This is a genomic window from Pseudomonas sp. 2848 (genome assembly GCF_003253945.1).
GTDB lineage: Bacteria > Pseudomonadota > Gammaproteobacteria > Pseudomonadales > Pseudomonadaceae > Aquipseudomonas.
The window spans coordinates 340,073-397,743 of record NZ_QKZD01000004.1; the positions used below are offsets into that span (position 1 = coordinate 340,073).

At 59.1% G+C, this 57,671-nt stretch carries 48 protein-coding genes and 3 pseudogenes (2 of these 51 running past the window's edge); 26 read left to right on the forward strand and 25 right to left on the reverse strand.

The features are described 5' to 3' along the window. Together DFS21_RS10690 and DFS21_RS10695 are read left to right on the forward strand one after the other, a co-directional pair. Positions 1–5,523 carry the 3' portion of a GH36-type glycosyl hydrolase domain-containing protein gene (locus tag DFS21_RS10690; RefSeq protein ID WP_111532281.1) on the forward strand. Its footprint begins 3,123 nt before the window's first position, so only the last 5,523 of its 8,646 coding nucleotides appear in the window; the start codon falls outside the window, past its left edge; its stop codon occupies positions 5,521–5,523. A 92-nt stretch (positions 5,524–5,615) separates the two neighbouring features. Further along, entirely contained in the window at positions 5,616–6,335 is a 720-nt protein-coding gene (locus DFS21_RS10695; protein WP_110702288.1) for a Crp/Fnr family transcriptional regulator, read from the forward strand. Between the two features lie 350 nt (positions 6,336–6,685). Here the strand turns inward: DFS21_RS10695 and DFS21_RS10700 are convergent, their stop codons facing one another. Beyond that, complete coding sequence (locus DFS21_RS10700; protein WP_111532282.1) at positions 6,686–7,849, reverse strand: sensor histidine kinase KdpD; 1,164 nt, start codon at positions 7,847–7,849, stop codon at positions 6,686–6,688. Between the two features lie 147 nt (positions 7,850–7,996). Here DFS21_RS10700 and DFS21_RS10705 point away from each other — a divergent pair, with 147 nt between their 5' ends. Further along, on the forward strand, positions 7,997–8,359 hold the full coding sequence (locus tag DFS21_RS10705) for a response regulator (RefSeq protein WP_111532283.1): 363 nt from the start codon (positions 7,997–7,999) through the stop codon (positions 8,357–8,359). On the opposite strand, the gene DFS21_RS10710 is transcribed toward DFS21_RS10705, so the two are convergent. The 5 genes and pseudogenes from DFS21_RS10710 to DFS21_RS10725 all read right to left on the reverse strand — a co-directional run. Beyond that, the gene (locus tag DFS21_RS10710) at positions 8,348–8,590 is read right to left on the reverse strand and encodes a hypothetical protein (protein WP_110702282.1); all 243 of its coding nucleotides are present in this window, start codon (positions 8,588–8,590) and stop codon (positions 8,348–8,350) included. The two genes, DFS21_RS10705 and DFS21_RS10710, sit on opposite strands and share 12 nt — an antisense overlap. A gap of 645 nt (positions 8,591–9,235) precedes the next feature. Next, positions 9,236–9,421 carry a hypothetical protein gene (locus tag DFS21_RS26445; RefSeq protein WP_146230437.1) on the reverse strand — a complete coding sequence of 62 codons (186 nt, stop codon included), beginning with the start codon at positions 9,419–9,421 and terminating at the stop codon, positions 9,236–9,238. Positions 9,422–9,651: 230 nt separating this feature from the next. Then, positions 9,652–9,870 carry a hypothetical protein gene (locus DFS21_RS26450; protein ID WP_146230436.1) on the reverse strand — a complete coding sequence of 73 codons (219 nt, stop codon included), beginning with the start codon at positions 9,868–9,870 and terminating at the stop codon, positions 9,652–9,654. 350 nt (positions 9,871–10,220) lie between these two features. After that, positions 10,221–10,565, reverse strand: coding sequence for a hypothetical protein (locus DFS21_RS10720; protein WP_371926812.1), 345 nt, complete (start codon positions 10,563–10,565; stop codon positions 10,221–10,223). Between the two features lie 204 nt (positions 10,566–10,769). Further along, positions 10,770–10,889, reverse strand: a pseudogene (locus DFS21_RS10725) (glycoside hydrolase family 19 protein); the annotation flags it as partial. 200 nt (positions 10,890–11,089) lie between these two features. Between DFS21_RS10725 and DFS21_RS10730 the strand changes: the two are divergent. Then, on the forward strand, positions 11,090–11,632 hold the full coding sequence (locus tag DFS21_RS10730; protein WP_111532284.1) for an AAA family ATPase: 543 nt from the start codon (positions 11,090–11,092) through the stop codon (positions 11,630–11,632). A gap of 189 nt (positions 11,633–11,821) precedes the next feature. On the opposite strand, the gene DFS21_RS10735 is transcribed toward DFS21_RS10730, so the two are convergent. After that, positions 11,822–12,739: a LysR family transcriptional regulator gene (locus tag DFS21_RS10735; protein WP_111532285.1), complete on the reverse strand. Its 918-nt coding sequence runs from the start codon at positions 12,737–12,739 to the stop codon at positions 11,822–11,824. A 125-nt stretch (positions 12,740–12,864) separates the two neighbouring features. On the opposite strand from DFS21_RS10735, the gene DFS21_RS10740 reads away from it, so the two are divergent. The 5 genes from DFS21_RS10740 (at position 12,865) to DFS21_RS10760 (ending at position 17,184) form a co-directional block, all read left to right on the forward strand. Beyond that, complete coding sequence (locus DFS21_RS10740; RefSeq protein ID WP_110702276.1) at positions 12,865–13,623, forward strand: 5-oxoprolinase subunit PxpA; 759 nt, start codon at positions 12,865–12,867, stop codon at positions 13,621–13,623. Positions 13,624–13,717: 94 nt separating this feature from the next. Further along, positions 13,718–13,963, forward strand: coding sequence for an acetyl-CoA carboxylase (locus tag DFS21_RS10745; protein WP_110702274.1), 246 nt, complete (start codon positions 13,718–13,720; stop codon positions 13,961–13,963). Between the two features lie 10 nt (positions 13,964–13,973). After that, positions 13,974–15,347: an acetyl-CoA carboxylase biotin carboxylase subunit gene (locus DFS21_RS10750; protein ID WP_110702272.1), complete on the forward strand. Its 1,374-nt coding sequence runs from the start codon at positions 13,974–13,976 to the stop codon at positions 15,345–15,347. Continuing rightward, on the forward strand, positions 15,344–16,216 hold the full coding sequence (locus DFS21_RS10755; RefSeq protein WP_111532286.1) for an allophanate hydrolase subunit 1: 873 nt from the start codon (positions 15,344–15,346) through the stop codon (positions 16,214–16,216). Before DFS21_RS10750 ends, DFS21_RS10755 begins: the two co-directional genes overlap by 4 nt. Next, positions 16,213–17,184 (forward strand): biotin-dependent carboxyltransferase family protein, encoded by a 972-nt coding sequence (locus DFS21_RS10760; RefSeq protein WP_111532287.1) that lies wholly within the window; start codon positions 16,213–16,215, stop codon positions 17,182–17,184. Before DFS21_RS10755 ends, DFS21_RS10760 begins: the two co-directional genes overlap by 4 nt. A 98-nt stretch (positions 17,185–17,282) precedes the next feature. Here DFS21_RS10760 and DFS21_RS10765 read toward each other — a convergent pair whose 3' ends face one another. Beyond that, complete coding sequence (locus tag DFS21_RS10765; protein WP_111532288.1) at positions 17,283–17,840, reverse strand: GNAT family N-acetyltransferase; 558 nt, start codon at positions 17,838–17,840, stop codon at positions 17,283–17,285. Positions 17,841–18,071: 231 nt separating this feature from the next. On the opposite strand from DFS21_RS10765, the gene DFS21_RS10770 reads away from it, so the two are divergent. After that, positions 18,072–18,290, forward strand: coding sequence for a hypothetical protein (locus DFS21_RS10770; RefSeq protein ID WP_110702264.1), 219 nt, complete (start codon positions 18,072–18,074; stop codon positions 18,288–18,290). Between the two features lie 131 nt (positions 18,291–18,421). Here the strand turns inward: DFS21_RS10770 and DFS21_RS26455 are convergent, their stop codons facing one another. The 4 genes from DFS21_RS26455 to DFS21_RS10785 all read right to left on the reverse strand — a co-directional run bounded on the left by DFS21_RS26455 (position 18,422) and on the right by DFS21_RS10785 (position 24,410). Continuing rightward, on the reverse strand, positions 18,422–20,488 hold the full coding sequence (locus DFS21_RS26455; RefSeq protein ID WP_146603138.1) for a hypothetical protein: 2,067 nt from the start codon (positions 20,486–20,488) through the stop codon (positions 18,422–18,424). Positions 20,489–21,002: 514 nt separating this feature from the next. Then, entirely contained in the window at positions 21,003–22,784 is a 1,782-nt protein-coding gene (locus DFS21_RS26885; protein ID WP_256591323.1) for an AAA family ATPase, read from the reverse strand. Continuing rightward, positions 22,774–23,076, reverse strand: coding sequence for a hypothetical protein (locus DFS21_RS26730; RefSeq protein ID WP_178082006.1), 303 nt, complete (start codon positions 23,074–23,076; stop codon positions 22,774–22,776). The genes DFS21_RS26885 and DFS21_RS26730 overlap by 11 nt, the downstream gene beginning before the upstream one ends. A 62-nt stretch (positions 23,077–23,138) precedes the next feature. Beyond that, a complete protein-coding gene (locus tag DFS21_RS10785; protein ID WP_146603139.1) occupies positions 23,139–24,410 on the reverse strand; it encodes a dsDNA nuclease domain-containing protein in 1,272 nt (423 codons plus the stop codon). 640 nt (positions 24,411–25,050) lie between these two features. Between DFS21_RS10785 and DFS21_RS10795 the strand changes: the two genes are divergently transcribed. The 4 genes and pseudogenes from DFS21_RS10795 to DFS21_RS10810 all read left to right on the forward strand — a co-directional run. Then, a complete protein-coding gene (locus DFS21_RS10795) occupies positions 25,051–25,569 on the forward strand; it encodes a sigma-70 family RNA polymerase sigma factor (RefSeq protein ID WP_110702258.1) in 519 nt (172 codons plus the stop codon). Then, a complete protein-coding gene (locus DFS21_RS10800; protein ID WP_111532291.1) occupies positions 25,569–26,528 on the forward strand; it encodes a FecR domain-containing protein in 960 nt (319 codons plus the stop codon). The genes DFS21_RS10795 and DFS21_RS10800 overlap by 1 nt, the downstream gene beginning before the upstream one ends. 73 nt (positions 26,529–26,601) lie before the next feature. Next, entirely contained in the window at positions 26,602–29,025 is a 2,424-nt protein-coding gene (locus DFS21_RS10805) for a TonB-dependent receptor (RefSeq protein WP_110702254.1), read from the forward strand. Between the two features lie 50 nt (positions 29,026–29,075). Beyond that, positions 29,076–29,375, forward strand: a pseudogene (locus DFS21_RS10810) (GrpB family protein); the annotation flags it as partial. A gap of 246 nt (positions 29,376–29,621) precedes the next feature. Here DFS21_RS10810 and DFS21_RS26460 read toward each other — a convergent pair. Both DFS21_RS26460 and DFS21_RS10820 read right to left on the reverse strand, forming a co-directional pair. Continuing rightward, the gene (locus tag DFS21_RS26460) at positions 29,622–31,748 is read right to left on the reverse strand and encodes a hypothetical protein (RefSeq protein ID WP_146603140.1); all 2,127 of its coding nucleotides are present in this window, start codon (positions 31,746–31,748) and stop codon (positions 29,622–29,624) included. Between the two features lie 512 nt (positions 31,749–32,260). Beyond that, entirely contained in the window at positions 32,261–33,175 is a 915-nt protein-coding gene (locus DFS21_RS10820; RefSeq protein ID WP_111532293.1) for a LysR family transcriptional regulator, read from the reverse strand. 140 nt (positions 33,176–33,315) lie between these two features. On the opposite strand from DFS21_RS10820, the gene DFS21_RS10825 reads away from it, so the two are divergent. The 3 genes from DFS21_RS10825 (at position 33,316) to DFS21_RS10835 (ending at position 34,913) form a co-directional block, all read left to right on the forward strand. Continuing rightward, positions 33,316–33,711 (forward strand): RidA family protein, encoded by a 396-nt coding sequence (locus DFS21_RS10825; RefSeq protein ID WP_104445248.1) that lies wholly within the window; start codon positions 33,316–33,318, stop codon positions 33,709–33,711. A 471-nt stretch (positions 33,712–34,182) separates the two neighbouring features. After that, positions 34,183–34,440 (forward strand): hypothetical protein, encoded by a 258-nt coding sequence (locus tag DFS21_RS10830; protein ID WP_110702331.1) that lies wholly within the window; start codon positions 34,183–34,185, stop codon positions 34,438–34,440. A 185-nt stretch (positions 34,441–34,625) separates the two neighbouring features. Continuing rightward, a complete protein-coding gene (locus DFS21_RS10835) occupies positions 34,626–34,913 on the forward strand; it encodes a DUF3077 domain-containing protein (protein ID WP_111532294.1) in 288 nt (95 codons plus the stop codon). 106 nt (positions 34,914–35,019) lie between these two features. Here DFS21_RS10835 and DFS21_RS10840 read toward each other — a convergent pair whose 3' ends face one another. From DFS21_RS10840 to DFS21_RS10885, 6 genes are all read right to left on the reverse strand, one after another. Further along, positions 35,020–35,262 (reverse strand): hypothetical protein, encoded by a 243-nt coding sequence (locus DFS21_RS10840; RefSeq protein ID WP_023630265.1) that lies wholly within the window; start codon positions 35,260–35,262, stop codon positions 35,020–35,022. A 10-nt stretch (positions 35,263–35,272) separates the two neighbouring features. Then, positions 35,273–35,773: a hypothetical protein gene (locus DFS21_RS10845; RefSeq protein WP_178082010.1), complete on the reverse strand. Its 501-nt coding sequence runs from the start codon at positions 35,771–35,773 to the stop codon at positions 35,273–35,275. 1,627 nt (positions 35,774–37,400) lie between these two features. Further along, complete coding sequence (locus DFS21_RS10870) at positions 37,401–39,884, reverse strand: TonB-dependent siderophore receptor (RefSeq protein WP_111532295.1); 2,484 nt, start codon at positions 39,882–39,884, stop codon at positions 37,401–37,403. Between the two features lie 110 nt (positions 39,885–39,994). Then, positions 39,995–40,930: a FecR domain-containing protein gene (locus DFS21_RS10875; protein WP_111532296.1), complete on the reverse strand. Its 936-nt coding sequence runs from the start codon at positions 40,928–40,930 to the stop codon at positions 39,995–39,997. A 10-nt stretch (positions 40,931–40,940) separates the two neighbouring features. Then, the gene (locus DFS21_RS10880) at positions 40,941–41,441 is read right to left on the reverse strand and encodes a sigma-70 family RNA polymerase sigma factor (protein WP_110702229.1); all 501 of its coding nucleotides are present in this window, start codon (positions 41,439–41,441) and stop codon (positions 40,941–40,943) included. 91 nt (positions 41,442–41,532) lie between these two features. Next, positions 41,533–42,105, reverse strand: a complete 573-nt coding sequence (locus DFS21_RS10885) for a LuxR C-terminal-related transcriptional regulator (protein WP_046855313.1) — start codon at positions 42,103–42,105, stop codon at positions 41,533–41,535. 140 nt (positions 42,106–42,245) lie between these two features. On the opposite strand from DFS21_RS10885, the gene DFS21_RS10890 reads away from it, so the two are divergent. Genes DFS21_RS10890 through DFS21_RS10900 form a run of 3 tightly spaced genes read left to right on the forward strand, consistent with a single transcriptional unit; the run spans position 42,246 to position 46,347 of the window. Further along, the gene (locus tag DFS21_RS10890) at positions 42,246–43,424 is read left to right on the forward strand and encodes an acetyl-CoA acetyltransferase (RefSeq protein ID WP_038706289.1); all 1,179 of its coding nucleotides are present in this window, start codon (positions 42,246–42,248) and stop codon (positions 43,422–43,424) included. A 3-nt stretch (positions 43,425–43,427) separates the two neighbouring features. Further along, positions 43,428–44,969, forward strand: a complete 1,542-nt coding sequence (locus tag DFS21_RS10895) for a class I adenylate-forming enzyme family protein (protein ID WP_111532297.1) — start codon at positions 43,428–43,430, stop codon at positions 44,967–44,969. Between the two features lie 43 nt (positions 44,970–45,012). Further along, entirely contained in the window at positions 45,013–46,347 is a 1,335-nt protein-coding gene (locus tag DFS21_RS10900; RefSeq protein ID WP_110702225.1) for an MFS transporter, read from the forward strand. An 84-nt stretch (positions 46,348–46,431) separates the two neighbouring features. Here the strand turns inward: DFS21_RS10900 and DFS21_RS10905 are convergent, their stop codons facing one another. The 3 genes from DFS21_RS10905 to DFS21_RS10915 form a co-directional block, all read right to left on the reverse strand. Next, on the reverse strand, positions 46,432–47,958 hold the full coding sequence (locus DFS21_RS10905) for a hypothetical protein (protein WP_110702223.1): 1,527 nt from the start codon (positions 47,956–47,958) through the stop codon (positions 46,432–46,434). 1 nt (position 47,959) lies between these two features. Beyond that, positions 47,960–48,673: a serine protease gene (locus tag DFS21_RS10910; protein ID WP_158539549.1), complete on the reverse strand. Its 714-nt coding sequence runs from the start codon at positions 48,671–48,673 to the stop codon at positions 47,960–47,962. 165 nt (positions 48,674–48,838) lie between these two features. Next, positions 48,839–50,170 carry a hypothetical protein gene (locus DFS21_RS10915; protein WP_110702219.1) on the reverse strand — a complete coding sequence of 444 codons (1,332 nt, stop codon included), beginning with the start codon at positions 50,168–50,170 and terminating at the stop codon, positions 48,839–48,841. 654 nt (positions 50,171–50,824) lie between these two features. On the opposite strand from DFS21_RS10915, the gene DFS21_RS10920 reads away from it, so the two are divergent. Next, entirely contained in the window at positions 50,825–51,460 is a 636-nt protein-coding gene (locus DFS21_RS10920; RefSeq protein WP_111532298.1) for a LysE family translocator, read from the forward strand. 29 nt (positions 51,461–51,489) lie between these two features. Beyond that, the gene (locus tag DFS21_RS10925) at positions 51,490–51,786 is read left to right on the forward strand and encodes a DUF3144 domain-containing protein (protein WP_110605272.1); all 297 of its coding nucleotides are present in this window, start codon (positions 51,490–51,492) and stop codon (positions 51,784–51,786) included. Between the two features lie 57 nt (positions 51,787–51,843). Here the strand turns inward: DFS21_RS10925 and DFS21_RS10930 are convergent, their stop codons facing one another. Further along, the gene (locus DFS21_RS10930) at positions 51,844–52,632 is read right to left on the reverse strand and encodes a formate/nitrite transporter family protein (RefSeq protein ID WP_111532299.1); all 789 of its coding nucleotides are present in this window, start codon (positions 52,630–52,632) and stop codon (positions 51,844–51,846) included. Between the two features lie 322 nt (positions 52,633–52,954). Here DFS21_RS10930 and DFS21_RS10935 point away from each other — a divergent pair. From DFS21_RS10935 to DFS21_RS10945, 3 genes and pseudogenes are all read left to right on the forward strand, one after another. After that, positions 52,955–53,257: pseudogene (locus tag DFS21_RS10935) on the forward strand (Dyp-type peroxidase); the annotation flags it as partial. Positions 53,258–53,352: 95 nt separating this feature from the next. Beyond that, entirely contained in the window at positions 53,353–54,174 is an 822-nt protein-coding gene (locus tag DFS21_RS10940) for a DNA-binding protein (RefSeq protein WP_111532300.1), read from the forward strand. A 90-nt stretch (positions 54,175–54,264) separates the two neighbouring features. Continuing rightward, positions 54,265–55,155, forward strand: a complete 891-nt coding sequence (locus DFS21_RS10945) for a sterol desaturase family protein (RefSeq protein WP_111532301.1) — start codon at positions 54,265–54,267, stop codon at positions 55,153–55,155. On the opposite strand, the gene DFS21_RS10950 is transcribed toward DFS21_RS10945, so the two are convergent. Next, positions 55,141–55,824, reverse strand: a complete 684-nt coding sequence (locus DFS21_RS10950) for an AraC family transcriptional regulator (protein WP_111532302.1) — start codon at positions 55,822–55,824, stop codon at positions 55,141–55,143. The two genes, DFS21_RS10945 and DFS21_RS10950, sit on opposite strands and share 15 nt — an antisense overlap. 206 nt (positions 55,825–56,030) lie before the next feature. Between DFS21_RS10950 and DFS21_RS10955 the strand changes: the two genes are divergently transcribed. Continuing rightward, a protein-coding gene (locus DFS21_RS10955) for an MFS transporter (RefSeq protein ID WP_110702207.1) crosses the window boundary here: on the forward strand, positions 56,031–57,671 show its 5' portion. Its footprint extends 39 nt past the window's final position; the window shows 1,641 of its 1,680 coding nt (coding positions 1–1,641); its start codon is at positions 56,031–56,033; its stop codon lies off the right edge, out of view.

Sequence of the window (57,671 nt, forward strand, 5' to 3'; positions counted from 1 at the left end):
GACAATGTTCAGCAACCTCCGTTCTCTAGTATCGCTCACCGCACCTCGCCGACCAACATGGGCATGGCCCTGCTCTCGCACCTGGCGGCGCATGACTTCGGCTACCTCAGTGCCGGACGTCTTTTCGAATGCCTGGAGCAGATGCTCGACAGCATGGGCCGCCTGGAGCGCTTCAGAGGGCACTTCTACAACTGGTACGATACCCAGACCCTCAAGCCGCTGTCGCCGCTCTATATCTCCAGCGTGGACAGCGGAAACCTGGCCGCCCTGTTGCTGACACTCAGGCCCGGGCTCCTGGAAATGGCCGAAATACCGCTGCTTGACCGGCGCCTGACCCAGGGGTTGCTCGACACCTTCGACACGCTGCTGGACGTCTGCCCCAGCACAAGCTGTTACGCCCCGCCGATCAAGGCCCTGCGCGAACAGGTGTGGCAGGCCCATGTGCAGGCTGGTAACGTGCCGGCCGCACTGTTACCGATGCTGGTCGAACAGCTGCAGGCGCTGATCACGCAACCGGCTGCCATTGCGCCAGGGGCGCAAGCGGCTGACGACTGTGCATTCTGGCTAAATGCCCTGTATCAGCAATGCCTGGACCTGAGCGGAGAATTGCAGCGACTGCAATTGCCGTCAGGCAACGATCAGCAGCCACCGGCCCCGCTGAGCTGGCGCCACCTGGCGCAGCTGGACGCAGAGCAGTGGCCGCAGCCCGAGCGACTTGCCGTGGCCAACGTCAGGGCGCTTGCCCGCCAGCGCATCGCCCAGGCGCACGCCCTGGCCAGCCGCATTGAAGCCTTGGCCGACATGGACTTCACCTTCCTCTATGACAGCCATCGCAACCTGTTCTCCATCGGCTACAACGCCGACGAACAGCGCCTGGATGACGCGTTCTACGACCTGCTGGCATCGGAGATGCGCCTGACCAACTTCGTGGTCATCGCACAGGCCCAGGTGCCCCAGGACAGCTGGTTCGCACTGGGCCGGCTACTCACCAGCAGTGCTGGCGTTCCTGTACTGCTGTCCTGGTCCGGCTCGATGTTCGAGTACCTAATGCCGCTGCTGGTGATGCCGAACTATGAGGGCACACTGCTCGACCAGACCTGCCAGGCCGCTGTCAATCGCCAGATCGAACATGGCAGGCAGTCTGGTCTGCCCTGGGGCGTCTCGGAGTCCGCCTACAATGCGCTGGACGCGCACTTCAACTACCAGTACCGGGCGTTCGGCGTTCCGGGACTCGGTCTCAAGCGCGGCCTGGGTGAAGACCGGGTGGTGGCCCCTTACGCCAGCGCGCTGGCCTTGATGGTGGCGCCCACTGCCGCCTGCCGTAACCTACAACTGCTGGCCGCGCTCGGGCTAGCTGGCCGCTTCGGGCTATACGAAGCCGTGGACTACAGCGAGGCACACCTGCCGCCCGGGCAGGACGCCGTGATAGTCCGCTCCTTCATGGCCCACCACCAGGGCATGAGTTTCCTGGCTCTGACCGCTGTGCTGCTGAACAAGCCCATGCAACGGCGCTTTGCATCCGACCCACAGTTCCAGGCCAGCATGCTGCTTTTGCAGGAGCGTGTACCGAAAACCGCTGCGCCGTACCTGCATACCCTCCAGGCCCCGCCCGTGGAGGTTGCCGAGTGCGCCTCCGAGATACGCCTCCGGGTGTTCCGCGAGCCAAACCGGCGCCACCCGGCCGTACAGCTGCTGTCCAACGGGCGCTATCACGTCATGGTCAATCACGTGGGCAGTGGCTATAGTCAGCACAATTCATTGGCGGTCACTCGCTGGCACGAAGACACCAGCTGCAACGACCTGGGCAGCTTCTGTTACCTGCGCGATGTTGCCAGTGGCGCTTACTGGTCCACCACCTACCAGCCGACGCAGCACCGCACGAAAGTCCAGGAGGCAATCTTCAGCGACGGCCGCGCGGAGTTTCGCGTGCGCGAGCGCGACTTCGACTGTCACACCGAAATTGCCGTGTCGCCCGAGGACGACATCGAACTGCGCCGCCTGCACCTGACCAACCATGGCGACCAGCCCCGCACCCTTGAGCTGACCAGCTACGCTGAAGTGGTGCTGGCACCGGCCTTGAGCGATGCCCTGCACCCGGCCTTCAGCAAGTTGTTCATCCAGACCGAACTGATCCGCCCGCTGCAAGCGATTCTCTGCACGCGGCGGCCGCGCTCGCAACAAGACCCAGTACCGTGGATGTGCCACGTGCTGGCAGTGCACGGCGCCGACATTGATGCGCTGTCCTACGAAACCGACCGGGCCCGCTTCATCGGCCGTGGGCGTACCCTGGCAAGGCCGGCAGCCCTGGACCGCAGCACCGAGGCATTATCCGGCAGCGCAGGGGCCGTGCTGGACCCGATCGTGGCCATCCGCTGCCGCATCACCTTGATGCCCGGCCATGCGATCACGCTTGATCTGGTCACCGGCGTGGCCGACAGCCGCGACGCCTGCCTGCAACAGGTCGCCAAGTACCGCGACCGACACTTGGCTGACCGGGTATTCGACCTCGCCTGGCCGCACAGCCAGGTGCTACTGCACCAGCTCAACGGCTCGCTGGCCGACGCCCGGCTGTTCGAGCAGATGGCCGCCTCGGTGCTCTATCCCAATGCCAGCCTGCGCGCCAGCGGAGCACTGCTGGCCAGCAACCGGCGAAGTCAGTCCGGCCTCTGGGGCCAGGGCTTGTCCGGTGACCTGCCGATCGTGCTGGTGCAGATCGGCGACCCGGCCAACATCCATCTGGTCAAGCAGATGGTGCTGGCCCATGCCTACTGGCGCCAGAAAGGGCTGGCACTCGACTTGGTGATCTGGAACGAGGACCAGGCGGGCTACCGCCAGCAACTGCAGGAACTGATCATGGGGATCGTTGCCTCCGGCAGCGAAGCGGCCCTGCTCGATCGCCCCGGCGGAATCTTCGTACGCCCTGCGCAGCAACTGTCCGCCGAGGACCGACTGCTGACCCTGTCGGTAGCGCGGCTGGTGCTCGACGACAGCCTCGGTACGCTGGCCGAGCAACTGCACCTGCGGCGCCAGCCACCGGTTCCCCCAGCCCTCCAGGCCAGCGCGCCCAACCCCAGGCCCTCAACCGCCAGCCATCTGCCACCGGAGCAGACGGAGCTGATGCTACGCAACCCTTATGGCGGGTTCAGCGCCGACGGCCGCGAATACGTCATCCCGTTGCTTCCCGGCACACCGCCGCCGGCGCCGTGGGTTAACATCTTGGCCAACACGCAGTTCGGCTGCGTGGTTTCCGAGGTTGGTAGCGCCTACACTTGGTACGAGAACGCTCACGAGTACCGTTTAACGCCCTGGCACAACGACCCGGTCTCCGATCCTAGTGGCGAGGCCTTCTACCTGCGCGACGAAGACAGCGGCGAGTACTGGTCGCCGACCCCGCAGCCCTGCCCAGGCCCTGGCCGTTACCGAACCCGCCATGGTTTTGGCTACAGCGTGTTCGAGTACGCCGAAGACGGCCTGTATACGGAGCTCTGGGTGCATGTTGCACTGGATGCCCCGGTCAAGTTCAGCCGGCTCAAGGTGCACAACACCTCAGCTCGGGTACGCCGGTTGTCAGTCACTTGCTTCGTTGAGTGGGTACTGGGCGACCTGCGCCGCAGAACCGCCATGCATGTGGTAAGTGAGACTGACCCGGTCAGCGGCGCAATGTTTGCCCGTAACAGCTTCGCAGTGGAGTTTTCCACCCAGGTGGCGTTTCTCGATTGCGACTTGCCCGTGCAGGGCCAGACCTGTGATCGCAGCGAGTTCCTGGGGCCCAACGGCGATTGTCATGCACCCTTGGGTATGCGCCAGACTCGGCTGTCGGGACGCACTGGCGGAGGCCTGGACCCGTGCGCGGCGCTGCAGGTGGCGCTGCAGCTGGAGCCTGGCGAAAGCCATGAGGTGGTGTTTCGCCTGGGCGCCGCCCAGGACGCCAGCGCCGCCACCCGCTGCGTCCAGCAATATCGTGGCCTGCAAACCGCCAAGGACACGCTCGACAAGGTCAGCGCCTACTGGCGACGGACACTGGAAACTGTGCAGATCGAGACGCCGGAACCCGAGCTCGATTTGCTGGCCAACGGCTGGTTGATGTACCAGGTGATCGCCTGCCGGTTCTGGGCACGCAGCGGCTACTACCAGTCCGGAGGCGCCATCGGTTTTCGTGACCAGTTGCAGGACAGCATGGCCATGGTCCACGCAGCCCCGATGGCGGCGCGCCAACACCTCCTGACCTGCGCCGCGCACCAGTATGTCGAGGGTGATGTACAGCACTGGTGGCACCCACCGCTGCAGCGAGGCGTGCGTACCCACTGCTCGGACGACCTGCTGTGGCTACCACTGGCAGCCAGCCGATACGTGGAAGTCACTGGGGACTACAGCGTGCTCGACGAACCGGTCGGCTATCTGCAGGGGCGTGCTCTCAATGCCGGTGAGGAGTCCTACTACGATCTGCCCGCGCACTCGGAGCTGGTCGAGAGCCTTTACCAGCATTGCCAGCGCGCCATCGCCCATGCCCTGCAGTGCGGGGCTCACGGCTTGCCGTTGATGGGCAGCGGCGACTGGAATGACGGCATGAACCGGGTCGGCGAACAAGGAAAAGGCGAAAGCGTATGGCTGGGCTTCTTTGGCCACGAGGTACTGCGGGCATTCGGCAGCGTCGCCCTGCGACACGGCGACAGTGGCTTTGCGCTGCAGTGCGCCAACCAGGCCGGCGTACTCGCGGAAGAACTGGAGGCGCATGCCTGGGATGGCGGCTGGTATCGCCGCGCTTGGTTCGACGATGGGCAGGTATTGGGCTCAGCGAGCAATCAGGAGTGCCGAATCGACTCGCTGGCGCAAAGCTGGGCCGTGCTGTCCGGGGTCGCCTCGCCCGAACGTGCCCGCCAGGCCATGGTCGCACTTGACAACCACCTGGTACGCCGCGACATCGGCATCGTCAAACTGCTCGACCCGCCCTTCGACCACGGTGACCTGGACCCTGGCTACATCAAAGGCTACCTACCAGGCGTGCGTGAAAACGGCGGGCAATATACGCATGCGGCCATCTGGGCGAGCATGGCCTATGCACGCCTGGGCGATTCCCATGAAGCCTGGGAACTGCTGCGCCTGATCAACCCGGTACGTCAGGGCTGCAGCGCGTTGATCGACACCTACAAGGTCGAACCCTATGTCATGGCCGCCGATGTCTACACCGTTGCGCCCCACGCCGGGCGGGGTGGTTGGAGCTGGTACACCGGATCTGCCGGCTGGATGTACCGGTTAATCATCGAAAGCCTGCTCGGCCTGAAACGCAATGGCGACAACCTGCGCCTGGAGCCTCTGTTGCCGGCAAGCTGGCCGGGGTATGTCCTGCATTACCGTTTTGGCAGCACTTGGTACCGCATCGAGGTGTGCAACGGCAACTGCGGCGAACTGGCCCTGAGCCTGGACGGCGAGGCGCTTGCCGAAACCTGGCTGCAACTGGAGGATGATGGGCGCCTGCACCACGTCATAGCCCAGTGCCAGAGCTGCTCATTGCCCATCAACTGAACCGTTGGGCGAGCAACGGCCTGACGGACACAAGCCTCAGCCTCACTAGGCTAATCTTGTTCCGACACCCGTTGCCGTCAATGGTCCCGCGTATGCATTCCGCCCCCCCACCCTTGCAGAACCACTTGCTGGCTGCACTTTCGGCAGAAACGTTCAGCCGGCTGGAGTCGGACCTGGAGCACGTGAACCTGCCTCTGGGCAAGGCTCTATACGAGTCTGGCGACACCCTGCGCTATGTCCACTTCCCGGCCGATGCGATCGTTTCATTGCTGTATGTTATGGAAAACGGCGCATCAGCCGAAATCTCGGTAGTGGGTAACGAGGGGCTAGTGGGCATCGCCGTGTTTATGGGTGGGGAAAGCACACCCAGCCGGGCCATCGTGCAAAGTGCAGGACATGCCTACCGCCTACCCGTGCAAAGGCTCAAGGACGAGTTCAACCGCCATGGCGAGATGATGATGCTGATGCTGCGCTACACCCAGGCACTGATCACGCAGATGGCACAAACGGCAGTGTGCAACCGCCATCACTCCATCGACCAGCAATTGTGCCGTTGGTTGCTGCTGTCGCTCGACCGCCTGCCAGGCAATCGCCTGTGCATGACACAGGAGCTGATCGCCAACATGCTGGGGGTGCGCCGCGAGGGCGTGACCGATGCTGCAGGCAAGCTGCAGCGTCTTGGGGTGATCGAGTATAACCGCGGGCAGATCAAAGTTCTCGACAGGGCACGCTTGGAACTGCTGAGCTGCGAATGTTACGCCGTTGTGAAGAAAGAGACCGAACGACTGCTGCCCTACTTGCCAGTCCCTTGAGTTGAAGCGAGCCTCTCTGTCCGAATATCTTTCCCTTGTTCCGCGGCTTATGGCTGTAGATCGCAATGGTGTTCATGGCTTCGCGAGCATGTCGACTTGAGTCACAGTTCGATCAGCATGCAGCCTGTGCATTGCGACCTATGGTTCGCTGTTTTCACGGCCCAAGGGGTTGCGTTAATGAGCGTTCTCGACACGGAACTTTGCCCATACTTGCCGGCGGCCACAGCTGGTAAATGGTCTAAATGTCAGCCCAGCTAGTCACCTATCGTAGGCTCAGTTGAGAGTCCGCTTTGGGTAGAAAGCTGGCGGTCGCGACTGACTGTTATCGACCCATTGCGGCAATTTGCCTCTCATCCTATGCGGTCACCGTCGGGAGCTGCAGCAACACGTGAGGAATTAACCATGATGACCTCGAAGGTCGTTCCCTCTTCCGCTGAAGACCTGACCTGTATCCTCCCTCCATGACTTGCAACAATCTCAGCTGCGATGAACAAACCAAGGCCGAGGCCAGAGGCCGCACCTCTATCTCCGGATGCATAGCTAGAATACCGCGCTTCCGGTTTAAAAATATGAGGCAGGGCCTCTGTGGGAATAACCTCACCCCAATTGTGGACGCTCACGCAAGCGCTGCCCTTTTGAATATATATTTTCAAATTAATCGGAAGGGTTGGATCGCCATGGCAGATGGCATTGCCGATCAAGTTCGAAAATACTTGGGCGATTCGAGCGGCATCATAAAGTCCCGTGATGCGCGCTTCTTCGCTCAAGATAATCTTGGATTGGGGGAAGGCGGTGCTTAGTTCCTCGACAACCAAGTTGCAGATCGCATTTAACTCAACTGGCTCCAACTGCACTGGAATGCCGGTTCCGAGGTTACAGCGGGCTAAATCAAGCAGATCATTCACCATGTTGTTGGCCCGCTGGGCACTCGTACAGACCTGAGCAGCCAGCACCCTCCCTTTCTCATCTAACCCTTCTTGTCGAAGAATCAAGCCGCCTGCCATCAGCACCGCCCCCAACGGGGAGCGCAGATCATGACTTAGCACAGCAAGCAGCATCTTACGTGTCGACTCGACTGCGAAGCCGTAGGCAGCGATTGACTCCACCAGAGCCTGATCTATCGCCTCATTAAAGCGGATCATGTCTCGTATATGGTGCTCCTCCTCGAATGCTTCCTGCGCAAGCCAGTATGACAACACACTGGAGCGCAACGCACGATACTCCGAAACCATCTGATCCATCGTGAAGCCGGAAATGAAGCGAGTGAGGGCATGAGTCTGTGCAGCCGTTTCACTGGTATTTTGATGTCCCCGACCTTGGGCCTTTTCGACTTCCTGCTTCGCTGTCTGCGCCATTCGCATATCGGCGGCAATCGTGCGCAGGATCCGCTCTGCATGGTCCCTCAGTTCACGTGCATCCAGATCTAGCCGCTTTGTCTCAACGGAGCGGGCAAAATCTTCCCACGCCTGGAGAATATGCTCCATGCTGTTTTCGATGAATTCGTGCAATCGCATAACGATTCTAGAGCTCGCTGCTTGACTACCCTCTCAGCGTAGACCATGGCAGTGGCTGGCATAGCAATAAGTATTTTACCTTCGGTCTACTTTTTGAAACGAGTCGCTATAAGCTAAGCCTAACGCAAAGAGACAGGAGCAATCGCTATGCCTATTCGCGTGCTAATCGTCGAGGATGACGACATTTTGAGGTGGCTGCTGAGGGAGGCCATGAAGCACCTTGGGCATGAGGCTACAGAGTGTGCCAATGCAGATGCAGCTTTATTGATATTGAATGATGGTCAGTCGTTCGATTTAGTCATCACGGATGTGGCTATGCCGGGCCATCATGACGGTATAGATTTAGCAAAAGTCATATGGTCAACCCGATCACACCTGCCGGTTGTGATTGTATCGGGCACCACTGTTTTTCCCTCCGGATTTTTGCCAGAAAACGCACGCCATATAGGAAAACCGTACACGCTGGACATACTCATTCGAACTATAGAAGAGCTGCTTTCAACTCAATGAGCTTTCACCATCACGGATAGTGACCCTCACACCCGTAGCCACAATCTCGTACTCAGTTTCGGAAATCCTCTTCACGGCGCCACCCATCTGCATTTCAAAATGCTTCAAGCCTTCATGTCGAACCATTCCGCCTGAGGAGCGCTCAACGGTCTCATCCTGGTAGATGCTGATGACGTACTCCACATTGTCCGTGCCTGTTCCGACTATTTTTCCAACATATTTATCTGCCATGTCCGAACCCCTTGCCTGATATGAAATAGCTGGGCCTGATTGCTCATACTACACCCTTAGGTCGGGGCATGGGCGTGATGTTGGTCATACTGACGCATCGCGCCATACAATCACGCACGCTGAGTGCTTGGCGGGAGCTCCTGTCCTTCGCTACGACTCGGCAATTTGAAGTCAGCGAAGCGATCGGCCAGTGCCGTTATATTCGTGACACCGATGGAACCGATCCCACCACCGAGTCCCGCAGCAAGGTTCTGCGGCAGATCGAAATGCTCCAACAGCGGGAAGGCACCGGCATTCAGAATGCGTGCAAAGGCACGCCTCCAAGATCATACCGCCTGGTGACGCTTCCATAGATGATCCTTAGGAGTGCCATCACGAATGACAGTGCACCGGCATACAGCAGAGGGCATGCTGGCTCAGCCACACGAGCAGGACGGCCCAAGCGTCTGGATTGTCTGGCAAGTTCGGCATCCCGACTCCTCACGCTGCGGGAGCGGAAATGAAAAAGCCCCGGCAGTTCCGGGGCTTTGAAATTGGGTTTACTCTGAGGTGCTTATCGCAATAAAAAACCGCCCTTAGGCGGCTAGCTGCTTAACTGTCTGCGAGGGGCATCCGTAGGGCGCGTCATCAGCTCAAATGTACCGATTACGACTTCGCAGGTTTCACGTTCGTGTCGACCCCATTACCTTTGTCGTGACGACTGTAAAGTTCAGCTTTCGTCGCGCGCTCAGTTTGAGTGCCTTTCCCTTCACCTTCGCTCGCGGCAGTAGTAGATTGCTCATGACGCTTACCAGTGGAAACTTCACCTTGATGCGCTTGTTTATCTTTCATAACAACCTCATATCAATTCAAGAATTCTGAATTATTGATTCTAAGAACGCCAACTTCGACCTTCTATATTTCCTGGCTTACCGTTGGGGTCGATGGTCCCCTATCTAAACCTGGCTCATCCTCGTCAGGGGTGTAGCCCAGGGGATCGTCGGCCTCAACACTGTCCTCGCGCGAGGATGCGGAGTGGCTTGACAGATAGCCATTGGGGGCGTCTGCATTCGTTGGAATGCCTAGGTGAGTTTTTGGCGGGTGTAATAAGGGGCATTGGACGCGCGGGGCTTTTCCGGCGGCACAGGTCCCTCATTAGATATTGTATCCAGATCGATATAATCATCCCGATCCTCTGGAGTCGCTTTTTTCAAGCGCTCTTTTTGCGTTACGTCTGGCTCTTCATCACTTGACTGAACGCCCGGAGGATTATTCTTCGGGATATATTTTTCAATCGACATAAGCACCTCTCAGGACTCAGAAGATCTGAGCTGACTTGAGTATGCGCCTTGTTTAATTTGAAAACGTTTATATCGGACCGCCGGGCATCAAATTAAAAATCCCGACTTAGGGGCGAATTCTTAAATTCAACGCCGATCATCCGGTAGCTGTGCCTGCTCGTCCGTTTCCGAGGTAGTCCTTTCCGCCGAATTGTTCCGACCCTGCGCGCGATCTGAATTCGGTTTTTTGAGCGGGTTGTATTTCCTGGGATCATCAGGACTTCGCATCGGCCATCCGCGCTTGGCATTGGTTTGGCCAGATCGGAACCTTGCGACCGCCCCTGAACATTGACGCATCCACTCGTGCCCATTTACTTGGTAGCTTCGAGCACGTAGGCCTGCCAGGTCTGCAGCGCTATCAGCCCGTCGTCAGCGTCGCCGGTGATGGCGATAATTCGTTGAGCATGCGCTGGGTCAAGTTGGGCTCGCGCGGCACCATGAACCAGGCCGCCAGTGCCGGCGGCTTCTCGCACCCCACCGTCACAACCCTGGGCGGCAAGGGCTCCGGCATCTAGAACGACCGACAGCCGCAGGTCAGCAGTAGCAAGCCTGTCACGCAGGCGATCACGGTCTTTCTGAGCATTGGTCAATTCCTTGTGGTGGGGCTCTTGCACCTGCAGGCTGTCTTCTAGGGCGCGCCGCGCGTCCTGCTGCACCTTGAGCTGAGCCAGGACGCCTCGTCGCGCTCGCGGGGTACTGCCGATCCTTGCTCGCCAGCTGCTTGCCGTAGCTGTTGGCCTGTCATAGCCAAGCGGCTTTGCCCCCGATGGCGCTACCCAGCAGGAGGGACAGCGCTGCCAGGCGCCAGTTCAGCGCCGTCACTGCAGCACCTCCAGCGCGCGCGTTTAGAGAGCTTGGAGATCGGCCAGGCTGTTGAGCCCCGCCCGCTGCCAGAACCAGGCCGCCGACAGGCTGGCGTAGATCGGATGCTCGAGCAGCTCCGGCGTGGCCAGCAGACGTTGGTCGCAGAACGGCGGTTCTCTTTCAGCCACCACAACCAATTTCTGGATCACGGATACCGCTTGCGAATGGCAGCTATGGGTCGATACCCGTCATCAACGACCAACAGTTATCGACCTACAGTGGCCGCTGAAAGCACGAGTGCGCTTGCAGTTGACCGAACCAGCCATTGCCGTACAATCGCGCCCCCAAAAATCAGGCATGGCGAGAGGGAGCTTCAATGCAACGGGTGATGATCGTTGGCCAGCCTGGGTCTGGGAAAAGTACCCTGGCGCGCAAGCTTGGCGAGCGCACGGGCTTGCCGGTCGTGCATATCGACACGATTCACTGGCAGCCAGGGTGGGTTGAGCGAAGCCCTGACGAGAAGACGCGTCTTTGCCGTGAGGTCGAGGCCCGTGAGCGCTGGATCTTCGAAGGCGGGCATTCGACCACGTGGAGCAACCGCCTGGCCCGCGCAGATATGTTGATATGGATCGATCGGTCGGCGGCGCTTCGCTTCTGGCGCGTGTTCTGCAGAACGACGCTCAACCGCGGTCGTTCACGGCCTGACTTGCCGGACGACTGCCCGGAACTGCTGGCCAACCTGCCGGAGTTCTTCAGGTTCATGTGGCGGACGAAAAACTCGGCCAGGGAAAAGATGAAGCAACTCGTGAAAAGGGCACCGTCGGGTTGTCGCGTGGTCTGCCTGCGGTCCAATCGAGATACCGAAGTTTTTCTCGCGAGCCTGGGAACATTGCCTGATCAGGTGGCGCGAGGTCATTAGAGGCCTGTTCTCGTTTGCTTGGCGGCAGATGCCTTTGAGGCGTATTACAACGTTTTAACCTGCCCAAGGATGGCCCATGCATGGCGCTGACCAGCAAAATCACGATCTACAACCCTGAATGGCCGCAGCGGTACGAGGTGGGCAAAGTGGTTTTGCGGCCGTTGATTCTGGATTGAAACCGATTTGCTTTCAGCGCCGTGCGGAAAGTTGTTGCGGCGCCAGGAATGCGTCGTGGAAGTAATTGTGGAACGCGTGCATCGCCGGGCTGAATTCCCGCTCGCGATGCCAGGCCAGGCCGACGCTCATGGGGGTGACCTTGTCGGTGATGGTAATGGTTTCGATGCGTTTACCCTCCAGCGACCACGGACGGTGTACCAGGTCGGAGAGGATCGCCACGCCGCTGCCGTTGGCCACCATGCTGCGCACCGCTTCCACGGAGCTGGTGCGGATTCGCACGTTGGGCTGCTGTCGGGCATGTTCCCAGTAGCGCATGGCGCTTTGTTCGGCTTCGTCGACGGTAAGCAGGATGAAGGGCTCCTGTGTGACGTCGGCAAGGCTCACGGCCGAGTGTTCGCACAGCGGGTGATGGCTGGGCAGCCACAGCCGGCGCTCGGAATTGAACAGGGTTTTCGAGACGATGTCCGGGTGGGTCAGGTTCGAGGTCAGCACCACCGCCATGTCGAATTCGCCTTCCAGCAGGCCTTGCTCGATGGCCTGGCGCTCCCGTTCGTGCACTTCGATGGCCACGTCCGGGTGCCAGTGTTCCAGGCGTTGCAGATGGTGCGGCAGGAAGTAGCCGATCACCGTGTAACTGGCCGCTACCCGCAACAGGCCGGTGGCGCGAACGTCCGGCAGTGGGCTGTTAAGGGCGTCGTCGACGCTGCGCAAGATCACGTAGGCCCGATTGAGAAAGTGCCGTCCGGCATCGGTCAGGCTCATGCCCTGGGCCGAGCGCTGGAACAGTAGCGCGCCGAGCATGCCCTCCAGCTCCTTGATCGCTGTGGTCACCGCCGACTGGGAAATATTCAAATGAATCGCAGCTTGGGAGATTTGCCCGATCTCGGCCGTGGCGACGAAATAGCGAACCTGGCGCAGGGTCAGTGACATGAACACTCCGCTTGATGAGGTATCTGATTTTCAGAAGATATCCCCTCTGATAATAGATCTTCCCAAGGGGGTGGCTGGAATTTAACGTGCTCTGCATGAAGTCACAAGCGTCAGGAGCGAGTGTCATGCAGGCAGTAGATTTCAATTCGGACATGGGCGAAGGCTTCGGTCCGTGGACTATCGGCGACGGAGTCGACAACGAACTGATGGGCTTCATCAGCTCGGCCAACATCGCCACCGGTTTCCATGCCGGCGACCCAGGCACCATGCGTCGCACTGTCGAGCAGGCCAAGCGCCTGGGCGTGGCCGTCGGTGCCCATCCGGGCTTTCGCGACCTGGTCGGGTTCGGCCGCCGCCACATCAATGCATCGGCCCAGGAGCTGGTGGACGACATGCTCTATCAGCTGGGCGCCCTGCGTGAGCTCGCCCGGGTTCAAGGCGTAGCCCTGCAACACATCAAACCCCACGGCGCGCTCTACATGCACCTGGCCCGGAACGAGGAAGCGGCGCGTTTGCTGGTGGAAAACCTGCAGCGCCTGGAGCCCGAGCTGCTGCTGTATTGCATGCCCGACTCGGCGATCTGGCGTATCGCCACGGAGCTGGGCCAACCGGTGATCCGCGAGTTCTACGCCGACCGCGAATACGACCTCAGCGGCTCCATCGTCTTCACCCGCAATGTGCGTGCCTACGACCCCGCGCAAGTAGCTGCGCGGGTACTGCGTGCCTGTCAGGAAGGCGTGGTGCGCACGGTGGAGGGTGAAGACCTGGCGATCGAATTCGACTCCATTTGCTTGCACAGCGATACACCCGGTGCCCTGGCACTGGTCGAGGCTACCCGTAATGCGCTCGATGGCGCGGGGGTCCAGGTGCGCGCACCGCGATAACGCAACCGAAGACACCTGGCACGCAGACGCCAGGGCTTACTCGACACACAGATTTTTTGCCTGCCTTTCTACAACTACTCCAAGAGGAACAGACATGGCGCAGCACACAGTCATCACCCCGTTGCCGGGGACTTTCTACCGCAAAGCTACCCCGGAATCGCCGAACTACGTCGAGGCCGGTGCCAACGTCAGCGCCGATACGGTGATTGGCCTGATCGAGGTCATGAAGCAGTTTTCCGAACTGACCGCGGGTACGGCAGGGCGTCTGGACGCGTTTCTGGTCGAAGACGGTGATCCGGTGGAGCCGGGTCAGATCATCGCCACACTCGAAGACGCGTGAGGGCACGACCATGACCCAAGGCATTGGTAAACTGCTGATCGCCAACCGCGGCGAGATTGCCGTGCGGATCATCCGCGCCGCGCAAGCGCTGGGGATTCCCACTGTGGCGGCGTGCAGCGAAGCAGACGTCGATTCCCAGGCCGCACGCATGGCCGACGAAGTGCACATCCTCGGCCCGGCCCGCGCCGACAAGAGCTACCTCAATGTCGAAGCGCTGCTCGGTGCCCTGAAGGCCACCGGCGCCAACGCGGTGCACCCAGGCTACGGCTTTCTCTCGGAGAACGCCGAATTTGCCGAAGCGGTGCAAGCCGCCGGGGCGATTTTCGTCGGCCCAAGCCCCGAGACCATCCGGCGCATGGGCGACAAGGCCGAAGCCCGGCGCACTGCGCAAGCCGCGGGTGTACCGGTGGTGCCCGGCTCCCCGGATGAACTGTTCGATGTGGAGTCGGCGCTCAAAGCCGCCGAATCCGTCGGCTTCCCGCTGCTGATCAAGGCCTCGGCCGGTGGCGGCGGGCGTGGGATTCGCCTGGCGGAAAACCCGCAGCAACTAAGCGAAGAGTTCCCCCGTTCCCAGCGCGAAGCCCAGGCCGCCTTTGGCAATGGCGCGGTGTATCTGGAGCGCTTCATCGGCAAGGCCCGGCATATCGAAGTGCAGGTGTTGGGCGATGGCAAGCATGCGGTGCACCTGTTCGAACGCGAGTGTTCGCTGCAACGCCGTCGCCAGAAGATCCTCGAAGAAGCGCCGTCGCCGGTCCTCGATGCGCAGCAGCGCGAGACCCTCTGCGCGAGTGCCGTGCGCCTGACCGAGGCCCTGGGCTATCAGGGCGCGGGCACCCTTGAGTATCTGTACGACGACGCCACCGGAGAGTTTTTCTTCATCGAGATGAACACGCGTATCCAGGTGGAACACCCGGTCAGCGAGCTGATCACCGGCATCGACCTGGTTCAGGCCATGTTGCGCATCGCCGGCGGCGAACCGCTGGGCCTCAAGCAAAGCGATATCCGGCTCAACGGCGCGGCCCTGCAAATGCGCCTGAACGCCGAAGATCCGGCGCGGGATTTCTTCCCAAGCCCGGGGCTTGTGCAAGCGCTGAACTGGCCGGAAGGCGAGGGCGTGCGCGTCGACAGCCATCTGTATGAAGGCTACCGGGTACCGCCATACTATGACTCGCTGCTGGCCAAGCTGATCGTTCATGGCAGCGATCGCGCCGAGGCCCTGGCCCGCGCGCGACTGGCCGTGGAGCAGACCACACTCACGGGCATGGCCAGCACCTTGTCTCTGCACGGCGAGTTGCTGGAGCAACCCTGGCTGCACGCTGCCGATTTCCACACCGGCACTTTGGAAACCTGGCTGGCCGAGCGCCGCAGCGGAGGTGCAGCATGAGCAGTCCGATTCGCTACAGCTTTGGCGCCGACGAACATCTGTTTGCCGAAGTCAGCGACAGCATGTCCCTTGAAGCCTTCTTCAAGGGAATGGCCGTCACCCGTGCGGTGGAGCGCTTGGCCCTCGATGGCGTGCTCGACGTGTGCCTGGCCAACGCCTCGTTCCAGATCCGTTTCGACCCGGACCGCATCGCCCCGGCCGATCTGCTCGAAGCGGTGAAGGGCGCCGAAGCCGAGGCCGTGGCCGAGCGCACCCTGCATACCCGGATCATCGAAATCCCGGTGCTCTACAACGATCCGTGGACCCACGAAACCCTGATGCGCTTTCGCGACCGCCACCAGGACCCGAACGCCACGGATCTGGAGTACGCCGCGCGCATCAACGGCTTGGCCGACGTCGAGTCGTTCATCGCCGCCCACAGTGGCGCGCCGTGGTTCGTTTCGATGGTGGGCTTCGTGGCGGGCCTGCCGTTCATGTTCCAGATGGTCGAGCGCGAACGCCAGTTGCAGGTGCCCAAGTACCTGCGACCCCGTACCGATACGCCGAAATTGACCCTGGGCCATGGCGGCTGCTTCGGTTGCATCTACTCGGTGCGTGGCGCCGGTGGCTACCAGATGTTTGGCGTCACTCCGGCACCGATCTATGACCCGCAGCAGAACCTGGGGTACCTGAAGGAACACATGGTGTTCTTCCGTCCCGGCGACATTGTGCAGTTCAAGTCGATGGACCGCGCTGCCTATGACCACGCCGTGGCCGAGGTCGAAGCCGGGCGCTTCGATCTGCGCATCCGTCCAGTTGCGTTCTCGCTTGATGCGTTCCTCGCCGACCCGATCGGCTATCCCAAGTCGCTGCAGGAGGTGCTGGCATGATCAAGGTACTCAAACCCGGTCTGGCCACCTCAGTGCAGGACCTCGGCCGCGAGGGCTACTACCATCTGGGTATCCCGCCTTCCGGGGCACTGGACCAGTACGCCCTGAGCGCGGCCAACCAGTTGGTGGGCAACCCGGCCAATTCGGCGGCGCTGGAGTGCACCTTGCTGGGGCCGGAGCTGGAGTTTCAGCATGACGCCCTGGTGGCGGTATGTGGTGCGCAGATGACGCCGAAAGTCGATGGCGTGGATATGCACTTGGACACCGCCTTCGAAGTGAAGGCCGGACAAGTGCTGCGTTTCGATTTTCCCAAGGCTGGCGCGCGGGCTTATCTGGCGGTGGCCGGCGGTATTGATGTACCGGTGGTGCTCGGCAGTCGTTCCACCTACGCGCTGGGGGCGCTGGGTGGTTTTCAGGGGCGCAGGCTGGTGATTGGCGATGAACTGCCGATAGGCGCCGCCAGCGGCAAGGGGCGTGTCGGGGCGAGTCTGCCCATGGCGTTGCGACAGTCGCTGGGAGGGGAGATCACCCTGCGGGTGGTGCCGGGGCTGTACTACGATCGCTTGACCCTGGCGGCGGACAGCTTTTTCGCCGAAGCCTGGACCGTCGGCTCGGAGGCAGATCGCATCGGCTATCGCTTCAAGGGTGGCAGCCCGCTGAGCTTCCAGCCTCGCGAGCAGCCGTTCGGCGCCGGCTCCGATCCTTCGAACATCGTCGACAGCTGCTACCCGATCGGCTCTATCCAGGTGCCGGCAGGGCTCGAGCCCATCATTCTGCACCGCGATGCAGTGTCCGGTGGCGGCTACGCGATGATCGGCACGGTGATCAGCGCCGACCTCGATCTGGTCGGCCAGATGCAACCCAACCAGAAGGCCCGCTTCGTCGCGGTGACGCTGGAAGAGGCGCTGCAAGCCCGACGTTCCTACAAGAAAAAACTCAGCTGTCTAAGCAAGCTGTTCCCTGGCTGATCTGCCCGCCGCACTGCGCGGGTAGAGCCAAAAAGGCAAGCCAACGCCGCCCCTCGGTACGGGGCGGCTGTCTGAGCTTGAGCCGCTGACGTAAAGAACTAGCGACTGGCAGTCGACCTTTCTAACCAGTCAGCACGAGTCATCTCCCATACTTCGACATCCATCCGTCCAGATACGAAATCTCCTGCCCGCACGTCTACCAAGCGCATACCCTCATGTTCCGAGACCCTGCGAGATGCGTCGTTGGCAACCGCTTTGGGGACCTGCATGACCGGACGCGACAGTGTCTCGAACCAATAGGCATTGATGATCCGGCATGCCTCGCGCATGTAGCCCTTTCCCCACCACTGTGGGGCGAGCCAAAAGCCTCTGTTGTTTCCAGGCTGATCATACAAACTGATGCTACCCAGGGTGCAGCTGGCATCGTCGCGCATGCGGATCATCCAGTGCCATTCCCGACCTGCTGCCATGGCAGGCAGGGCGATATCTCGGACATAGACCACCGCCCCGTCTTCTGGATACGGCCATGGGACACGACGATCCAGGTAGCGAACCACCTCCCAGCAAGGGAACAGCTCCTGGATGATGGGCGAGTCCTCTAACTGGAGGGGGGTGAGAACCAGCCGATCAGTGACAAGCGTCGGAAGACAGTCCATGACATTCGTTCCTGGGCATCCCTGTGAGACGTTGATTATCTGGACCGGGCTGGTTTGTGTCGACTGCTTCTGGCCGTGATCTGCCCTCCGCCAAGGGCAGCCATGGGGCGAGAGCAGTTATCCGCGTCTGGCTGTTTTCGACCCAGAACTGCCCGTCTCGTTGGTAAGACCGATCTTGCAGGGGCGACAGGCCATTGGTACGTTTGCGGCCTCTACTGATGGGAACCTGACATGGAAGCCGATTCCTCGTTGCAGATCGAACGTGCCGCTTATGAGGAGTTCGTCCGGCTTTGGAGGCTAGGGAACTTCGAGCATCAGCGACTAGGCCAAGCGTTCTACAACCACTTCAACCTGCACAAACTCGCCGATCAGGCTGCATTGTGTAACCTTTACGAAGCAGACGGTGAGAAAGCATCAGGCTTGATCTTGAGGCTTTTTCGTCTGCACTGAATGGCAGCTTTCGACCCAAAGCTGCCGTTCGCGACAAGCGGCTGATGGCCAAAAACGATCGCTCGATGTGTATAGGCGCACTTCAAATAAAAATTGCTCACCCCCTATTGGTAAATGAGCTGCAAATAGCTTTATTTTTTCATTAAAGTGTTTCTGAAGTTCTGAGCCTGGAAGAAGTCACAGCCTTGGACAGGAGTACGGGATGCTTGGTACAACATATTAATAAAATCATCGATGCCTGAGCAGGATTGTAGCATGTGAGAAATATGTGGAATACCTAAGAAAATAGAATTCATAAATACGTTTCGCAAATTTGGTTCATCGTTACGCAGCGCAGTATAGGTGCTCCGAAGCTCAGTCATCACCTTTATTACGCTGCCGTCCACACCCTGACCAGAACATATTGACTCTATATGATTGTGATTAAGAATAGCATCGGATACCAATCTATTTTGAAGATCACCCCAATCAAACATGGTCACGGCCACCCTCATGACTGTACGTTGCCCACGCTCTAGCGGCGCTTCATTATCTTCGAATACGATTTCGCCGTTTTCGTTCAGACAGAGATGTTGAATACCAAGTTGCAACTGAGACTTGAGTAACGTTTGTACGAGATCGCTCACGACCAATGTCGGATCCTTCGAAACAGCCGACCTAGTTAAAGCCTTCTTCTTTAGCTCAAAGATAACTATATATTCGTTATTTGATAGAATTAGATCACAATCATAGATCTTACCCTGATACTTATACTTTTGCGAAGTCGAATGTGGCTTTATACCAGCCTTAACAAACATCCCAGAGAGAAAATCCTCCAACTCAATTCCAATTTTAGAGTCTGCATAATTAGATTTCCCAGGGGGTGCCGGTGTTAGCTCCCTAATCATGCTGATAGCACATTCATAGGTCGCTAGAGAGCATAACAAAGGGGAGATCAAAACATAGCTATCTTGCGACAGTCTGATTAATGGCTTTTCTGAGAAGTTTATTCGCACTGCGCTTAGCGGATCATCGTACCCAACATTCAACTGACTTTTGTCGTGTGCGATTAAATCTAGAATATTGGCCGCATCCAAACGATCCATATCAAGTGCCTTTGATATGGATTTCGAGTTTAACTGCAAGCAACGACAGTCAAGTGGTTGAGATAGCAAATAATTGCTAACCAACAAAAGTTGATCCAGAGAAATTCCGTGAGCTTTTCTGAATTGACATCTATCAACCCACTTGAAGAGTTCGCATCCAAATTTTCTTGCCAGTTCCGGATCGGCTTGTTTTATAGTAAAGTTAAAATCAAAACAAACCTGATCCGTGATCAGTTTTAGTATTTTTTGCTTGTCGACCAGTGCCCTTTCTAGCTCCGTATATACCTCGACATTTAGGATGGCCAAGTAATCTCTGGCAAGATCCATAGCAAACTCAAAGTCTTTTGGGTTTCCGCCCCCACTGGTGCGCGACGAACTGATCTGACCAAGCGCCACATTGACAAGGTAGCTGTATGGGTATTTCGGGAGCGGCTCCCGGCAGTACATAGCTTCGAACGGCGGACGGACAGATTGGTAATAGCGCCCCTCAAACGGCTTATCGTTTTCAGCCATTGTGCAAAGTAAATGCTTGACGAACCTCAAGGCGCCATAACTATTAATTTTTTTTGCTATATCCGCCCTGATTTTAAACTCTTCACCATCCCCCAGTACAAAAGAGTCGCCATTCAAAAAAACTGCGTACTTCGATCTCAGGCGTCGTGCAGCTCCCAGAACTCCCGAGTTTCTCTCCTCCGAATATATTTGCCGATCTCGATCCTCATCATTCAGTGATACAGGAATACAACTAATATCGAATGCTTCGAGCCACTCGGACTTAAAGCTCAACGATTTAAAATAAGCCTCACCACCTATAAATGAATGAAGCAAACTAACAAACCTATGATAGATACTGTTCTCACCATTAAAAATATGATCCCAGTACAGCGCTGATCTATATTGGCGCAGCGGAGTAATATTGCTCTCCGAATCTTCACATCGCAACAGTTCATGTATCTTATCTTTTACAAAATCAGAGTGCCTATGATACGGATACTGTCCATTCACACCATATTTTTCTACAACCTCATGGTGATCGGTGTACTTTTTTCTAGATAGAGCCTGACCAATAAGAGCTTTTAGATCTGCTACATCTTTAGCGGTAAAGCACTTCACGATATAAATCCTTTTATAGAGAAATTCTATACATCAAATTGAGACCACATGTTCGCTTACCCCCATAGTCAAGCAATCAAATCTAGGTAAACTATCGCTAACCTTAATGAGAAGTTCAACTGAAATCACTGGGTGGTATGGAAAAAATCGAGCCCCGCTATTGATCGTTAGCTGACCGACATGAGCAATCGCGATGTTTCAAAGCCGGGGTTCATGAACATCTGCTGATGACCGTGAGTAGCCCCCACGAATGGCAGCTTTGGGTCGAAAGGGATCGTTCGTGACCGACTGCTTCCGATCCAAAGCTGCCCTTCGCGGAGGGCAGCTAACGGCCAAAAGCAGCCATTTAGCATCTACAAACTAACGTGCGATTCAAGGTCGCGCCTGAACTACTGTCTTCATCAAGAACAACCTAGCCGATAAAGCTGAGAAGCTGAACCAAAGCTGTCATGGAGCACCTTGTACAGTGAGGAAGAATAGGCCGAACTGCCGGGGCAGTTCGGAGAACTAAGGACTATGAGTCCAGAGTGTTATTTATATATCCGAGGTACATTGGCTGTTCAAAACCACCGAACTTTGGAAGCCATTCTTCATCCGTCGCCGGGTCGATCTCGAAGCGGTAGCTGGTAGTCGAGAAGATGATCTGAGCGTTATTTTTTAAAGCTACTACTTTGAGCTCTTTGATGTACGCATCCAGATCCTCTGAGTGAATTTCCTGCTGTCGAGGGGTATCGAATACCAACGTTCGGAAGGGCGAGATTGGATTGCCGGTGCAGATTTCAAATAGCGCAGCGTGGAATGCGAGCACCGTACGAGCCTTGGAGCTTCCTTTAATGATCCCAAGCTTCTCAGAGCCAAGAATTGGCTTCAGATCACTGTCGATCTGGATCTCTCTGGAGATGTTCTTGGAGTTTAGGATGTCGAGCCAACGGGCCATTTTTTCGGCTAACGCGAGCTTGAATCGCATTACATCCGGAGATTGCTCTCTGGTTTTCCCGAGAGACTCTAGCTCGTTTTGAACCGCCTCTCGCCGATTCAGCAATTCGAGGTGCTTACCTTCTTGGCTCTTGTATTTCTGTTGTTGACCTTTTTCGAGCTCTAACTCGAAGAGTTCGGAGGCAATTTTACTGATCGCCTCAATGAACATCTCAATCCCTGCTTCGCGCTCTGCAATCCCTCTCTTTGCGGAAAGATCAGCGATTTGTGCTTCTAGCCAAGTCATCTTGGTCTGCAGAGCTTCAGCCTGCTGTATGTTCGCGACGGTCACGGCTTCCAGGTCTTTCATTTGATCTTTGAGATAAAGCAGGCTTTTGCCATACGAGTCAGAGCTTACGAGAAACATCCCGCACGAGGGGGTTGTGCATATTTCGCTAAAAGAAATGAATGCACGGCGAGCTTCTTCATTCAAATCCAGGGTCTCGATTTCGCTTTCGATCTCATCTCGTATTTGAGAAGAACTGCGAATCCTTGACTCTAGGGTTATATGCTGTGAGGCTATCTCTCGGTGCTGGCGACGAAGATCGGTAATCAAGAAGTCGAAGCTGTTTAATGTCTCGCTTTTAATGTCCTTGGTCGTCTTCAACTCATCAAGACGAGCTTTGAGTGAGGTAATATCACGCTCAATATCCGCTTCAAGTCGTGGAGCGGCTGGGAGGTCTTGTCGTAGCCTCTCCATGAGCTTACGGCTATCTGTGATAGTTTTATCTAGGTAGTCTAGCTCTTTTTTCAGATTGATCGTCTTTTTGGCCGCGTCGAATGAGCTTCTGGCAGGGAGGCCCACGGCTAGGCGAATCATTTCGGAATACTGAGCTTTGATAAAGCTATGTCGCGGCGGAACGTAATAGTCCGAATAACCGGTGTCTTGGTCTAGATAAAATAGTGGCAGTATCGCCGAGAAATACGGAATTGTAGCGGTGTCACTATTGGTAGTCAGACGCTCAGATCTTAGATTCAAAATGCCTAGCATGAACCTGGAAAAATCTTCATCGTTATAGAAGCGATTGATAGTTTTTCCGTCGCTGATAACGGTGATGTCGTATTTCTCTCCTACCTTCCGCTCAAAGGAAAGTAAGTTAGTGTTTATATTTACTCTCAGGACGACCTTTCCAGTATTCCGAATGATATCTTCACGAAACTGGACGTCTAATCCGAGACAAAACATGATGGATTGGATTAGTGGTGTTTTCCCACTTCCATTAAGGGCAAATAGCTGAGTAACAGATTTACCAAACCTCAGCTCTTGAGAACCCCATCCACCAGCATGGCTTGCAAAGAACTGTAGGGATTCAAATTTCATCTAGTTTGGCCTCGATGTCTCGTTCTTTGCAGATGTTTCTATATGATCTTTTGATGGTTAAGAGCGCCACGCAAAGGTGGCTTTCTTCGCTCATAACTTTGTCTATGAATTTCTTGCCAGTCTCTGCGGCATCGATCCGTGAGTTGTGTTTGTTAACGACGACCATCCCAGCGTCTTCCAAGAATGTCAGCGCCTTAATTGTTCTTACTCTTAAGTTCGCAGACCAACCTAGCTCTTGCGTTGAACCCTTGAAACTGGCAATGCTCTGTTCAAAACACTGCCCAACCAACATGCCAATGTCGTTACGTTTAGGCTTTGCTTGGCTACGCGCGAGTAAAATTATGGTCAATGCAATTAACGGGATATGAAATAAAGTCTCATTACCCAAAACGTCAGACCTGTTTCTTGGCGAGTACGAGAAATCAAGACTTTGGGATTCAGTGCTTGCTGCAGCCACAGCTTCACGGAAATCCATGAAGACTCTCCTTTCACGATTTCGGACAGTACGGCTCCAAAAACTAATTCTTCAGTTAGGTCATTGCGGCCTAGTAGAGTGCGAAGATTAGTTGTTAGCTTGACGACCGCGCCTGTAATTGTCTTCATGTCTATTTTTCCGACAGCCAGGTTATCTGTCAGACTTGTTATTTCATCCATCAGCTCAAGTAGTTTTAGTTCTTGGATTGTGTGCCTGTTAACTCGATACCAAGTTTCCCATTGCGACTTGAAGTTTGCAAATGAGTTAAGCGTCTCTTCTTTATAGTTGTTTCGCTTTAATACGCGCTGAAGAATAGAAGCACTTTTAATAGCATTCGGGTCGCCGCCATTTCGGAGGAGGTAATAGGCCGGGCGAGAAATGGCAAGGATGTCGAGCATGTCATCGAGGCTCACACTCGCTTTATCATTAAGCATGTCTTCGGTCATGCTGTCCTTTATTTCTTCTGATGATTTGCTTTCTATCAGTGAAAGAAGCTGAATGATCAGAAGCCGAATCTCTTTCGGAGTTAAATTGATTTCACTGTATTTGTAAATTTGACTATGTGCGCTTGATACGAAGTTATCGTCGTCCTCGTTCAAGATTTGCTGGCGAGGCGCTAGCTTTAGGTGGGACAGAAAGTCGAGAACTTCTTTGTCGGTCTTTACTGCCAGACTTGGTACAAGCTTTTTAGTTTCAGCTATGAGCGTTGCCGTGTGTTTGGATACAACATTGCCGGATTGTGCATCGTTGACTAACCCTTCGACATCATCGTCGAAGTTGATGTTCGTTAAGATGACGAGAGAGTGGCAGGTGTCACCGAAGTTATCTACGTGCAACAACATTTTCCCGGCAAAGCTGTTGGGCAAATCGTGGCCGTTTTTTTTGGTTTTCTTGATACCAAATATCTCTAGTATATTGTAAAGATGGTTCTGCTTTGTCTTTGTTTTGACCTGTACGAAGCGGTAGTAAATATCCCCGTCATCCACAAACTTGACCACGTAATCTTCGTGGTAGTCACAAAAGACTCGCTCAATGGCGCAGTCTTCGAGGAGTGCTAAGCATTCTAGGCTTGCGGCTTTGAATTGGGCCTTAAATCGGTGAATGGTATCTCTACCGTTCAACTCGCGAGCCTTAATTTCGTGAAGTTTCATATATAGCGCTCAGCGTTCTTTGTCGGATTTGAGCCGGCTATTCTGAACGGTTGAGAAGCGCTGCAGTTGCGTGCCCCCCTAACGGTTCGGCGGCACACGTGGCATTTAGTGAGGTGCGGGGCGTGTACGGATGTGATCGCGATAGCAACGAGCTGCCGGGCTTGAGTAGCGCGATGTCGTGAGCGCAGATATTCACTATTAGCTTCCATTGCTAAGGCCCTTGGGGGGCTGATGTTCTTTCAGTTAGTGCATCATATGCGGCTGATTGCCATCAGTAAACGATCCTGGGCGATCCAGGTTGCCGCACACAATTTCCTCACTCTGTGTAATGGATGATTATGTTGGCACTGTCCGGTGCCTTGTACTTGGCAAGACACCGCAGCCCCCTGATCGTACCGATGTGCTGTTCGCCATTTAGGATCGTATTTAAGACGAATAGGTGTTTTGTCAGACGGCCGTTTCTGCCCCGCCCTGAGAGGCTGCTTCTGGCCGATAGCTGCCCTCCACCAACGTCCGCTATGGGTCGAGAGCAGCCGGTCACCAAGGGCCGTTATCGACCCACAACTGTGGCTGACAAGGCCATGGCGAGGGCGAAGCAAAAATGCTAATTTAGATTCATTCTCATTTATAGCCCGTTTTCATGGACAAACCTCGATCCACCTCATCCGACCCAATTGGCGAACTCTATGCAGGGCACCATCACTGGTTGGTGACGTGGCTGCGGCGTCGCCTGCAATGTCCGCATCAGGCTTCGGATTTTGCCCAGGACACCTTTTACCGTGTACTCACCGCCGGGCACTACGATCCGCCTCGTGAACCTCGAGCGTTCCTTGCCACCATCGCGCGTCGCATCCTGATCGACAATGGTCGCCGCTTGCGGCTGGAGCAGGCTTACAGAGAGGAGCTCGAGCGCAGTATCGAGCACATGGACCAAGCGTTTTCTCCTGAACAGATTCTGCAGGCCATCGAGCTGCTCGAACGTATCGACCGGGCTTTGTCACGCATGAAGGCGAGGGTTCGGGAGACCTTCATCCTGCGTCACCTTGAAGGCTGGTCCCAGGATGGCATTGCACGCCACCACGGCATCTCGGTGAGGACCGTGCAGAGCGACCTGGTCGACGCCATGCTGGCTTGCGATGCTGCCATGGGGATGAGCTGATGGCAGAGACCACGGCCGATCCCGTCCTGCGCGCAGCGGCGCAATGGCTGGTGCTGCTCGACAACCAGGCCGATGCGCCCTTGCAGGCAGCATTCCAGGCTTGGCTAGCCGAGTCGCCCGAGCATGTCGCGGCGGTTGCCCGCTTGCAGGGGCGTCTGGGTTCGCTGCAACAGCTTCCCCGCCACGCGACCGTCCAGGCCCTGCGCCACGCACCGCGAAAAGCCCTGACCCACAAGATGCAGGCACTGGCCTTGGCGATCACCCTGGTGCCAATGGCGTGGGCTGCCACGACCTATTGGCAACAAGGCTATCTGCTGGCGGACCTTAGCACCTCGGCAGGAGATTGGCTCGATCACCGACTCGACGATGACAGCCAGATCCACCTGGACGCGGGGTCGGCGGTGGATGTGCGCTTCGGCACTGGCGAACGGAGGATCGAACTGTTGCGCGGCGAAGTCCTGGTCGATGTCGCCAAGGATCCTCGCCCGTTCGTGGTGGTCACGGCGCATGGGCGTGTGCAGGCCCTTGGCACGCGTTTCACGGTGGAACGCCAAGACGACTCCACGCAAGTGGTCATGTTCGAGTCGACCACCGCCATCAGCAGTGCCGGGCAATCATTGCACCTGACCGCCAACCAGCGCGTGCGCCTGAGCGCCGAAGGTCCTGGCAAGGTAGAGCAGTTGCAGGCAGAACCCCTTGAGCAGGCGTGGCGCAAGCACCAGCTGTTGGCAGACGATAAGCCGCTGAGCGAGGTGCTCGCGCGGTTGTCGCGCCACTACCCCGGTGTGCTGTGGGCCGACCATGCAGCCCTTGCAGGCCTGCGGGTCACGGTCATGCTACCGCTGGACGATCCACGCCAGGCACTGCGGCTGCTGCAGCGCACCTTGCCGATCGAGGTTAGTCAGTACACCCCATGGATAACCCGGGTGACCCTGAAGCCCAATGCGGTGAGTAAATAATTTCAATAATCATTTCGTGTTTTCGATTTTCGCCCGTCCTCCCATGGCCAACACCATCAGGAGTATCGAAAACATGAACTCGCCGATTCGAGCGCTGCCGCGTTCTACCTCGCGCAGCCTCTGCCTGGCCGTGCGCCTGGCCCTTTGTGCGGCACCGCTGGTGCTGCCTGCCAGCGCCTTGGCCGAGCAGATCGTGCAGCGATATGACATCGCTGCCGGCCCATTGGGCGAAGTACTCAGTCGTTACGCCCAGGCCAGCGGCGCCCCCATCTCGTTCGAGTCCCGCCAGGTGGAGGGTTTGACCAGCCCGGGCGTTCGAGGCAGCTTCACCACCGAAGGCGGTTTTGCCCAGGCCTTGCTGGGCTCGGGGCTGATGGCGAGCCCAACCCAGGATGGTTACCAACTCCTGCAGGCCTCGCCGGCTACAGACGCGCTCGAGCTCGGGCCGACCACCATTTCCGGCAAGGTGCTCGGCTCGACTACCGAGGGCAGCGGATCCTACACCACGGGTTCAACCAATACGGCGACCAGGCTTGCCCTGAGCCTGCGCGAAACACCGCAGTCGGTGACGGTGATCACCCGCAAGAAGATGGACGACCAGAACATCCAGAACCTGGACGATGTCGCGCGCACGGCGACCGGTATCACCCTCACCAAGATTGGTACTGACCGCTCTACCTATTACTCGCGCGGCTTCGAGATCAGCGATCTGCAATACGACGGCATTCCGACCAATATCTCGGAAAACTACTCGATGGACGTCATGTCCACCTCGAACATGGCGATTTATGACCGCGTCGAAGTCGTGCGCGGGGCCAATGGCTTGCTGCAGGGGACGGGCAACCCGTCGGCGGCGATCAACCTGGTGCGCAAACGACCGACCCAGGACTTTCGCCTGGGCGCGGAGCTGGGGGCAGGATCGTGGGACAATTATCGTAGCCAGGTGGATGTGTCCGGGCCATTGACCCCAACGGGCAATGTTCGCGGCCGCGCAGTGGCCTATTACAACAACGCCAACAGCTACAAGGACGGCTCCGGACGGGACAACCAGTTGCTCTACCTGGTCGGGGAAGCGGATCTCGACGACGCCACCGTGCTGACGGTAGGCGCCACGATCCAGAAGGACAACCAGAACGGCTATGACTGGGGTGGCTTGAATACCCGCAGTAACGGCTCTTTCTATCCACTTTCGCGTTCCACCAACCTCAACGGCAAGTGGGCCCACCTGGATCGCAACAACTATACGCTGTTCAGCGATGTCACGCACAACTTCGACAACGAGTGGAAGTTGACCCTGGCCATGAACGCGATCTGGTCGGACGCCGACTTTCTCTCCGCGTATCCGAACCGGGTATCGGGTGACAACTATCGGATGACTGTCTCCCAGGCCGACTACGAAGACACCCAGTTCGCGCTGGATCTCTACGCGACCGGCCCCTTCGAGCTGTTCGGCCGCAAGCATCAGCTGATGCTTGGGGCCAACACGCGCCAGGACGAGTTCGACGCGGTGATCAAGAGTGCCACCAACAACCCGACGATCAACATCACCGACTTCGACTACAGCGCGCTGCCCAACCCCATCCTCAATGCCATCGGCGCGGACTACAACTACACGCGCAAGGAGCGTGGCCTGTACGGCGCCTCGCGCTTCAGCCTGACTGATGACCTGAGCCTGATCCTCGGCACGCGGGTGAGTTGGTCGGACTACAAGGTGGGCAGCCCCTATACCAATGATCAATACCGGGAGAATGGCCGGCTGGTGCCATACGCCGGGGTGGTACTGGACTTGGACAAGCACCACACCTGGTATGCCAGCTACACCGAGATCTACAAGACACAGAGTTACTATGGTGTCGGCAATACCCTGCTTGATCCGATCGAAGGCGATAACTACGAAACCGGTATCAAAGGTGAATACTTCGAAGGCCGCCTGAACACCTCCCTGGCGATTTTCCAGACCAACCTGGAAAACATGCCCGAAGCGCTGTCGGTGTCGCCCACCTGTGGCGTGACCGGTACGAGCAAGTGCTATGAAGCTGGCGCGAAAGTGCGTAACCGCGGTTTCGAGCTGGAGGTTTCAGGGGAGCCATTGGAGAACTGGAACGTCAGCGCGGGCTATACCTACAGTGACCCCGAGTATGTGGCCGGCAGCAGCAAGGGCTCGGACTACTATCGCAAGATCCCGCGTCGCCTGCTCAAGGTGTCGACGGATTACCGCTTGCCCGGTGTCCTCGACCAATGGCGTGTGGGCGGCGATGTGTATGCCCAGAGCCGCACCGCCGCCGATGTGACCGGGTACAGGATCGAACAGGGTGGCTACGCCTTGCTCAACCTGCATGCCCATTATCAGATCAACCAACAGTTCAGTGTGCAGTACAACCTCAACAACGTGCTGGACAAGACGTACTACCAGTCGTTGCCCACTTCGAACAATTTCGGTGGCCTGTACTACGGTGATCCTCGTAATTTTGCGGTTACCCTGCGCTACCAATATTGATCAAATGCCTGGGGTGACATTTCACCCCTCTTGTACCGATGCCCTTGCAAGTGCGCCTGCAGTTGGGGTATGTACGCGGCAGTGACTTGTCGGAAGGGCACCATTTCTACCGCCGCAATGTTGGCGAGGTGCGCACCCAAAAGGTCCACATTTGCAGACGTGGTCACCCTTCAGTCGTCCAGATGCTGACGTTCAGGGATCTGCTCAGGAACGACGCCTCTCTCCGGCAGCGGTATCAAGATCTCAAGATTGAGCTGGAGGCTACCAATACCGGGGGGATGGCTGAGTATCTGGAGAAGAAGGGGCCGTTTATCCTTGCGGCGCTGCTCGAGGGCGGTATCAGGCGGTAGTGATGGTTTCCCGTAGGGCTTTTCGATTTTTCGAGGCCCACTGCTTTCGACCCAAAGCTGCCTCTTAGTCCTACAAAGAGTAGGAAAACATTAATTGGCCATGGATCAATTGCGGCGATAACGTCTCCTTGTAAAAGAGTGACAGCTCTTGGCGGTTCCTGCCCTTGGTGAATGGCAGCTATGGGTCGAAAGCGGTCATTTGTATCCGACTGCTTCGACCCGTAGCTACGCATTGAGAATTAGCTTCTAGTTGGGTATCGGGTCGCGCACCAGTAGGCCGTAGATGAAAACGCAGTCCCAGACCATTCCAACTTTCCAGCGATCCTCTATGTCTGCACGCTGCCATGCCCAATCTACATAGGCATCTCGTGCAGCGTCCGGAGCAAGGCACTTATTATCGGCTAAACGCTCAACCCGCTTGTCAGGACCATGGAGTAAGTAAGCGAAAAACGGGTTTTCTGGCTGTCGGGCATTCAGAATTTTAATAGTCTTCTCAATTCGTGGATCCGTCTCGCCCAACGATCTCATGATCCAAGCGGTGTTGGCAATCAAGTGTAAGCGATAGCCGGCGTTGGTCATAAGCGACTGCCATAACATCTGTTCATAATTGAATCCGTAGGACAGTTCAAGCTCTGCAATCTCCGGAGGGAGTTCGCTCTCCAGTCCGTACATTTTTGCCAGCAACTTTAGCGCGTACCAGTCATCCCCGCCCAGAAGGCAGGTGAAATTCGGATACCGTGTAGGACAAGATGAATAGCCATTAATGAGCTGAACCTTAGCATCTGGCACCTGCGTAGTTTGACCTCTGAGATAATGGAGGAAGTCACGTAGGTGATCTTTTCCCTGATTCTTCGTCGTGGGGTCGTGACCAACCCTGGTGAAGTAGTGCAGCACACCGCGTAGTTGATCTCCTGAAAAGGAGGCATGATCCTTGCTGTCAACTTCATTCACCCTCCTTGGAGAGCGCCAGAAGCGACCGTCTGAAGTACGCGCATCCTTTAGCAGACGGCAACCATCCTCTGAGCCCGAGCGACATAGCAGACCACCGAAAATGGCCATGTCTCCGTCTTCTGGGGCCGCCTGCGTACCACCAGATGGAAATTTTATGCCATTGTATTCGAGACGGCGTGATTTCCGCGCCTCGATTTCATACTTATCAAGCTTGGCTTTTACTTTAAGACTATCGACCGCGCCTTCTGCTGAAGGAATCTTAGAAAGCATGGTTTGTTCGAATTCATTAAGTTCCGCACGGCGACGCCAACCAATTGAAATGCACAATCCCGGCTCTGCGCGCCAATTACAGTATGACCCTTGAACCAGTGACTTCATCACCATGGCCGCCCACTCGGGGTCCTGCTTTTTCCAGCCTTCAAAAGTTTCGTTGCTTTCGGAGATTTTCTTGCCCAAACCGTCTGTAATCGCCTTGCGAATGGCATTGCTTAGCTGTTGTGGGAGATTGGCCAATTGCCCAGCTAGGCTGCCTGTCTTGCAATCTGCTCGCGTCCCCACATCCTGCACAAACAGCACATCCGGCGCAGATGCAGGAATAGCAAATGGAACCCATACAGCGCAGCGTGCACCAACAGGGCCGGAAACATCTACGTCAACGAAGTACGTCATAGTTGTACTATCCATGATGTATTCGGTGAAGCCGCTGCTCATGATTTTGATCGAAAACCCCAGCGGTAGGCCACCATTGGTCTGGCGTATTGACTCGTCAATGCCGAATTGCAATGCTTTTAAAGGAACACTCACGCGCGCAAAGGAACGAGTATCACGCTCAAGACGAATGTCTGCTGGTAAACTTGGCACTGGGCTGATGATATCGTGACCACCCGGAATGGGCTGGCCGGGTGAAACACCCTCATCGGCGGGTCGAAGCCTGTAGTCCATCGCGCAGGTTACATGCCCACGCTTTCCGAAGCTTATGAGGCCGCCCTTACTTTTGACATAGGAAATCAAGCAAGCCTTTGATGGCTCCTTGATACCTGGCACGAAATCCTGAAAGTTTTCAAAGCGAGGGGTACAACTGTGATCATCTGCATCATGCACATGAACCACACGCATGACGAACGTCCCCTGCTCAAACAGTCGGTCTGTGGGTGCATTGATGCACTCTTCATTGGTCAGATCATGACGCGTACCGCTCTCATTTACTGCTGCGGTCCGAATTGGCGTGCCGTTGAAAGTTTGTAAAGGCTCGGCACTGAAGGTGTTACTACAAGTGACAATCGTCATAGCTCCCGCCAGGATATGCAATGGCGGAAAGTACTTGAAGAATAGCCAAAACAAGTTATAGGGGCGCAGAGGTAAACGCAGGAATAGCACTGTGCGCCCAACGCCGAACAGATGATTTAGACGGAATAATTCCATAGTGGCGCCCTCAACAGATAGGACCCTAATTGTCACGTACGCAACAAAGTTCTCACGCTATAGCCTTGGTATAGCATAGCGCCAGTAGATTTACTCATGGCAAACGTACAATGAGTACTCAGTTGCACTCCATGCCAGGGCAGCAGGTCTAGGCCGAGTGGAGCGCACCCCTCCTCGAACATGCGCAACGACCAAGCTTCGCGCGATTTGATCGGATCACTACAAGGCATTGCTAGCTTTCCCAGAAATCAGCTGTCTTGGGGCGGGGAAATTTCGTGGGTGTCATCCTTATCTTTGGTGGTGTTTTTCTCGTGCGAAACGGTGGCAGCTCAATTGCCGTTACTACCCCCCACCCAAGTTTCCCCTAGCCGTTAGCGGCCCATATTGAAGGGCCGTTATGGGTCGGAAACGGCCGGTCATGAAATGCCGCTAACGACCCATAGTTGGCCTCCGCCGCACTGTCAGAAAACGGGCAAAAGCGGAAAAATCGGAGTGCCTGGTCCTTGAGCGGCTCAGCCAATCACCGGCGCATGCTCGGCCATCAATTCGATTATCCAGTCGATAAACACCCGCACCTTGGCGCTGACATGGCGATTCGGCGGGAAGGCCAGGTACATCGGCATCGGCGACATGTGCCAGTCTTCGAACAGTGGCAGCAGTTCGCCGCTGATCAAGTGCGGTTTGGCCATGTACTGCGGAAGCCAGAGCATCCCGAGGCCAGCCAGGCCGGCGGCAAGGTACGCATTGCCGTCATCGACCGTCAGTTGCGGGCGCGCTTGGACTTCTATGCGTTCTTCACCTCGGTGCATTGCATAGGGCAAGGTTTTGCCTGTACGAAACCAGAGAAAGCCGACGGTTTTGTGCTGGCCTTCCTCCAACTCAAGGGGATGAACCGGCGTCCCGAAGCGCTGCAGATAACCGGGCGTGGCATAGATGCCGAGTTTCAGATCGCCCACATGCCTTGCCACCAAGGACTGGTCGGTGATCTCGCCGCCACGCACCACGCAGTCAATGTTTTCACCAATGATGTCGACGATGCGATCGCTCACGCCCACCGTCAGCTGGATTTCCGGATAACGTGCAAAGAACCCCGGCAAGGCGGGTATGAGCAGCATTCGCGCCAGCGGGCTGGGTACATCCACCCGCAGCCGGCCGCGCGGTGCCATCGACGCGCTGGACAAGCTGGTCTCGGCGTCGTCCATGTCTGCCAGCAGCCGGACGACGCGTTCGTAGTAGGCCGCGCCGTCGGCGGTGACATTGACCTTGCGTGTGGTGCGGTTGAGCAGGCGTACGCGCAGCCTTGCTTCCAGCTGCTGAATGAGCTGCGTCACGGTGGTCTTGCTCATGTGCAGGGTGGCGGCCGCCTTGGTGAAACTGCCGGTTTCCACCACCCGGGCAAACGCCTGCATTGCATCGAATCGGTCCATTCCACGCCTCGTTCGCACCTGGATTGTTTGGAGTATACAAACAGTCCTGGCCAGAGCTGCCCGTTTATCCAGGTAGGTGGCCTTTTTATAGTGGCCTCACCGTAAACACCGGGCCGCGATGGCCCAGAACGAGGTAGGCCATGTCCAGCAAACGTGATGTCGTTTTCCCGCCAGATCGCCATGCTTTGTACGAGTTGCACCGCTACTCGCCGGCGATTCGCTCCAATGGTTTTTTGTTCGTATCCGGTCAGGTCGGCAGCCGCAAGGATGGTTCGGCTGAGCCTGACCTCGCGGCACAGGTTCGTTTGGCCTTTGCCAACCTCAACGCGATCCTGGCCGAGGCGGGCGGTAGTTTCGAGGATGTAGTTGATACGACCATCTTCATGGTCGACCCCGACTCGACATTCGAAACCATCTGGGAGGTGGCAGCCGAGTATTGGGGCGAGGCGCCTTATCCCACGGTGACCGCTATCGGCGTGACCTGGCTGTCCGGCTTCGATTTCGAGATCAAGGTGATCGCGAAACTGCCGCAATAGAGACGGTGCAACTGCTGCTTCTGGATCATCTTGAAAAACTTCTGTACTGCGTGGGTCTCTTGAGTTGGGGTAGATGCAGGCTTTCTTCCGCAGAGCTGGCTAACGGGGTAGGGGAGCAAGTTCATAGCGCGTCCTACAGGCAAGAATAAGATTTTCCCTATTTCGAGTAGTCCGTTTCCGAAGCATGCTTTACCCGCTTTTACCCCATCCAACCGAGGTCTAGTCTCGCTGGGTCGCTACAAAAAAGTAGCGACCGGGTCTGCAAGCCCGAGCGGGACAACTAGATCAGCACCCCCCATTGCCATTGGTCTAAGCCATTGGCCGTGCGTCATGGTGGCTGCGTACGGGTGGCCTTCGGGTCAGCCGGGCTTACTCTAGTTGCCCCGGTCTTGCAGGCCCGTACGTAGCCGCCACCCCTTCGCCTGCAAGCGATGGGGTGCGGTCCGATCAGCGCAACTAGAGAGTTTCATCATGCTCAAGATCGTCCCGGATCCACCACCGTCCACCGAATCCCCCCATCTCCTTGAAGACACCCTGGTCCAGGCCACCGAGTACGTCATGTGCGCGCTGGCCGTCGCTCATCAATCGTTCAATCACCTGCCCAAATCACCAGCCACCCTGGTGATGCTGACGATGATGCACGAGCTTGACGCCACCCGCACATTGCTGGAGTCGGCACTTGCCCAGCTCCACATGAGTACGCGACCGCCGTCATACACTCTGCACTGACAGAGCCGCCACGGACGGGTGAGAGTGGGCGCCCGGATCGGTGAAACTGCTGATGCGATTCCCGTCATCACCTGGACTTGCCTCATCGCGGGGCAAGCCCGCTCCCACGCATTTGATGCATAACCGGTCGGCACGCGACCGGGTCTTCGAGCCCGCTACATCAAAGACACCCGAGGATTTCGCAAATGGACAACGAAACCCCTGCAGACCACGGCCAGCTCGGCTGGACCGTCGGCACCTGCACCTGCCTGGAAGGCGCCACCAAAGGTACGCGGCTGGTCCGCGTAGAGCCTGGCAACTGTGCGAACCACGCCATGGAGCAGGCCTCCGTGCTGCTCGACAGCTCCCGCCGCGCTTCCTTCATCGGTGTGATGGACAACGAACCGGTGCTGGTCTGGGCCTCGCACTACCTGAGCGATATGGCCAAGGCATTGATGGATGACGCCCATATGGGGATGGTGAAGAAGGTGTGACACAGACAGGGGCGGCGCGCGCAGGGCCGCCCCGTCTTGCGCCCTTCAGAAACGGCCCCAGAGTAAAAGGGTGCGGATTTTTACTCGCAAGAGTTTGGACTGGGCGTCAGTCCATATCCGAGAATCGCCGCCGCGTCAGGAACAGCACCACGCCTAGCGGCACAGCCAGTAGCGCCAGCAATTCCAGGTCAAAACCCAGCACCTGCTGCTGGTCGACTTTGAAGATGCCGACCAAGCCCGCGGCTAACAGCGCCACGCCCAGCCACTTGCGTAAAGGGGATGGTCTCAGAAACTGAATGAGGAGTGCGCCCAGTACTAGAAGAATGACAGCTTGCATGATGTAAGGCATGTGCAGCTCCTCAGACCTTGATGACCAACGTCACGCCAGAACGCTGCGGGCCAATCCCGCCATGAACCTCTCCCTCGATGCTGACGAGCACGTCGCCTGCATGCAGGTTAGGCAAGGCCCCTTTGAGGTACCAGTTCATTCCTGTCGTCACCACCGCACCGGAAGCCCAGCCAATGATTGGCCCACCCAAAGCGCCCACCTTCCCGGCAGCAGCGCCTGAGGCTGCAGCAATTCCTTTGGCGACGTTGCCGCGCAGGGTGTTGATGGTATCGGCTTGCTGCCGAGTCAGGGGGTTGGAGATGCGGACTGTCAGCAGGCAAGGCAGGTTTCGGGCCTGCATCCGGTCATACAGATCCACGACCATGTTGTTGACTTGGTAGTGGGCGCGTTTTGCTTCGCCAAAGTGCAACTCGCGCAGGCGGCCTCGGTCACTTTCCATAAGGGTAATTTGCGAGAGATTGAAGACGATCCCTTCATCGGTTCTGTACTGCGTGGTCCTCTCGAACTTCATGCGCGTGTCCATTCGTGCAAAAGAGAGGATGTTCTACTAGCGATGGCGTAGATGCAAACTGTCTCTCGGATAGCTGGGTAATGGTGTAGGGAGCAAGTTCGTATCGCATCCTACAGGCATGAATAAGATTTTCCCTATTTCAAGTAGGCCGTTTCCGAAGCATGCATTGGCCACTGTTGCGCCTTCGAAGTGGCGGCTAGTCTCGGTGGGTCGTTGCCATATCAACGACCGGGCCTGCAAGTCCGTCTGAACATCGAACTGTACTCACCTTCGAGTCGCTGGCGTTTTCCAGTGGTTGTGCTCAATGGTGGCTATGTGTAGTTGGCCCTCGGGCCGGCTGGGTTATCGCTCGATGTTCCCCGGACTTGCAGCCCGCACGTAGCCGCCACCCATGCTCCTGCAGGTTGTATTTCCAAACCGCTGACCCGTGATCAAGCACACACCCTCAATACCCAGCGCAGCAGCATTGCTAACCTGGCGCTCTCCGCCGTCGGTGGGGCTGCCCATGCTGTGGGCAATTTGGCCGGGCCAGTAGCTGGGCTGTCGTGAGCATTCAGGCTCAGGTAAGTGGTGGAATTGGCCCGCAGCGTACTGCCGAATCACTTATCATCAGGGCTTGAGAGGAGGTGCACATGTCCGAATTTACGCAGGCAGTCATCTTCGTTGCACTGGCTTTTCTATTTGAACGGTTCACGAGGCCATACTTGCTTCGAAAGTGGCTAGGCGTTGCGTTGGTCATTGCTGGACTGATTGGTTGCGTTGCGCTCAGCCACTCGTTTTCAGAGCTTTGACCTGGGATTGATGTCTGCCCTTGCAGTGCCGCTCGGCATAGGGTTGTTCCTGAGCAGACGACGATTTGAGGGGCGAGAGTAGGATCCTGGAGCGGGCTTGCACCTGTTTCATCCGGTCTGCAAGCCTGCGCGGTATTAGGATGGTGCTCACCATGATCCTCGGCGTTGAGTAATGGGTCTCGCTTTATGGTCGCTACGTGCGGGTGACCTTTGGGTCAGCCGGGTTTTCGCCTGGTAATACCCCGGTCTTGCAGACCTGCACGTAGCTGCCGCCCTTTACCTGCAAGTGAAAAGTTGGGGGCTGTCTAATGCATTGCGAGGTATTTTTGCTCAAGATCACCCCGGATCCACTGCCGTCCACCGAATCCCCCCCACCTCCTTGAAGATACTTTGGTCCAGGCCACCGAGTACGTCATGTGTGCGTTGGCCGTCGCCCATCAGTCGTTTTGACGGATGATGCACATATGGGAATGTAGTAAAGGCCTCCAGATGTCCGCCGCAAATCTTGCAGCGCCTATGAGATCGAGCGCCGCCCGCGCGGCGCATCGCTGGCAAGCCAGCTCCCACATTTATTTCTGGCCAGTTATGCCTGCGCCGCCGCGGCTGTACGCCTTGTGGGTACGACGCGGTTTCTGTGTGTGCACCACTGGCGTCCCACCTGTCTCAAGACATGCACCAAGGCGAACAGCGACAACTTCACAGGACAGACTGGCCCGAAACAGATGTGGGAGCTGGCTTGCCAGCGATGCGCCGCGCGGGCGGCGCTCGATCTCATAGGCGCAGAAGCCTTTGCGGCGAACACCTTGAAAAGCCCGGCGCTTACATCCCTACACCCATCAGAAACTCCCCTTGAGCGTCAACATGAAGTTGCGCGGCTCGCCGTAGTGGTTGCCCCAGCCTGTCGCACCCACGGTGGCGTAATAGCGCTTGTCCAGCAGGTTGTTGCCGTTCAGCGCCAGGCTCCAGTGTTCGTCCAGGCGGTACTGCACGCGGCCGCTCCACAGCGTGTAGCCCGCTTGCTCGATGCTCAGGTTGCCCTGGCGGCGGAAGTTCTCGCTCTGGCTGGAAACCCCGGCACCCACGGTCCAGCGGTCAAGCGCGCCGGCGAGCTGGTAGTCGCCCCAGACCTTGAGCATGTGTCGCGGGATGAAGCTGGAGGTGAAGTTGAGCTCGGTCGGCTCGGTCTGGTTGATGGTGTTCAGGTACTTGGTCTGGGTGTAGGTGTAGCCCGCCAGCAGTTGCAGGCGCTCGATGGGCGAGCCGCTGACCTCGGCCTCGAAGCCCTGGGCGCGCACCTTGCCGCTGTCGGTGTAGCAGTACTGGTCGCCCGAGCCCTTGCAGGTGTCGACGAAGTCGGTTTCGGCGCGGTGCTCCTCGATGGTGCGGAACAGGTTGAAGGCAGTGTTGAGCGCGCCGCCGAACAGTTCACCCTTGATGCCCAGCTCGTAGTTGGCGCCGGTCTTCGGTGGCAGGGCCTGGCCCTGGGCGTTCACCAGATTGCTCTGCGGCTGGAAGATATCGGCGTAGCTGGCGTAGGCGGTCCATTCATCGTTGAGGTCATAGAGCACCGCGGCGAAGGGCGTGACCTGGCCGTTTTCCTGGCTGCGGTTGTGCACCCAGTAGTCCCAGGCCTGGGTGTAGGAGTCGCCTTTGTTGCGGTACCAGCTAACCCGCGTGCCGAGCACCAGGGTCAGCGGCTCGGCCAGCTTCAGGCGCAGGGTGGCGTAGGTGCCGTACTGGGTGGTGGTTGAGTCGGTGGGTTCGCTGCCGCCACGGCTGGGGTTGGCCAGAAACTCGTCCTTGGAGGGGTGTGGAAAGGCCGGTGACGGGTCGAAGGGGTTCTGGGTACCGTTGAGCGGCATCAGCGCGAAGTAATCGTGGGTCTTCTGGCGGCTGGCGTTGGCGCCGACGATCAACTCGTGCTCGAGACCGAATGCCTCGAACTTGCCGTCGACGTAGCTATCGAAGCCGTAGTCGTCCTGGTCGTAGTCGAAACGCCCGACATGGCGGCGGATACCGGCACTGCTGGCGCCGACCGGTACCGCGCCTTCGGAGTAGCCGTACTCGAGGTTCTGGTTGTTGTGGGTGTAGACCGAGGCGAAGTTGAGCGTCCAGTCGTCATTGAAGCGATGCTTGAGATCGGCGAAACCTGTGATGCGCTGGCTTTGCAGGTCGTTCCAGCTGGCACCCAGGCAGGTGGAGCGCGACAGCTTCAGGTCGCTGCCATCGGCATAGCGGGGCAGGCCGGTGTAGCAGGGCGAGGCATCGATGTCTTCATAGGCCAGGCCGACGCCCAGGGTGGTGTCAGGCGTCACGTCCCAGTCCAGGGCACCGTACAGCACCTGGTCCTGGCGCTTGGCATTGTCGTAGAAGTACTGGCGATCCTGCAGGGTGGCCACGGCGCGGCCGCGCACGGTACCCGATTCGTTCAGCGGGCCGCCAACGTCCACCTGGCCGCGGTAGTTGTCCCAGGTGCCGGCGGACAGGGTCAGTGTAGTCTGGGCCTTGTCCTGTCCACGTTTGCGCACGAAGTTGACGCCGCCTGCCGATGAGCCGGAACCTTTCATCATGCCGGCCGCGCCCTTGAGGATCTCGACCCGGTCGTAGAAGGCCATGTCGCTGGAGAAGCTGTTGGCCTGGACATAGTTGCCGCCCACGTCCAGCGGCACACCGTCGTACTGGTACTGGCCGTCGAGGTTGAAACCGCGCGAGTAGAAGTACTTGCCGCCCATGGGCGAGTCGTAGACGGTGATGCCGGGGGTCTTGTCGAGCACCTGTTCCAGGGTGTTGAGGTTCTGGTCGTCGAGCATCTTGCGGGTCATGACCGTGACCGACTGCGGTGTCTCCTTGAGCGTATGCACGCCTTTGCCGATGGTCACCGCCCGCGCTGCATAGGACTGGGTGCCCTCGCTGGTGGCGTCGAGGCGGTTGGCGTCGATGGTCAACGGTCCCAGCTCCATCGCGGGGCCATTGTCAGCCGGGACCAGCACATAGCCGCCATTGCCCTGCCGCTGGGCTTGCAGCCCGCTGCTGCCGAGCAGGCGCAGCAGGCCTTCCTCGACGCTGTAGCTGCCGTCGAGCCCGGGGGTGGAGAGATGGCGGGTCTGCTCGGTGTCGAACGAAATGGTCCCCCCCGCCTGCACGCCGAACTGGCTGATGGCGTTGCCCAGGGGGCCGGCTGCGATGTGGTAGGCGGTCTGGCTGACGGCCAGGGCGTCGACCGGCGCGAACATCAGGCCAGGCGCGGTGGCGAGGGACAGGCCGAGGGTGAACCGGTGGATGGCGTGGCGCAGGCGGGTGCTGGGCTGGAGCAGGGGCATTGGGTGATCCTTGCGTGTCATGGCGGAAAGTCGCTGTCGTCGCGGCTTGTGTCATGGACGGACGAGAATCGAAATCAGCAAGATTGCGAAAATTTTTTTTTGCACCGGGCTCAGGCAGGTTCGACGTTGACCCAGTAACGGCTCAGGTAGCGCACCCTCACGGGCAGGGATTTCGGCAGGTTCGCCAAGGCGATATCGGTGTCATCGATGGCGAACGAGCCAGAAATGCGCATGCCTTGGACGGACGGCGCGCAACGCAGCACGCCGGGACGGTAGCGGCCCAGTTCGGCGATGAAATCGCCCAGGCGCCAGTCGTTCACGCTGAGCATGCCCTGCACCCAGGCCGCGGAATCGGCGGGCAGGGCTTGTGCGCGGCCGATCGCGTCGCGGTCAAAGCCGGCCTGTTGGCCGGCGTCCAGGCGCAACACCTGGTCGAGGTGGCGTTGCGGGCGTATCTCGACGGCGGACTGCAATACGCCGATCTGTGTCTGCTGCGCTGTTTGGCGCACGCTGAACTGCGTGCCCAGCGCACGCACGCTGCCGTTGTCGGTGTGCACGATGAACGGACGGCGGGCGGCGTCGCTGGCGGTGCTGATCAGGATCTCGCCGCGATACAACTGGATCGCCCGCACCTGGGCGTCGAAGCGCACGTCGAGTGCGGTGTCGACGTTCAGCTCCAACTGTGATCCGTCGTCCAGGCGTAGCGAGCGCCGTTCACCGCTGCCGGTGCGCTGCTGGGCGAGCAGGGCGCGATAGGGCACCTGCTCGCTGGCCAGCCAGGTACCGCCACCGACCGCCAGTAGCAGGCCCAGCACCTTGAGCACCTCGCGGCGCTGCGCCTGGGCCGCGCCCAGGCCTGACAGCGCAGCCTGGCGCGGCACTGTTGACCACTGCTGTTGGAGTTTCTCCACCCGCGACCAGGCTTCGGCATGCGCGGGGCTTGCGGCCAGCCAATTCCGCCAGGCCTGGGTCCGTGCTGTGTCGGCATCACCGTCATTGAGTTGCACGTACCAGGTCGCGGCCGCCTCGAGGGTCTTCAGGTCCACTGGCCGGCCCTCAATTGTCGACCACCAGCAGGCAGCGGGTCATGGCCCGGATCAGGTGGTTCTTGACTGTGGTGATCGATACATCGAAGCGTTCGGCGACCGCCGCGTAGGTCAGCCCTTCCAGTTGCACCGCGAGGAAGATGTCACGGGTCCTGGGGCCCAGTTCATCGAGCAGTGCATCGACCGCTACCAGCATTTCGATGATCGACAGGCGCGTCTCCGGCGACACTTCGACCGGCTCCGGGCGCAGGGCCAGGGCCTGCAGGTAGGCCTGCTCGATGGCGCGGCGCCTGACTTTGTCGATCAGCAGCGCGCGGGCAATGGCGCTGAGGTAGCTGCGCGCCTCGCGAATGGGGCCTTGGTTGCGGGCAGTCATCACCCGCAGGAAGGTGTCGTGGGCCAGGTCGGACGCATCGGCGGCATTGCCCAGGCGTGCGCGCAGCCAGCTTTTCAGCCAGCTGTTGTTTTCGCAGTACAGCTGGTGAAGCGCCGAGCGGTCGAGCGTCGACATAGAGCGGGATCCGAGGTGTAAATGGTAATTGCTCGCATTGTCTCGGTGTGGCGGGGGGATTGCAAGGTCCGGCTGGCCTGTCGCATCCAGCTCAACTGATGAAAATTATCCTCGATACCAACTCCGCACTGTTCTTCGCCTGCAACTTCTTCATCAACCGCGCTCGATGCACTTCCACCGTCCGATGCGATATCCCCAGCTGCCGCGCCACTTCCTTGCACGTCAGCCCGTTCACGATATGCGACGAAATCTGCCGTTCACGCGGCGTCAGTTGCACCGCGGGCGCCGGCTGCCGGTCGAGCCGTTCGAAATGCCAGATCATCAGCTTGAACGGATCCTCCGCCGTTAGTGTAAAGCCCTGGGCCCGGGCCCAGAACACCTCGCCGTTGCGGTGCTGCATGAAGCGCTCGTCCGAATAGAAGGCGCCCAGACCGTTGCGTAGCCAGTGTTCGCTGCGCTCGCCAATGCTCTGGTAGTCGGCCTGGGAAGGGTAGAGCAGCAGGGTCAGGTGCCCGCGCAGCTCCTCGCGGGTGTAGCCGAACAGCCGGGCGAAGGCCTCGTTGCAGTCGAGCATGCGCCGGTGGCCGGTGATCAGTTGCGGCGCGGGTGACACCTGGAACGCCAGGCGCTCGAGGTCCGGGGAGGCGTGGGTGGGTACGGTCATCAGGCTTCCTGCCTCGGTGCTTGGGGTCATGTCCCGTAAGCATCACTACTTACTCGTGTACGTAGTTGCCCCAACTAGCGTGGGACTCGGGTGCTGACACATTGTATGCAATACCCGCTTCAAGGACAGAAGAAAACACCATGTTCCACGATTCCGTCGCCATCGTCGCCGCCGCGCATAGCCCTTTCGGTCGTTTGGATGGCCTGAACCTCGAAGACCTGATCGTCCAGGTCACCCGTGATGCCTTGCAGGATGCAGGCATCGACGCCGCCGAGATCGACGCGCTGTTTCTCGGCCACTTCAACTCGGGCCTGGTGGCCGACGGCTTCCCCGCCTCGCTGATGCTGCAGGCCGACCCCCAGCTGCGCTTCAAGCCCGCCACCCGCTGTGAGAACGCCTGCGCCTCGGGCTCGGCTGCGATCCAGGCCGGGATCAACGCGATCCGCAGCGGCGCCGCCGAGCTGGTGCTGGTAGTCGGCGCGGAGAAGATGACTGGCAACAGCACGGTCGAGGTCACCCGGGCGCTGGCCGGTGCCGGTTACCAGAACGCCTTGCAGGAGGCCGGCCTGAGTTTTGCCCAGCTGTTCGGCCAGGTCGCCCAGCAATACACCGAGCGCTACCACAGCCCACTGGCATCGATGGCGGCGATCGCGGTGAAGAACCACGCCAATGCCATGGCCAACCCGCTGGCGCAGATGCACCGGGTGATGGACTTCGAGCACTGTAACCAAGTGTCGCCGAGCAACCCGCTGATCGCGGCGCCCCTGCGCCTGACCGACTGCTCGCTGATCAGCGACGGCGCGGCGGCGATCATCCTGGCTTCGCCCGCCCGCGCCCGCTCGATGCGGCGCCAGGTAGCGATCCGCTCGATGGTCCAGGTTAATGACTTCCTGCCGTTGTCGCGCCGCGACATGCTGGCCTTCGAGGGGCCGCAGCGGGCCATCCACGGGGCGCTGCGCGAGGCGGGGGTGACCCTCAACGACCTGAGTTTCGCCGAGGTGCACGACTGCTTCACCATCGCCGAACTGCTGATCTACGAAGCCATGGGCCTGGCGCCGCGTGGTGAGGGGCACCGCGCCCTGGACGACGGCATCGTGCGCCAGGGTGGGCGCTTGCCGGTGAACCTGTCCGGCGGGCTCAAGGCCAAGGGGCATCCGGTGGGGGCCACCGGTGTGTCGATGCATGCCCTGGGCTTCGCCCAGCTGACCGGCAAGCCCATCGGCCTGGGCGTGCCCAATGCCGAGTTCGGCCTGCTGTTCAACATGGGCGGCATGGCGGTGGCCAACTACGCCAGCGTGCTGCAAGCCGTCAGGGTCTGAGGCATGAACATCGCCCATTGGTTGCAGGACGCGGCCCAGCGTTGGCCTGAGCGGCCGGCGTTGTTCGAGGGGACGCGGCAGATCGCTGACTACCGGATGTTTGCCACCCAGGTGCGGACACGGGCACTGGAACTGCGTCACGTGCACGGCATCGAACCGGGCGCGCGGGTGGCGCTGTTGATGAAGAACAGCTGCGACTACCTGCAATTGCTCTACGCGATCTGGTGGTGCGGTGCGGTGGCGGTGCCGATCAACCACAAGCTGCACGCCCTGGAAGCCGCGTGGATCGCCGGCAATGCCGGGGCGCGGCTGATCTTCACCGACGAGGGCCAGCTGTTCGCCGACCTGGCATTGCCGAACGGCTGCCGCGAGCTGGCCACGCCTGTCCAGCGCATGCCGGGGCTGCCGGCCAACAACGAGCTGCAGGCGCCGCACCCACGCCTGGACAGCGACCTGGCCTGGCTGTTCTACACCTCCGGCACCACCGGGCGTTCCAAGGGGGTGATGCTGTCCCATGGCAACCTGATCGCCATGTCGCTGTGCTATCCGCTGGACGTCGACCCGGTAGCCGCCGATGACGCCGTGGTCTATGCCGCGCCGATGTCCCACGGCGCGGGGCTGTACAACTTCATCCACGTACGTTGCGGCGCCCGGCACGTGGTGCCCCTGTCCCGGGGCTTCCAGGCGACGGAGCTGTTCACCCTGGCGCAATCGCTGGGGCAGGTCAGCCTGTTCGCCGCGCCGACCATGGTCAAGCGCATGGTCGAGCAGGCGCGCCAGCAGGGCTACGCCGGCGAAGGCATCAAGACCATCGTCTACGGCGGCGGCCCGATGTACCTGGCGGACCTGGTGGATGCCCTGGATACCTTCGGCCCGCGCCTGGTGCAGATCTACGGCCAGGGCGAATGCCCGATGACCATCAGCGCGCTGTCCCGCGAGGCCATCGCCGACCGTGACAACCCGGGCTGGCCAGCCATCGCCGCTTCCGTTGGCCGGGCCCAGGCCTGCGTGGAGGTGCGCGTGCTCGATGGCGCGGGCCAAGCGACGGCGGCTGGCGAGGCAGGGGAGATCGTCGTGCGCGGCCCGGTGGTGATGCAGGGTTACTGGGAAAATCCCGAGGCCACCGCGGCGGCCCTGGTGGACGGCTGGCTGCACACCGGCGATATCGGCTTTCTCGACGGCCAGGGCTACCTGTCGCTGACCGACCGCAGCAAGGACGTGATCATTTCCGGGGGCAGCAACATCTATCCCCGCGAGGTCGAGGAAGTGCTGATCCAGCACCCCGAAGTGTTCGAGGCCTGCGTGGTGGGCGAAGCCGACGCCGAGTGGGGCGAGTCGGTGGTGGCCTTCGTTGTGCCGCGCACGGCAGGCAGCCTCGATGCGCGGACCCTCAATGAGTGGTTCCTGGCGCGTATGGCCTCGTTCAAGAAACCGAAGAAGTACCTGTTCTGCGCCGAGCTGCCGAAAAACAGCTATGGCAAGATTCTCAAGACCCAGTTGCGCCAATGGCTGCAGGACCCGGACGGGTCGCTCGGCAGCGCTTGAGCCGCGACATTTCATGGAAAGCGACACGACAGGAGTTACCCGCATGGGCATGTCACCCGCCAACACCCAGCGCCAGCGGCGCCGGGCTTTCATCGGCGCCACCACCGGCCATCTGATCGAGTGGTACGACTACGGCGTCTACGGTTTCCTGGCCTTGTATATCGGCAAGGCCTTCTTTGTTTCCGACGACCCTACCAGCAGCTTGCTGGCGAGCTTCGCGGCCTTTGCCCTGAGCTTCTTCATCCGGCCCTTGGGCGGGCTGTTCTTCGGCCCGCTGGCGGACAAGATCGGCCGCCGCCGCACGCTGATCACGGTGCTGGTGATGATGGCCGGCTCGACCTTCCTGCTCGGCCTGCTGCCGACCTACGCCAGCATCGGCATCGCCGCGCCGGTGCTGCTGGTGCTGATCCGCTGTGTCCAGGGCTTCTCCGCCGGGGGCGAGATTGGCACCATCACCAGCTTCATCTCCGAATACGCCGGCCCTGGCCGTCGGGGTTTCGCCACCTGCTGGCTGATGGTCACCGCGGTGCTCGGCCTGCTGCTGGGCGGTGCGGTGGCCAATGGCATGACCTGGGCCCTGGGTGCCGAGCTGATGCAGGACTGGGGCTGGCGGATCCCGTTCCTGATCGCCGGGCCACTGGGCTTCATCTCGTTGTATATCCGCCTGAAACTCGAAGACAGCCCGGAGTTCCTCGCCCTGGTGGAAGCCGGGCAGACCTCCAAGGCGCCGCTGCGCGAGGTGTGGCAGTGGAAGCGCTCGATTGCCCTGGTGTTTTTCATCATCACCTTGCACAGCTCGATCTTCTACCTGGTGCTGACCTTCGCCTCGACCTACATGTCCAACACGCTGAAGTTCGACAGCGGCACCACCTTGCTCTATGTGTTCGTCGCCAGCCTGTCGGCGGCGCTGGTGATGCCGTTTGGCGGCGCCTTCACCGATCGCTACGGGCGTAAACCGTTCCTGATGGTGATCGGTACGTTGGCGACCCTGGCCATGTACTGGTTCTTCAAGACCGCGCCGGGCGCCACACCGGCCACTCTGTTCTGGCCGCTGATGGCGGTGGCGATCCTGTTCGGGCTGTATGCGTCGTCGACCTACGCGCTGATGAGCGAGCTGCTGCCGACGCGCATCCGCTCCACCGGCATCGCCATGGCCTACAACATTCCGGTGGCGGTGTTCGGCGGCAGCGCGCCGCTGATCTCCACCTGGCTGATCAAGGTGACCGGGGATATCACCGCGCCGTGGTACTTCTACGTGGGCACCGGCGTGGCGTCGCTGGTGGCGCTGGTGGTGCTGCGCCAGGAGGATTTCGTGGCTTGCGGTCGTGCGGGTCATACACAAGGTGGGTCCACCGCACAGCTGTTGGCCAACCCGTAACGTTGCGGCAAACACCAGTGGTGCTTGCTGGAGGCCACTGGTGTGCGGCAGCCCTGTCATGGCGCTGCCAGGCAAATCAAGCTGCTACCACTTCTGATTGGCGTCCAGCCTTTTGCAAATATTGACGTTGGTGGCATTGTCAATGGCATCGGTGTTGTCCAACAGCCCTCCGTAGATGATCTGGCCTGGCGGAGAGGTAAGGCCCGCCAGGGCGAGAACCTCGTGATTGGCCGATTTGATCTTGGTTATCCTGTTCGTGCGACTGGTCAGCGAATCGTCTGCGTCAATCAATGCACTGCAGTATTCGCGGACTTTCTGAACCGCGAGGTTTTCTGCATCGACCCTGCTTTGCAGTGTCTGGATCTCGCTCGTAATTTCCGTTGCGCGTTGTGCCTTCCTCTGCTCGGATGTCTGGACTTTTGCCGTTGCGGCTGCCTGCAATACATCCTTGGTGCCATCGAAGACCTGGGCAAGAAACTCTCGCCCTTCCTTGTTGGGTCTCGTCTCTACCACGCGTGTTGTCATTCGCATGGGTGTCGAATCGGTGCGAGTCGATTGCAAGGCGTTGCCAATATTATTGTTATCTCCTGCTGCAGGTGCTTGGGGCGGTGGGGCCTCGACCGTGAACTTCCCTTTGGGCGGTGCCTTGGTTTTTGGCTGGGCAGGTGTGCCGCCTGGCGAGGCGCCATTGAACACCGGGAACCAACTCGATTCATTCGAGAAGCGCAGCCTACTGTCGGTGATAGGTGGGAAAGCGATTGCCTGACCGAGTTCAAAATTGCGTAACTGCATGAGCGCGCCATAGTTCGTGCCAGCCTTGTCTGGCAACAACGCATCTTTCGCGGTGGCGAATTCGATCGATATCACGAAAGAGCGCCGTCCACGGCGGTCGTCATCGATGGAACGGTCCACGCGAGCGTACACCGGCGCCATGGAGAGATAGTTGCCGTTGGCAGACAGTATGATCTGGATCTCGAAGATATGATCGACGCTGTTCAGCAAGGCCGTTTCACTGGACAGGTTGAATAGCTTGAGACGCTCCGACATTTCGCTGCGCAGGATTTCTTTGTGCCACAGGGCACTCATACGCATCCATTTCGCAGCTTCCGCCTCGCCCTTGTAAGACGATTGAGACGGTAGGCGCTGTGCTGCAACTGCTGCCTGGTATTCGGGCCATTGCGAGGTAGAGCGCTCTTCGGCGGTCAAGGCGGGCAGTAGAAAGTCCTGCAGGGGCCTGGTCTTGTCGGTAGTGTCGCCATTTGCGAATTGGCCTCGTACCACAAGCACGCAGCCCGGAATTCGACCTTTGTCTGGTTCGAAGTTCAAAGTGGCGTTGCTGCTCGGCAGGTCGCCTGCTGCCGTGCCATTCTTTAGTGCGGTATTGAATTTATCGAACGCCAGGCTGATCGCTTGCAAGGCGAGTGCGGCAGGGATCGCGGCAATCTCCTGCTCGCCGCTTGCGGGGCGCGGTGAGTGCATGCACCGCCCCGGGCTTATGTAGGCCCGTGCTTCACTGTTGTTTGAGTAACTGAGTGGCCGGTAACCAGGGAACCCAGAACTGCAACCGACCAGCAACGAGGCAATGAGCGCGGCGGCTATCAGGGTTCTCATGTTATTGCTCCTTGGCCAGGCTCACCATCTCCCGAATATCGGAGACGACCTCGTCATCCAGTAGAACGCCTTGGTTGCCCATTAAAACATCACCTGCGCCTTCGCTATGAACGCCCACAACTTCGTAGTGACCAGCTCGTTGCTGAAAGATGGGGCCTCCGCTATCGCCCGAAGACGTATTTATTAGGTACCAGATGCTTTTGCTCCTGGGGTCCAGGCTGGTAATGCTGCCTGTACCCTGGCTGCATCTGAGCCTGCCGTCAGAGTGACTGAAACCGTAGCCGGCTATGTCGGCGTCTTCATCGATTTTCGGTGGGTGGGTGGCCAGTCGAAACCACTGCTTCTGCGCGCCTTCGATCAACAGGACGCAAAGATCCAGCTGGTTATGCGTTACCTTCCTCCTAACCTGCTTGATCGAGGAGCCGACACTCGCTTCAGCATCAAAGCCCAGGGCAATGTTGTATCTGTCGTGGGCTCCGGAGAAAACATGCCTTGCGGTCAGCACTATGTCCGGTGCGATCAGGAAACCTGTGCCGATACCCACGACGAGGTCATTTCTTATCAACTGAATCGACGCGATCATCTCAGCGACAGTTGTATCGTTGAGGTTCAGTCTGCGGCCCGCGCTACCGGGGATGACAATCGAATATGGCGTATAAAGGCCTGAGTTCCCGAATAGGTAGTTTCTGCCGGGGCCGGGGTTGAGTTTTCTCATGTGCGTTACTCGATGGATCATGTTGTGAGTTAATTAAATCAGCTGACATGATCAGTTCCAGAGTCGCTTATATGATCTTTGGTGATCATCGTTGCTGCCAAAAGCTATAAGCTATGTGGGTTTGATGTGTATCCGCCAATCCGTGGCCTTCCTTTTTCTACACCTCTAATTGGCTTTCGGTCTATTTTGCTGAAGGGTGGCCAGGTAATGGAATGCCTGTCTTTCGTTCGAGAGGTATCTGTCCTGATCCTGCTCAACGGCGCTGTACAGGGTAGAGCTGAAGATTTCGATCAGCGCACCCCAGAACTTTGGCGTCCACACCGAAGCATCGATTTGCATGAATTTTCCGCTGGCCTCCAAGAACTTTGCACCGAAGCGGGTCTCTTGCTTCTTCATCTGCTTTACATACTGTTCGTACTCAGGAATCACTTTCCGCTCAGCTATTTTGCTGGCCGCTTCCAACTCGGCAGTGTTACCCGTGGCGAGGCGCTGCTCAAGATCGTCGGAGAGTTGATTGAGGTATTGCCTATATCCCTGCTTCGCGATTTTTGTCAGCTGTCTGAGTTCCAGGATTTGCTCCGAATTGAGCCCCTGCATTTCCGGGATCCTGCAAGTCAATATTTGATTGTGCAAAAGGCCGGAGAGACGTGCCGTGCTTCGGTCATTCGGGTCCGAGATGAACAGCTCTGGGTACAGCTTCTTGGCGTCCAGTCGGTGCATGGCCAGGACGAAAGACTCCAAATGCTGAGCGTCCGTCGAGAACAGCTCGGCCTCTTTGGGGATACGCGCGAACCAGCCGACGAAATCTTCGATTGAAATGGCATCTCTGTTTCTAAACAACCCACCGAACAGTTCGAATGGGGGCATTGTGCGCAAGATGCCTTCGTCGAATAGTGGCTTCCAGTGCTCGCGTTTCCGGCCATGAATCTCTTGCGCTGCTTGCAAGCCGGGAACGATGCAGTCTCCGGTCAGTTGTCGATACAGACTGGCCAGGTTCTTTGCCCCGTGGGTCAGCAAGTCACAGGGGTGTGGGAGCCATATTTCATCGTAGAACAGGGCCAGTGTGGCCATTTCCGCGGCAGTGGGAACAAGGCGAGAAGCGTACGCGATGACCAGCGTGTCTCCCTTGCCGAGCTGACGACATGGCTTTTCAGGCGCATGGCCCTGTTCCGATGGGTCATGCAGGCGTCGACGTGCGGCATCATTGGCAAGGATCAAATCATTGGGCGTGATGGGCAGAAGCTTTGCGCATTGATCGCAGATAAGCCAGGGTTGCTCACCGTATGCCTGTCGATAGTGGCTGATGACTCTTTCGATGGGCGTGCCTTTTGATTCGTGCTTTTTGTCCCTGTCGAGTAGAAGGGGGGCAATTTCGTCTGAATAAATATAGCGGGCAGAGAGTAAGAAACCCTCCAGGTACTTGAAGTTTCTCGCCTCGGCGAAGAGTACATTATGTGTATCGCAAGAAGAGATGTAGATGGAGTCTTTGTCCGGCATTTTACTCGCCCTCTTTTGCCAGGTTTTGTTTGTTTTCGCTTTGCCTGAGTGTCCTTCGGCTACTTTGTGCACAAACCCTGGATTGCTTCTGTCGACCCGATGCGCGCTATGGCGACCGGCAAGTCTCAGTGATGCGGAGCGAGCGTGGCAGCATACGCGGCGTCATTTTTCGACGGCACAACATGGCTGTTGCTAGGGTCTGTATGAAAAGTCTTGAGACGAAGGTCAGGCAAGGCGAAAACAGCCGAGGAACGGTCGGAGTCGCGCCCGACTTTACGGGTTGTAAATGAGCATTCCGAGGCTGTTTTCAACGCAGCATCACCGAGTATCAAGGCTTTTCATACAGAGCCTAGTGACGTTCCTGTTTTTGAGTGTAGTGGGGAAAGCGAGACGGGCAGGTGTGCTGCGGTCGTTTCAGATGAGCGAGTACCCGCGAATGCTATATGGATTGCCATCGACGCGGCGGCGAGTGTTGTGGGAGGGGCAATCAAGCACATGGTCCGCCGGGGCCGGAAACGAACCCTTTCGAGGTTTGCGGACCGAGCACCTGACTCGGCTGCTGGTGTCCATAGGCATTTCGAGCCTCATTTCCGGAACAGTGCAGCATTCTGCTACAGTCGCCGCCTCACGTTATCGGCCCGAGGATGTACAAGGATGTCGCTGCACGATTGGTTCGGATTTGTCGTTGTCTCGATGGTGGTGACCTTGTCGCCAGGCCCGGGTGTCATCATGGCGTTGTCCAACTCGCTGTCGCACGGGCCGAGGCGGGCGATGCTCGGTTCGCTGGGTAATGCGCTCGGGCTGCTGGTGGTGTCCACCGCCACCAGTGCGGGCCTCGGGGTACTGCTGCAGACCTCGGCCAGTGCCTTCCTGCTGCTCAAGGTGGTGGGCGCGAGCTACCTGATCTACCTCGGCGTCAAACAGTGGAAAAGCCGCAGCAGTGCCTTTGACCAGCTAGAGCAACCGGTCAAGGCCCTGGTCAGCAACCGCCGGCTGATGCTCAACGGCGTGACGGTGGCGTTGACCAACCCGAAAGCCATCCTGTTCTTTGCCGCCTTCCTGCCGCAGTTCATGGGCACGGGCAACGGCGCCGATAGTCAGCTCGGGCTGCTGGTCGGCACCTTCGCCCTGTGCTCGATCCTGGCCCATGCTTTCTATGTCCTCCTGGCCCAAGCGTTGAAGCGCCAGCTGGCGGCACCAAGCCGCGCTCGCCTGATGAATCGCCTGTTCGGCGTGTCGTTCATGACGCTGGGGGCCAGCCTGTTCACCGTTCAGGCCAAGACCGCCTGAGCCCAACGTTTTCCGATAGGTAGATTTCCATGGCACAAGCCACCGACCAGGCCTTCTACGACCGCGCCGATGCGCATGTGGAGCTGGCCAACCAGCAGATCGAAAAGCTCGAGGACCTCGGCAAGGTCAGCGCTTCGATGACCTTCGCCGCCAGCCGCTTCAATGCCTGGATGGCGGCCCGCAGTTTCAAGTCCGCGGCGGAGATGGCCGCGGCGCGCGAGGAGCTGTTGAAGTACTTCAGCGAGCAGTACCGGATGATGCTCGAGGACAACCTCGACGAGCATATCCAGCACTTCGACCGCTATGTGCTGGGCAAGGACGGCTGAGCTCGCACGCAACCAGGACATCGACGAAAAACGCCCCACCGCTTCGGTGGGGTGGCATCAGTGCAATGCGCCTTGTTCCTGCGCAGGCACGCCGAACGACACGTAGTAGGCCAGGCCGACAAAGATCGCCCCACCCACGGCGTTGCCCAGGAACACCGCCGCCAGGTTCTCCGCCAACTGCCCCCAGCTCAGGTAGCCGGCGAAGATCGCCGCCGGGATCAGGAACATGTTGGCCACCACGTGCTGGAAGCCGATGGCGACGAAGGCCATGATCGGGAACCAGATGCCGAGGATCTTGCCGCTCATCTCGCGGCTGGCGTAGGACAACCACACCGCCAGGCATACCAGCCAGTTGCAGCCGATACCGGAGACGAACGCGTGCAGGAAGTCGGCGCTGACCTTGCTGGTGGCGCCGGCCAGGGTCTTGCCCAGATACGCGCCCTCGGTCAGCCCCAGCAGATGGCCGAAGCAGTAGGCGACGAACAGCGCACCCAGCAGGTTGGCCAGGGTCACCAGGGTCCAGTTGCGCGCCACTGCCCGCAGGCGGATACGCCCGGCGAACATCGCCAGGGGCAGGCTCATCATGTTGCCGGTGAGCAGCTCGCCTCCGGCCAGGATCACCAGGATCAGGCCGATGGGAAACACCGCGGCGCCGAGCAGCGTGCCGAACGAGGCCCACTGCGGGGGAATCATGGTGCTGACGTGGATCGCCAGCAGAAAGCCCAGGGAAATGAACGCGCCGGCCAGGAAGCCGAGGATCAAGGTGGCGCGGGTGGGCAGGTGGGCTTTGCGGGTACCGGCTTCGATGACCAGCTCGGTGATCCGGGAGGGGGTATTCACAGACATTTCAACAACTCGAACGCAAGGATAACGGCGGTACCATTGGGCGGATCTGGTAACGATGGGACGAGGCCAGCGCGGTTCGGCTCGTGGTGGAGGGAACAGGCAACTTCGAAGCGGGCGGCACGTTATCTGAGGCAATTTGACGCGGTCAAATCGATAGGCTGGATGAGTTGATAGAGCGCATCTATGAGGTGCGGTTGTTCAGCCGCGCTGTGCTATACCACAAGCGATCAAACCCTGCGTGAGAGGACGCCTTGGTGAATACAGTCGAGATCGAGCCGCAGGCTGTCGACAGCCCGATCACCCGTAGTGCGATGTTTCTGGTGAGTTCGATGCCGCGAGCAAGCCCAGTTGCTCGCACAGTTCGCTGACCACCCTGGAAGAGGGTGGGCGGGAGATCAAGATCCTGCGCGACAACATGCCCTTCGGCCGCCCCGGGGCCGGGGAGTTCGGTACCTATTTCATCGGTTACGCCCGGTCGCCCGCGCCGATCGAGCAGATGCTCGAGAACATGTTCGTCGGCAAGCCGCCGGGCAACTACGATCGTTTGCTGGACTACAGCTGCGCCGTTACCGGTGGGTTGTTCTTCGTGCCGCCGGTGGATTTCCTCGAACAGGCTGCTGAATGACATTTCACCCGCAGGCTTGAATCGTGGGGCAGGGCCGTGCAGTATTGCGCCAAATTACATGGTACATGCCATGGTACGAATAGGTGGAATGAGCAATGGCCCGCAATGGCATAGACAAGGCCTCCGTGCAGCAGGCACGGCAGGCGCTGATGGCCCGGGGTGAACACCCCAGTATCGATGCGGTACGTATCGAGTTGGGCAACACCGGCTCGAAGACCACTATCCACCGCTACCTCAAGGAACTCGACCGGCAGCCGCTGGAGTTGCTGGGTAGCCAGGGGGCCTTGAGCGAACCGTTGGCGCGATTGGTCGAGCAACTGGCAGCCCAGTTGCAGGAGGAAGGGCAGGCCCGGATCGCGGCCGCCGAGCAGGCGGCGCAGGCGCGTTGTGCGGCGATGCAGGCCGAGCTGCAATTGACCCAGCGCGACCTGGCTGGCGCGCTGCGCCAGGTCGAGGCCCTGACCGCTGCGCTGCACGCCGAGACTCAACGGCTCGCGACCGCCCAGGCCAGCCTGCAGGCCGAGCAGTTGCGCAGCGCCAGCCTCAGCCAGTCACAGGGTGAGTTGCAAGCGCGCCTGGACGACAAGGACGGGCAACTGCGCGCCAGCCTCGAGCAGCATCAGCAGGATCAACGCCGCAACGAGACCCAGGTGCGCCAGCTGCAAGGCCAGTTGCAGACCTTGCAGCAGGGCGCCTTGGCGCGTCAGGACGAGCTGACGCGCCTGCACCGCGACAATGAGCGCCTGCTCGCCGAACATCGCCAGGCCACGGCACAGGGCACGCTGCTGGATGAGCAACTGCAGCAGCGTGACGCGCAGGTGCAGGGCTTGCGCGCCATCCTGGCCCAGGCTCAGGGCGCCAACGACGAGATGCGTCGACAGCTGGCAGCCCGAGCAGCGGACACATCGACCCTGTAGAACATCGCTGCGACAGATGCGCCGTTTGTTCAAGTGTCTCGCTCAGGCACCAGGCAACACTGGCGGCTCCAACCATGACTGGAGCCCTCCATGCGCATCTTCTATGCCCCGTGTTTCTTCTTCGGTTTCATCGCCACCGCCGTGTGGCTGATCAATCTTGGCGCCGACATTCTCTGGCTGCTGCCCTTGCTCGGCGTGGCGATCCTGCTGTCGTTCACCTGCGAAGCGCTGTGCCCCTACAAACCTGCCTGGAGCGAGGCGGCAGGCGAAGGCGGGCGTGATGGACTGCATGCACTGGTCAACGAAACACTCAATATCGCCAGCATCGCAGCCATCCCGCTGTTCGCCGGCTGGCTGCCCGCCACAAGCCTGTGGCCCAGCCACTGGCCCGTGCTGGGGCAACTGTTGCTGGCGCTGCCCCTGGCCGACCTGGGGATCACCCTGGTGCACTACGCCAGTCATCGCAGCGCATTGCTCTGGCGCCTGCACGCGGTGCATCACAGTGTGACCCGGCTGTACGGTTTCAATGGCTTGATGAAGCACCCGCTGCACCAGATGGCCGAGGGGTTGGGCGGCGTGCTGCCTTTGCTGCTGCTGGGTTTGCCGCAGGACGTGGCGGCGTTGCTGGCGTTCTGCATAGCGGTCCAGCTGCTGTTGCAACACAGCAATGTCGACATGCGCATCGGCGTTCTGCGCCATCTTTTCGCCTGGGCCCCCGTGCACCGGCTGCACCACCTGAAGTACGGCACCCTGGGCGACGTCAACTTCGCGCTGTTCTTCCCCGTCTGGGATCGTTTGCTCGGCACAGCGCTTCACCTGCCGGGCTACGGGTTGGCCGATGACGACATGGGCATTGGCGACCGTCCGGACTACCCACAAACGTACCTGGCGCAACTGCGTGAGCCGTTCCGCCCAGTGGCCACGGCGCAGCCGCCGGCAGCCTTGCCGAAAAGCCTGCGTCAGGCACTAGAGCACGTCTGAGCGCAGGTGGCGCAGGGCTTCGCTGGCACGGATGCCGAATTGCTGGCGCAGGCTGCGGCTCAGGTGCGCCGAGTCGGCGAAGCCGGCGGCCATGGCCGCCTCGGTCAAGCTAGCGCCGGCCAGCGCCGCGCCCAGGGCCACGCGCAGGCGTTGCCACAGCACCATGCGCCGCACCGACAGACCCAGGCGGCCACTGAACAGGCGCTCGAGCTGGCTGACCGACAGCGCCGCTGCCTGTGCCAGCTCGGTGGCCGGCAGGCGCTGCTCGTCCACTGCGCGAATTCGTGCCAGGGCCCGCGCCAGGCGCGGATCCAATGGGTGGCGCGGTGCCTGGCGCAACGCCTGGGCGAGGCTTGAGATATCGCGGGGGGCTTGCCGGCAGACGTCGAGCAAGGTCTCCAGGGAAAACGCCAGGGGCTCGGCGAACAAGGTGATGCAGACGGTGCCGGGCGCGAGAATGGCGTGGGGCTGCAACGAGGCGATGGCCAGCATGTCGCCGCGGTGCTCTTCGCCATTGATCTGCAGGCAGGCGTGGCCCTCAAGGGCGAGCACTACCTGGTGGGCATAGTGGGCATGGACACCGGTGTGGCCCGCCGTGCCGAGCAGCAGGCCGTGATCATCGGCCAGCCAGAGCCGACCTCGCCAGGCGCTGTGCTGTGCTTCGCTCATTGCGGGTTCCCTATCCGTTTCGGCGCTCGATCACTCAGGCGAGTGGCTATCGTGCAAAGGCCGATTATGCTTGAAGTGACTTGCCGCGATTCGGGGCCGATGCCTCGTCGTGCTTCGCGCAGCCTGTAATGCCTTTTTGGCCTGGGTGCGTGCTTTGGCTACCTGATGGAGCACTCCGGTCTACCACAACCAGACGGAGGCGACCCATGGCGGTCCTTGACAGCGCATCCACGGGCAGTAGCGCGCCCCAACGTGGCATTTCCCGGGAGGAGCGCAAGGTCATCTTCGCCTCTTCGCTGGGCACCGTGTTCGAATGGTACGACTTCTACCTGTACGGCTCGCTGGCGGCAATCATCGCCAAGCACTTTTTCGCCGGGGTCAACGAAACCACTTCGTTCATCTTTGCCTTGCTGGCTTTCGCCGCCGGCTTTGCCGTGCGGCCGTTCGGCGCCATCGTGTTCGGCCGCCTGGGCGACATGATCGGGCGCAAGCACACCTTCCTCATCACCATCGTGATCATGGGCGTGTCCACCGCAGTGGTCGGGTTGCTGCCCAGCTATGCGACGATCGGCGTGGCCGCGCCGGTGATCCTCATCACCCTGCGGCTGTTGCAGGGGCTGGCATTGGGCGGGGAGTACGGCGGCGCTGCCACCTATGTGGCCGAGCATGCGCCCAAGGGCAAGCGCGGGTTCTTCACCGCGTGGATCCAGACCACCGCCACCCTCGGGCTGTTCCTGTCGCTGCTGGTGATTTTGGCCTGTCGTACGGCCATGGGCACCGAGGCGTTCGAGGACTGGGGCTGGCGGATACCATTCCTGCTGTCGATCCTGCTGCTGGCAATCTCGGTGTACATCCGCCTGCAACTCAACGAGTCGCCGGTGTTCATGAAGATGAAGGCCGAGGGCAAGGCGTCGAAGGCGCCGCTGACCGAATCGTTCGCCCGTTGGGACAACCTCAAGGTGGTGATCATGGCGCTGCTCGGTGGCACCGCCGGCCAGGCGGTGGTGTGGTACACCGGGCAGTTCTACGCGCTGTTCTTCCTGCTGCAGACACTGAAGATCGACCCGCAGACCGCCAACCTGCTGATCGCCGGTTCCCTGCTGATCGGCACGCCGTTCTTCATCGTCTTCGGCAGTCTGTCCGACCGTATCGGGCGCAAGAAGATCATCATGGCCGGTTGCATCATTGCCGCGTTGACCTACTTCCCGATCTTCAAGGCGCTGACCGAGTACGGCAACCCGGATGTGTTCGTCGCCCAGGAGCAGAACCCGGTCGTGGTGGTGGCCGACCCCGGGCAGTGCGCCTTCCAGTTCGACCCGGTGGGCAAGGCCCGGTTCACCAGTTCCTGCGACATCGCCAAGAGCCTGCTGGCCAAGCGGGCGATCCCGTACGAGAACGAAAAGGCCGAGCCTGGCAGCGTGGCGCAGATCCGTATCGGCGAGCGGGTGATCCCGAGTTTCGAGGGGACCGGTCTGGCCGCAGCTGAACTGAAGACTCAGGCCGACGCCTTCACCGCCACGCTGACCGGCGCCCTGAAAGAGGCCGGTTATCCCGAGAAGGCGGACCCTGCGAAGATCCATTACCCGATGGTGTTGCTGCTGCTGACCATCCTGGTGATCTACGTGACCATGGTCTATGGGCCGATCGCCGCCTGGCTGGTGGAGCTGTTCCCGGCGCGGATCCGCTACACCTCGATGTCGCTGCCGTATCACATCGGCAACGGCTGGTTCGGTGGTTTTCTGCCAACGGTGGCCTTCGCCATGGTGGCGGCGACCGGGGACATCTACTACGGGCTGTGGTATCCGATCGTCATTGCGGTGATGACCGCGGTGTTGGGCATCTTCTTC

Coding starts and splice junctions, on each gene's coding strand:
- DFS21_RS10880 (WP_110702229.1), bottom strand. CDS start 41,441: ATGTCGACGCTCGACCGCTCGGCGCTTCACCAGCTGTACTGCGAAAAC.
- DFS21_RS10845 (WP_178082010.1), bottom strand. CDS start 35,773: ATGAAGTTCGAGAGGACCACGCAGTACAGAACCGATGAAGGGATCGTC.
- DFS21_RS26445 (WP_146230437.1), bottom strand. CDS start 9,421: ATGAAAGATAAACAAGCGCATCAAGGTGAAGTTTCCACTGGTAAGCGT.
- DFS21_RS10745 (WP_110702274.1), top strand. CDS start 13,718: ATGGCGCAGCACACAGTCATCACCCCGTTGCCGGGGACTTTCTACCGC.
- DFS21_RS10750 (WP_110702272.1), top strand. CDS start 13,974: ATGACCCAAGGCATTGGTAAACTGCTGATCGCCAACCGCGGCGAGATT.
- DFS21_RS10705 (WP_111532283.1), top strand. CDS start 7,997: ATGCCTATTCGCGTGCTAATCGTCGAGGATGACGACATTTTGAGGTGG.
- DFS21_RS10760 (WP_111532287.1), top strand. CDS start 16,213: ATGATCAAGGTACTCAAACCCGGTCTGGCCACCTCAGTGCAGGACCTC.
- DFS21_RS10740 (WP_110702276.1), top strand. CDS start 12,865: ATGCAGGCAGTAGATTTCAATTCGGACATGGGCGAAGGCTTCGGTCCG.
- DFS21_RS10945 (WP_111532301.1), top strand. CDS start 54,265: ATGCGCATCTTCTATGCCCCGTGTTTCTTCTTCGGTTTCATCGCCACC.
- DFS21_RS10800 (WP_111532291.1), top strand. CDS start 25,569: ATGGCAGAGACCACGGCCGATCCCGTCCTGCGCGCAGCGGCGCAATGG.
- DFS21_RS10910 (WP_158539549.1), bottom strand. CDS start 48,673: ATGAGAAAACTCAACCCCGGCCCCGGCAGAAACTACCTATTCGGGAAC.
- DFS21_RS10730 (WP_111532284.1), top strand. CDS start 11,090: ATGCAACGGGTGATGATCGTTGGCCAGCCTGGGTCTGGGAAAAGTACC.
- DFS21_RS10830 (WP_110702331.1), top strand. CDS start 34,183: ATGCTCAAGATCGTCCCGGATCCACCACCGTCCACCGAATCCCCCCAT.
- DFS21_RS10835 (WP_111532294.1), top strand. CDS start 34,626: ATGGACAACGAAACCCCTGCAGACCACGGCCAGCTCGGCTGGACCGTC.
- DFS21_RS10710 (WP_110702282.1), bottom strand. CDS start 8,590: ATGGCAGATAAATATGTTGGAAAAATAGTCGGAACAGGCACGGACAAT.
- DFS21_RS10950 (WP_111532302.1), bottom strand. CDS start 55,824: ATGAGCGAAGCACAGCACAGCGCCTGGCGAGGTCGGCTCTGGCTGGCC.
- DFS21_RS10915 (WP_110702219.1), bottom strand. CDS start 50,170: ATGCCGGACAAAGACTCCATCTACATCTCTTCTTGCGATACACATAAT.
- DFS21_RS10885 (WP_046855313.1), bottom strand. CDS start 42,105: ATGACCGTACCCACCCACGCCTCCCCGGACCTCGAGCGCCTGGCGTTC.
- DFS21_RS10870 (WP_111532295.1), bottom strand. CDS start 39,884: ATGCCCCTGCTCCAGCCCAGCACCCGCCTGCGCCACGCCATCCACCGG.
- DFS21_RS10770 (WP_110702264.1), top strand. CDS start 18,072: ATGGAAGCCGATTCCTCGTTGCAGATCGAACGTGCCGCTTATGAGGAG.
- DFS21_RS10765 (WP_111532288.1), bottom strand. CDS start 17,840: ATGGACTGTCTTCCGACGCTTGTCACTGATCGGCTGGTTCTCACCCCC.
- DFS21_RS10840 (WP_023630265.1), bottom strand. CDS start 35,262: ATGCCTTACATCATGCAAGCTGTCATTCTTCTAGTACTGGGCGCACTC.
- DFS21_RS26450 (WP_146230436.1), bottom strand. CDS start 9,870: ATGTCGATTGAAAAATATATCCCGAAGAATAATCCTCCGGGCGTTCAG.
- DFS21_RS10925 (WP_110605272.1), top strand. CDS start 51,490: ATGGCACAAGCCACCGACCAGGCCTTCTACGACCGCGCCGATGCGCAT.
- DFS21_RS10905 (WP_110702223.1), bottom strand. CDS start 47,958: ATGAGAACCCTGATAGCCGCCGCGCTCATTGCCTCGTTGCTGGTCGGT.
- DFS21_RS26460 (WP_146603140.1), bottom strand. CDS start 31,748: ATGGAATTATTCCGTCTAAATCATCTGTTCGGCGTTGGGCGCACAGTG.
- DFS21_RS10890 (WP_038706289.1), top strand. CDS start 42,246: ATGTTCCACGATTCCGTCGCCATCGTCGCCGCCGCGCATAGCCCTTTC.
- DFS21_RS10695 (WP_110702288.1), top strand. CDS start 5,616: ATGCATTCCGCCCCCCCACCCTTGCAGAACCACTTGCTGGCTGCACTT.
- DFS21_RS10930 (WP_111532299.1), bottom strand. CDS start 52,632: ATGTCTGTGAATACCCCCTCCCGGATCACCGAGCTGGTCATCGAAGCC.
- DFS21_RS10785 (WP_146603139.1), bottom strand. CDS start 24,410: ATGAAACTTCACGAAATTAAGGCTCGCGAGTTGAACGGTAGAGATACC.
- DFS21_RS10755 (WP_111532286.1), top strand. CDS start 15,344: ATGAGCAGTCCGATTCGCTACAGCTTTGGCGCCGACGAACATCTGTTT.
- DFS21_RS10735 (WP_111532285.1), bottom strand. CDS start 12,739: ATGTCACTGACCCTGCGCCAGGTTCGCTATTTCGTCGCCACGGCCGAG.
- DFS21_RS10895 (WP_111532297.1), top strand. CDS start 43,428: ATGAACATCGCCCATTGGTTGCAGGACGCGGCCCAGCGTTGGCCTGAG.
- DFS21_RS10805 (WP_110702254.1), top strand. CDS start 26,602: ATGAACTCGCCGATTCGAGCGCTGCCGCGTTCTACCTCGCGCAGCCTC.
- DFS21_RS10795 (WP_110702258.1), top strand. CDS start 25,051: ATGGACAAACCTCGATCCACCTCATCCGACCCAATTGGCGAACTCTAT.
- DFS21_RS26730 (WP_178082006.1), bottom strand. CDS start 23,076: ATGTTGGTTGGGCAGTGTTTTGAACAGAGCATTGCCAGTTTCAAGGGT.
- DFS21_RS10700 (WP_111532282.1), bottom strand. CDS start 7,849: ATGCGATTGCACGAATTCATCGAAAACAGCATGGAGCATATTCTCCAG.
- DFS21_RS10940 (WP_111532300.1), top strand. CDS start 53,353: ATGGCCCGCAATGGCATAGACAAGGCCTCCGTGCAGCAGGCACGGCAG.
- DFS21_RS10820 (WP_111532293.1), bottom strand. CDS start 33,175: ATGGACCGATTCGATGCAATGCAGGCGTTTGCCCGGGTGGTGGAAACC.
- DFS21_RS26885 (WP_256591323.1), bottom strand. CDS start 22,784: ATGAAATTTGAATCCCTACAGTTCTTTGCAAGCCATGCTGGTGGATGG.
- DFS21_RS10920 (WP_111532298.1), top strand. CDS start 50,825: ATGTCGCTGCACGATTGGTTCGGATTTGTCGTTGTCTCGATGGTGGTG.
- DFS21_RS10825 (WP_104445248.1), top strand. CDS start 33,316: ATGTCCAGCAAACGTGATGTCGTTTTCCCGCCAGATCGCCATGCTTTG.
- DFS21_RS10900 (WP_110702225.1), top strand. CDS start 45,013: ATGGGCATGTCACCCGCCAACACCCAGCGCCAGCGGCGCCGGGCTTTC.